19 protein-coding genes and 2 pseudogenes (1 of these 21 only partly in view) are annotated in these 57,671 nt (G+C 37.7%); 4 read left to right on the plus strand and 17 right to left on the minus strand.

The features are described from left to right. Positions 1–678: 678 nt before the first annotated feature. Positions 679–1,095, minus strand: a complete 417-nt coding sequence (locus A5844_RS04250) for a DUF2712 domain-containing protein (RefSeq protein WP_136382220.1) — start codon at positions 1,093–1,095, stop codon at positions 679–681. Positions 1,096–1,201: 106 nt separating this feature from the next. Between A5844_RS04250 and A5844_RS14165 the strand changes: the two genes are divergently transcribed. The 3 genes from A5844_RS14165 to A5844_RS04275 all read left to right on the plus strand — a co-directional run bounded on the left by A5844_RS14165 (position 1,202) and on the right by A5844_RS04275 (position 4,639). Then, a complete protein-coding gene (locus tag A5844_RS14165; RefSeq protein ID WP_086284027.1) occupies positions 1,202–1,984 on the plus strand; it encodes a hypothetical protein in 783 nt (260 codons plus the stop codon). A gap of 1,467 nt (positions 1,985–3,451) precedes the next feature. Next, positions 3,452–4,093, plus strand: a complete 642-nt coding sequence (locus tag A5844_RS04270; RefSeq protein WP_086284030.1) for an ABC transporter ATP-binding protein — start codon at positions 3,452–3,454, stop codon at positions 4,091–4,093. Positions 4,094–4,096: 3 nt separating this feature from the next. Continuing rightward, positions 4,097–4,639: a hypothetical protein gene (locus tag A5844_RS04275; RefSeq protein WP_086284031.1), complete on the plus strand. Its 543-nt coding sequence runs from the start codon at positions 4,097–4,099 to the stop codon at positions 4,637–4,639. Positions 4,640–4,959: 320 nt separating this feature from the next. Here the strand turns inward: A5844_RS04275 and A5844_RS04280 are convergent, their stop codons facing one another. The 3 genes from A5844_RS04280 to A5844_RS04290 are packed head-to-tail and all read right to left on the minus strand — an operon-like array spanning position 4,960 to position 8,563. Further along, positions 4,960–6,882: a PTS fructose transporter subunit IIABC gene (locus A5844_RS04280; protein WP_086284032.1), complete on the minus strand. Its 1,923-nt coding sequence runs from the start codon at positions 6,880–6,882 to the stop codon at positions 4,960–4,962. A 17-nt stretch (positions 6,883–6,899) separates the two neighbouring features. Beyond that, positions 6,900–7,814 (minus strand): 1-phosphofructokinase, encoded by a 915-nt coding sequence (gene pfkB, locus A5844_RS04285; RefSeq protein ID WP_086284033.1) that lies wholly within the window; start codon positions 7,812–7,814, stop codon positions 6,900–6,902. Further along, the gene (locus A5844_RS04290; protein WP_086284034.1) at positions 7,811–8,563 is read right to left on the minus strand and encodes a DeoR/GlpR family DNA-binding transcription regulator; all 753 of its coding nucleotides are present in this window, start codon (positions 8,561–8,563) and stop codon (positions 7,811–7,813) included. The genes pfkB and A5844_RS04290 overlap by 4 nt, the downstream gene beginning before the upstream one ends. Positions 8,564–8,814: 251 nt before the next feature. Here A5844_RS04290 and A5844_RS13890 point away from each other — a divergent pair. Further along, a pseudogene (locus A5844_RS13890) lies at positions 8,815–8,969 on the plus strand (ISL3 family transposase); the annotation flags it as partial. A gap of 35 nt (positions 8,970–9,004) precedes the next feature. On the opposite strand, the gene A5844_RS04295 reads toward A5844_RS13890, so the two are convergent. The 13 genes and pseudogenes from A5844_RS04295 to A5844_RS04350 form a co-directional block, all read right to left on the minus strand. Further along, the gene (locus A5844_RS04295; protein ID WP_086284035.1) at positions 9,005–19,042 is read right to left on the minus strand and encodes a QWxxN domain; all 10,038 of its coding nucleotides are present in this window, start codon (positions 19,040–19,042) and stop codon (positions 9,005–9,007) included. Between the two features lie 801 nt (positions 19,043–19,843). Further along, positions 19,844–20,168, minus strand: a pseudogene (locus tag A5844_RS14550) (type II toxin-antitoxin system PemK/MazF family toxin). Positions 20,169–20,203: 35 nt separating this feature from the next. Beyond that, positions 20,204–20,398, minus strand: a complete 195-nt coding sequence (gene mazE, locus A5844_RS04305; RefSeq protein WP_086284036.1) for a type II toxin-antitoxin system PemI/MazE family antitoxin — start codon at positions 20,396–20,398, stop codon at positions 20,204–20,206. Between the two features lie 573 nt (positions 20,399–20,971). After that, positions 20,972–27,433, minus strand: coding sequence for a hypothetical protein (locus A5844_RS04310; protein WP_086284037.1), 6,462 nt, complete (start codon positions 27,431–27,433; stop codon positions 20,972–20,974). A gap of 618 nt (positions 27,434–28,051) precedes the next feature. Continuing rightward, a complete protein-coding gene (locus A5844_RS04315; protein ID WP_086284038.1) occupies positions 28,052–32,425 on the minus strand; it encodes a hypothetical protein in 4,374 nt (1,457 codons plus the stop codon). Continuing rightward, a complete protein-coding gene (locus tag A5844_RS04320) occupies positions 32,383–38,718 on the minus strand; it encodes a QWxxN domain (RefSeq protein WP_086284039.1) in 6,336 nt (2,111 codons plus the stop codon). The genes A5844_RS04315 and A5844_RS04320 overlap by 43 nt, the downstream gene beginning before the upstream one ends. 357 nt (positions 38,719–39,075) lie before the next feature. Beyond that, positions 39,076–45,570, minus strand: coding sequence for a hypothetical protein (locus A5844_RS04325; RefSeq protein WP_086284040.1), 6,495 nt, complete (start codon positions 45,568–45,570; stop codon positions 39,076–39,078). 517 nt (positions 45,571–46,087) lie between these two features. Then, complete coding sequence (locus tag A5844_RS04330; RefSeq protein ID WP_179190534.1) at positions 46,088–47,791, minus strand: BspA family leucine-rich repeat surface protein; 1,704 nt, start codon at positions 47,789–47,791, stop codon at positions 46,088–46,090. Between the two features lie 381 nt (positions 47,792–48,172). After that, positions 48,173–48,298: a hypothetical protein gene (locus A5844_RS14555; protein WP_256924517.1), complete on the minus strand. Its 126-nt coding sequence runs from the start codon at positions 48,296–48,298 to the stop codon at positions 48,173–48,175. Positions 48,299–48,308: 10 nt separating this feature from the next. After that, a complete protein-coding gene (locus A5844_RS04335; protein ID WP_179190535.1) occupies positions 48,309–49,391 on the minus strand; it encodes a GH25 family lysozyme in 1,083 nt (360 codons plus the stop codon). 406 nt (positions 49,392–49,797) lie between these two features. Further along, the gene (locus A5844_RS04340; protein WP_086284043.1) at positions 49,798–51,204 is read right to left on the minus strand and encodes an RICIN domain-containing protein; all 1,407 of its coding nucleotides are present in this window, start codon (positions 51,202–51,204) and stop codon (positions 49,798–49,800) included. A 940-nt stretch (positions 51,205–52,144) separates the two neighbouring features. Further along, positions 52,145–53,779 (minus strand): hypothetical protein, encoded by a 1,635-nt coding sequence (locus A5844_RS04345; protein ID WP_086284044.1) that lies wholly within the window; start codon positions 53,777–53,779, stop codon positions 52,145–52,147. 156 nt (positions 53,780–53,935) lie between these two features. Further along, positions 53,936–57,671, minus strand: the 3' portion of a protein-coding gene (locus tag A5844_RS04350) for a hypothetical protein (RefSeq protein WP_086284045.1). It continues 1,136 nt past the right edge of the window; the window shows 3,736 of its 4,872 coding nt (coding positions 1,137–4,872); its start codon lies beyond the right edge, outside the window; the stop codon is at positions 53,936–53,938.

Here is a 57,671-nt window from a genome sequence, read left to right on the forward strand (position 1 = left end):
TTACTAAATGATTTTGATATAAAAAATCACAAAAAAATCTGTATGTTTTCAAATGGAATTTTACGTTTCTTTTTGATAAATAGCAAAATAAAAAAACTATAGTGATATAATTATTCTATTTTCTTTTTTTCATTTGAACTTCATTTTTATTTTTTATATTGAACTTGTTTCTTAGAAAATCATACTATTTTCTCTACCTTCATAGATAACGCTGCAAGACATTATTATCCCAACTAAAAAATGGTAAATGGTCAAAATCCTATCTAGTATATAAACAACGGTATTCGTTTATTCTTAGTTACAAAAAAAGAAAAAATCCAACATAGAGTCTAGTACGTAACATATAAAAATTTGACCTTCCTTGAACTTTTCATAATACTGTTACCTAAATGAGTTGGTTGCTTTTCCGTAAAAGTGGTTGAGAATATTGGTTAGCTATAAAAAATAACCTCATTGCTTTATTTCATATCTAGCCAAAACACTTAAGATACCATTTTATCTTTTATTCTTTTAAGCTAGGACGAAAGCAGTGGAATTCAACTCTTTTTATTTTAAACAAAAAAACAATTGACAATTAATTTACAACATTAACTGCCAATCGTTCCTAGCTTTTTGATAAAGTTCAAAATTACATAACATAAAAAATGATAATTATTTGCTCACATCATTACAAATCGTTTATTTGTATCTTACGCTGTCAGGACTCCAAACTCCTGAAGCATCAAATCCGAACAAATCTCCTGTGTGTGCTCTAATTTTAACATTTACCCCATACCCTTGGTCTTCATATGCGGTGTTAGGGATGAAATACTCAGCGCCAACCGTTCTAATAACTACAAACCATGTTTGGCTAAAGTTGCCATTGTTAGCATCTACCACACTGGCAGTAAACTCTTGTGCTCTCGATCGCCTTTCTAACTTCATATAAGCTGAACTTGCATCCTCTTTGTGACGAACATCAGTATATTCGTTAGTACTTAGTTCTGGAGTAAAAGTAAATGAATAAGCTGTGGCACTATTGTTTGATCGAGAAACCAATTCAGAAGCAAAAGCAAGTGTCCCACCCATGATTGCTAAAGTTAATACTATTGACAATACAACTTTTTTCATAATAACTCCTTTCTTTTTATGTTATTATTTGAACATAATAATCATACAACAAAACGATATTTTTACAAAATAAAAAATCACGAGGTGAACCATGTATTCTATTCTATATAGAACCTTAAAAAAACTTCAGTTAAAAGTAATGATAGGCTTTTCTTTTATCTTAGGTGTATCCAGTTTAATAACAGGAGATATATTAATATCGTTCCCCAAAGAGAGCTTCCTAGGTTATCCGGCTAGTGTTTTTTCATTTCAATTACTTGTTATTCCAATTCCTACATTAATTATTTATCGATTCCTGTTTCCTCTCTTTTCCTCTATCGCTGTAGGTGATACTGTCGCTCAGGATATAAACACAGGTTACATCAAGTCAGCCATCAGCCATTCAACTTTGAAAAGATATTTGACGAATCATATGTTTGTGTCCTTTTTTTGTGGTGGGATCATCTCTATCCTTCCTGTCTTAGTAAGTATGTGGGGGATGTTACTATTTATTCCTTCTATCCCACTAAACAGATTTTATAGTATGCAACTAGTTGACTCTCAGGATTTTATGCCCAGCATTTATTATGGACATCCCTTCATCTATTTTACTCTACGGGTTGCTTTTATATTCGTTTTTGGAGGTGCATTGTCCCTTCTTTCAACCATTGTTTCTTATCTTTTAAAAAATCGCTATTTAGCAATAATCACGCCCTTATTTATTCTCATGTGTATAGATATGACGATCAGAATTTTCCGAAAAGAATCTTTAACATTAACCTCTCAGTTTATCGGGACTGAAAATCTCCAATGGACTGGCATCAGTTTTTTATTGATCATCTTTTTATTATCTATCTTCACAGTCATCCAAGGTGTGAAAAAACATGAGATTTAGTCAACTCTGTCTCTATTTTTTCCGTTTATCGAGAAATAAAATGAGTCTATTCATCATACTGTCAATTGTTCTTTTCGATAAGGGCAATCTTCTGTTCCAATACTATTTCTTTGGACAAGAACAAGGCAACCTACTAAACCTTTTATTAGGAAATAAAGGAATTTTAAATGGTGGCTTTAATGGAATATCATTGATATTCTATTTTATCCCACTCTTGCTTTTCTCAGCATACTTTTTCGAAATAACGACTTCTCCTTTCTTTATCCTCCATACAAGTAAGAAAAGGCACTTAATAAATCGAAACATATTTCTACTTGCTTTAGTCACTGGATGTTTGACCTTTTTCTACTTTATCGATTTGACATTGACTCATTATTTATTTAACTGGCTTATTTACAAAAGTGATCTTCCCTTTTCTGTTGGATACTACCCTCTCTTGAAATTATTCGCTATCAGGCTACTTCAAAATTTCTTTTTGGAGCTAACAGTTATGACTCTAAGTCACTTGATTAAAATACCATTCATTTCTTGGTTTATAGTGTGGGGAATTGCTTCGTCCATGTTAATAATGCCTGTAGGAAAATGGAGTCTGCTTTTCTTTATGGATCAAGAAACAATCCTCCATAACTCCAATTTTTCTCTCTCATTTTCTTATTCATTCTTTGCAAATTTACTCTTATATTGCTTTTTACTAGTGATAGGAAGGAGGAAATGCAATATTGAAACTGGTTAAAACTTTAAGGAAAATATTTTTGAAGTTCATTCTTACTTATGGAAAAAAATGGTGGTTTGTAGCTGCTTTCTTCCTTCTACTTTATATGATCAATATCAAATTTGTTTACACATCTATCGATTTTAATGAGAAAAAATTAATCAGCTTTTTGTTTTCAGTCCACTACCCAATTATTGATTTCAAAGATTTTGAACTTCCATATTTATGGATTATCTTTCATCTTTTCTCAATGCTAGGAATATCTTTCTCCATAGTTGATCTTTTAGAAAAACAAAGCACTTATTTACTGATTCGTGTAAAAAGTAAAAGAATATTAAGTGTTTCTATACTGATTTCTGTACTTGAAGCATCCTTATCGTATGTATTTCTCTTTCATTTTTTTGTAGCAGTCGTAGTCTATAATCACCATGCTCTGTCGTTGAGTCTCGTGAAATACTTCGTATTACTTTGGTTAACCGTAATGATCATCAATTATTTATGTTTAGCGGTGTATTTAATATTCTCTAATAGCATCCTTTCTTTCATGTTCAGTCTGTTAGTGATCACTGTAGCAAGTATAGCTGATTTCAAATATTTCCCTCTAAAAAGTTCTCTCATATTAGATGGACAATTCAACCAATATCTAACTGTAGATAGTTACTCTTGGGCAGTGCTATCAAACATTCTCGTGATAATCATCCTTATTTGTACAATTGATTTTTTTATGAAAAGACACACATTTTAGGAGGTAAAATATGTCATATTTAGAAGTTCACGATGTCCGTGTGATCAGAAAAGGAAAGAACATTTTAGATAGCGTAACTATAACTGGAAATCTTGGAGAAGCAGTAGGTTTTATCGGACCAAATGGCTCTGGAAAGTCCATGTTGTTTAAAGCTATTTGTGGATTTATCAATATTCATGAAGGTAGCATAAAAGTAGGTGAAGAACGTGTTGGTGAAGACGTAGACTTCCCTACCAAAACTGGCATCCTGATTGAGCATGCCGGTTTGATCCCTTCAATGTCAGGATATGAAAATTTATATAGCCTTTCATTGTTGACCAAAACAGTTTCAAAAGCAGATGTACTTGAGCTATTACAGTTGGTAGGCCTCCTTGAGAATAAAGACCTGAAAGTTTCAAAATATTCCTTGGGGATGAAACAAAGGTTAGGAATTGCCCAAGCTTTGATGGACGATCCATCGTTAGTTATTTTAGATGAACCTTTCAATGGGTTGGACAATCAAGGAATCGAATTATTACTTTCTATTATTGAAGACCTGAAAAAAAGAGGGAAATTGATCCTCTTGACTAGCCATCGAAATGAAGATTTAGAAAAAGTATGTGATAAATTCTATAAAGTAGAAAACGGAGTTTATACTCCTATCGAGGTGTAATGTATGAAAAAAATTTTGACATTCGGCCTATTTCTCTTATCTTTTTTCTTTATTCTCTTTAGCGGTCTAAGAATCCATTCCATCAATAAAGAAACACCTAAAACATTTGATGTCCAAGAATTCAAGAAAAATGAAGTAGCCTCTCTAAATTGCCTCGAGATCTCTTTAGTTTCATCTAAAACCGGCGAGAAAAGTCATTATGATGGTGGAAATCCAGAAGACCAGTACACTTTGATGCCCTTGACTGTCGAATTAATGGTGAAAAATTCATCCAATGTTGACCAAGACATTACGACATTATTTGAAAATCAATTGATGACTGGATACTCACCATACAATACGACAAACGTCAAAGCGGATCTAAAGTTATTGAAGCCTAATGAAACAACTACCATTTCAATGATATTTACGATTGATGCGGACGTCTATGTCAAAAATGATACTTATTTCATCATCAGTACACAATCTCTTCTTAAATTTGATAAAGAGAACTATTCTAAAAACTATCACCATGGGAAATATAAAGGAATAATCTTTAAAGTCTAGATAGAATTGCAATAAAAATTATGAAAAATCACTAATAGACCATATGATTAATGATATCCATCTCCCAAACTTCTACTTACTTTTCATTAAAAATGATATGGTCCTACCAAGAAGCCCCTCGCTAGCTTAATGACTGACAAGGGGCTTTTTGTTTATCATTATTCTTTGCTTTGTACTTTATGCTGTCGAAGAGTTCTATCAATATTTCTTGACAAAGAACCAAAAAAACCAAAGAATCTGAAATAGGCAGACCCTACTTCAAACTCTTCGGTTTAAGGATTGAAACTGGTTATTTTCACCGATTGAGATAATAATCTCTCTTAAGCTTCGACTGCTTCTGATGATTTTCTCAATGCGCCATAAATCACACCAGAAATGACTGCACCGATAGCGATAAATACTAGGTACAAGATTGGATGACTTAATAAGAAGACCACAAAGATCCCACCGTGAGGCGCTAATAATTTAATACCAAATGCACCTACTAGGCCACCTGTCAATGCTGATCCTATGATGAAACTTGGGATAGCACGTACTGGATCGGCCGCTGCAAATGGAATAGCACCTTCTGTGACAAAGGACAAGCCCATGACGATATTCGTCAATCCAGCATCTTGATCTGTTTTACTGAATTTGTTTTTGAATAGACGTGTTGCAACAAAGATCGCCAATGGTGGAACCATCCCGCCAGCCATGACAGAAGCCATAACTACACTTCCTCCTGTTGCTACCGTTGTTGCTAATGTAGCTGTACCAAAAACGTAAGCTGCTTTGTTGATTGGTCCACCAAGGTCAGCTGCCATCATCCCAGCAAGTAAAGCACCAAGTAAAGCAGCATTTGAACCACTCATGCTTGTTAAGAAACCGTTCAATGCATCATTGATTGCCTTCATTGGTACATTGACTAACAACATCAAAAATCCGGTGATCAATAAACCAAATACTGGATAGAATAGAATTGTCTTGATTCCTTCTAATGATTTTGGTAACTTTTTGAAAAGTTTACGCAGGAATACAATCACATAACCTGCTAAGAAACCACCAATCAAAGCGCCCAAGAATCCAGCACCACCGGCATTTGCTAAAGCACCGGCTGCAAAACCAACAACTAAACCTGGGCGATCACCAATACTTGATGCAATAAATCCTGCTAAAACAGGCAACATGAAGCCAAATGCAGCTTGTCCGATTTGATTGAACCAACTTGCTGCTTGGTTATAGTTTCCAAGATTTGCTAATTGATCTTGTGGTACACCAAGGAATTGATCGACCATGAATGATAAAGCAATGGCGATCCCGCCACCAATTACAAATGGTAACATATGTGAAACACCATTCATCAAGTCTTTATAGATGCGTTGTCCTACTGAAGCATCTGCATTGCTTTCAGCAGCATCAGTATCTTTACCATCTCCATGGAATACTGGCGCTTTTCCACTGATTGCTAAATTGATCAATTCTTCCGTTTTACGGATCCCGTCACTTACAGGACGGTTCACTAGCTCTTTCCCATCAAAACGATCCATTTCTACTTTCTTATCGGCAGCGACGATGACACCATCTGCTCGTGCGATATCTTCAGCTGTCAAACGATTCTTGATTCCTTCTGACCCATTTGTTTCTACTTTGATATCGACACCCATCTCTTTGGCTTTTTTCTTCAATGCATCTTCAGCCATATACGTATGGGCAATTCCTGTTGGGCAAGCGGTAACTGCAACAACAAATTTTCTATCAGATGACGATGGTGCTGCTTCTTGTTGTTCAGCTGTTTCTTCCGCTTCTTTTTGTTGCTCAGCCGTTTGGAATAATCCTTGGACTTCTTCTGGTGTTTGTGCTGTTTTTAGTTTTCCTACAAAATCAGGATCAATCAATAGACGAGACAATGCTGCTAAAGCTTGTAAATGTGTATCATTGGCTCCTTCTGGTGCAGCGATCATAAAGAACAAGTAGGTAGGTTGACCATCAAGGGCTTCATAATCCACACCTTTATTACTTTTCGCAAATAAAACTGTTGCTTCTTTCACTGCTGCGTTTTTTGCGTGAGGCATTGCGATACCGTCACCTAGACCAGTGGAAGTTTGTGCTTCACGGGCTAGAATTCCTTGTTTATATGTTTCGATATCAGAGATACGACCTGCATCGTACATTTTTTGGACCATTTCATCGATAGCACCCTTTTTATCGGTTGCTTGCAAGTCCATGATCATCGCATCTTTGATCATTAAGTCTTTAATTTCCATGATTTCCCTCCACGATATTAATCGATTTTTGTGATTTCTACTTCCGGTAATAACTCATCAATAAATGTCCGAGATGCTAAATCATCAGAGAAGGCTGTAGCACTTCCGCAAGCTACTCCCCATTTGAATGCTTCTACAGGATCTTGATTTTTACTATAAGAGCCGATAAATCCAGCAATCATTGAATCTCCTGCACCTACTGAATTTTTCAATGGTCTTACGAGTACGTTTGAACGATAAGTACCTTCTTTAGTAAATAATAACGCACCATCACCGGCCATTGAGATCAATACATTTTTAGCTCCGGCTGCTAATAACTTCTTCCCATAAGGTAAGATATCTTCTACTGACTGGAAGACTACATCGTATAATTCTGCCAACTCATGATTATTTGGCTTGATCAATAACGGCTCTTTACTTAAAGCTTCTTTTAGATCATCACCTGTCGTATCAATGACAAATTCTGCCCCTTTTTGACGGATGATCTCGATCAATTCTTGATAAAACCCTGTACGTAGACTTGCTGGTGTACTACCTGATAACACAACAATATCACCTTTAGTCACTTGATTAAGCATTTCTTTTAATTGATCAATCTCTGTATCTGAAATCGCTGGTCCTAAACCATTGATTTCTGTTTCAGAATCAGACTTCAGTTTGATGTTGATTCGTGTGTCTTGTGCAACACTTGTAAAAGAAGTTGTAATTTCTTCTTTTTGTAACCAGTCAGAGATAAAATCCCCAGTAAAACCACCTAAAAATCCTAGCGCAGTTGACTGCGTATCTATTCTTTTTAAGATTCGGGACACGTTGATGCCCTTTCCACCAGGAACTTTGAAATCCTCTGTCATACGATTTAAATCCCCTAATTTCAACCCATCTACTCGTACGATAAAATCGATCGAAGGATTTAATGTAACTGTGTATATCATTCGATTACCTCCTTAATTGCTGCCCGCTCATGGTACTCTTTTGCAAATTGTAACGGACAACGCTCAGTTATGATTGTGGCTTTCTCAAGGGATGCTACAGAAACAAAAGTTTGCTTGTTGAATTTAGTATGGTCAAGAAGCACGAAACTTTCTTCAGAATGATTGATTGCCAGACGTTTCAGCGCAGCTTCTTCAGGGTCTGGAGTAGTGAAACCACGTTCTAGATGGACACCATTCATCCCCATAAATGCTTTGTTAAAATGAAAATCACTTAATTGTGTCAAAGCACTGGCTCCTAGTACTGCATTTGTGGAAATCTTGACTTGCCCTCCGATAATGATCGTAGACACTTGTAAATCGACTAAGCTTGCTGCATGCTTCACGGAATTGGTCACTACAGTGATCCTTTTTCCTTTTAAAAAAGGGATCATCTCTAAGGTCGTAGAACCAGCATCTAAATAGATAACCTCTTCATCATTAATGAGGCTTGCAGCAAATCGAGCTATTTTTTGTTTTTCTTGAACGTTTTTGAGCGTTTTTTCACTCATATTTTGTTCAAACTCCAATAACTCTGATTTTTTTGCTCCACCGTGGATACGTTCTAAAAACCCCTCATCTTCTAATTCCTGCAAATCGCGTCTAATCGTTGATTCTGAAGCATTCAAAAGGATTACAAGTTCTTGAGACTTAACGATTTTATGTTGATCAAGTAACTGCAATATTTTTTGTTTACGTTCTTCTGTAAGCATTTCCACGATCACCTCACGCCAAATATTATCATATTTAAAATAAATATGCAATACAACAACAGTCAAAAACGTTCAATATTATTCTAAAACAGTCAAAAAAAATTCCAACCTATTTATAGTCGGAACTTGACTCTATACTTTTTTTAGTTAAGGAGATACCACCGCATCTTTTTATTGACTAAAAAAATAGAAAAGACACCTTGAAATCCTTTAGAATTAATTGGCCAACCAATTCACAAGGAGGATTCAAGATGTCTTATACTCAGCTTATCAAAGATACTCTAAATATTCTAGACCTAAATATCCATTTTGAGGAAAATTGCTTAATGAAAGAAAAGTACAAAGGCCAAATTTGCTTGATCTATCGTGGGGGCTTCGCTATTCACCTGAAGAATGTGTACATTGCCACTGTGTCATTTTCTCGTAAGATATATTTTGAAATCAATGTTGCGCAGCTAGTTCTATCAGATTTTTGTTTACTTGTTGGATAGATACCGTTTGGTTGATTTCGCTACTTCTTTTTTTACTAGCGAATAAAAGATTTAAGAAACTATTATTTGTGTCACTATTATTTACTAGCTGATCAGAGGTAATTTGAGATATTCTGTTACTGTTTTCGGCATTCTCTGACACGAGATTTAAGTCACTTCTCTTCGCTATATTCTTTGGGTGTTTCGTCCTCACTAGCTGATCGGAGTCATATTGATTGGGATGGTTACTTCTTTTTATACTTTTATTTATAAGTTTTAATAATCTTTGATTAACTACATTCTTTGTGGGTTCTATAGCAGTTGACCCTACCTCTCTCTTCTTTCTACTCCCACTTATTGGTTTATTACTTTGGCTAGTTGCACTACTTGTTAAATTGGGAATGTCGGTTGTTTGTTCTTGTATCTTATTTTGTTGCATTATTCGCTTAAAATTTACAGACCCGCTTACATAAGACAATGCTTGGACCGTAAACAGGTCTCCATTCCCTAGTTGGGCATTATTATTGGTATCTCTTTTCGCAAGAATTTTCGCATCAAAGGCTCTTCCTTCCACATGATCTCTGATAATGGCCATCAACATTTCCGCGTCCGTTAACTGGAAGTGAGCACGTAAGGTGTGGTTTGCTTCTAACGCTGCTTTGAGCATCTCTGGTGTTAAATAATCCTCGGATAATTCTAGTGCATGTGCTAATTCATACCCATAATTTAGCAATACTTGGGAATCTTCTTTTATCAGCTCCGGATATTTTTGGTCGTAAATTTCCAGTATTTTTTTTCCGTTGTTTCTTAATCCCAACTTCGCCTGTGGGTATTTCACTAAATCTTCTGAATCTATCACATGATGTGTGACTTCATGCATCACTGCATCTGGACCAGATGGACGGTTTTTTTTAAGCTTGGGATTAGGATAGTACGCATCTGCAAAAATAAAGATGCGACACTCCGAATCCTTTCTTAACGTAAATGCCTCAGTTGTAATCGTGTGTTCAACCGAAGAATAGTATTTCTGTACTTTCTCATCATAAATCAATTCCGTCGACAAGGTCCAGACATTTTGAAAGGCTAAGTCTTTCGACATTTTCAGAAAAACGCTCCCCTTTTTCGATAAGCTATTCAGTCTTATGACACTTTCTCTTAGGATTGCTTCTTTTTCTGGAACATCTTGCAGTTTGAGCATTTGGATCAGATATCCCCCTTCTTTCGTACTTGAGAGGTTCTTCTCTTTCAAAAGTTTTTCATACAATTCTACTGCCGATTCAAATTTTTTTTGTGCCTTCTTAAAATCTTCCCTAAGTTCCACCTGAAATGGTTTGAAATAATCTTGTACATTCGTTGAATCGAGGCCGACAAATACCTCAAACTTAGGTCTAGGATAAAAATTCTTATCAATTTCCTCGTAAACTCGTTTTATGACCAAAGTTTCATCATCTAGATAGTAAGCTTGCCATTCTGGAGGAAAGGTTGAGAGTGTCCTAAGATCCACCCTGCTATGTCCTATAAACTTTCTCAGTCCTACATCCCGTTTTGCATGTTTAAATTTCACCCATTCCGCCCAATTAGCTGGTGCCGTGGGAAGTTCAGGATAGGGTTCATCAAGGAGAACTTTGGGGATGGCTTCCTTTGAGGTGCCTGGTACTTCCTGTGGAGTTCCTGGTACTGATTCATGGGAGGTGCTCGATGAACCCTGGGAAGTACCTGGTGATTCATGGGAGGTACTCGGTGAACCTTGGGAAGCATCTTCAGATGAAGTTTTGGATGATCCAGATTTCCATTTAAAAAGAGCTTTTCCCCTCCGCTCAAGAATATCCTCTTGAATAGCCAGACCCAATTCTTTCTTCTCCCTGATGGTTTCCATCCTAAATCCGCCATTATTCGAATCGAACCTCAATACCATCATTGGTGCGTCCACATCTTTTTTCACTAAATGGTAACGCCCATTATTTTTATCAAATAAGATAAGAGGAATATAGTGATCATTGATCTTGATGTGGGTCCTTCCTGATTTATCATACATTAACTCTCGCTCATAAGGAGGGGAAAGGGGGGTGGGGTCCTTCAATGATTCAAACTCATCAATTTTTTTAGAGATTTCTTCTACCAATCCTTTCGTTACGAAAGGAGAAGTTGAGGCTTCAAAGTACCACTCTACGCCATTATAATTCACTGGATAAACCCTATCTCCACTCAATACATCATAACGCACACCTTGACCTTCAACCGCCGTGATTCGTACTGGGATATTTTTATTCCTCATTTTAATAAAATACTTTGTGTCTTCTCCTTTTTTTATGACAGTTATGATTTGCCCTTCACCATAAGCTTTGGGATTCACATTAGGTTCAACTGCAGTAATATTATCTAGGTCAACTGATAGACGATAGATTAAAACAATTTGTTCGTCTGTAAATGAAGCCTGCCCCCTAAAAACTTCTAATTGATTCCCTTTTTTTACAAAATACCCACCGTATACATTTCCGGTTTTAATATTCGTCACTCTCAAATATAGGTGATTTTTTTTCCATCTCACTGCAACTTCTGGGCCATTGTCTGCCATGCGAATCATTTCTACTCCTTGGGCTAAATCATATGATCCCTTTTCAAGTTTTTCCAATTTTTCTAAAACATTTTTTACCTCATTTGTCACAAAAAATCTTTTTCCTTTCACTAATCCTCTAGTAATTAGTTTTCCTCCACCAGTTACCAACTCCAATCCAGGGTCAACATAACGAACGACACTTTTTAGAACATTCTTGAGTTCGGCAAATTTAGGGGCATAGCGAGGAAATCGATGTATTGCATTTCTTATTCCTCCCTTCATAATGGCTTTAGCCACACCTGAAGCAAATTTTGTATTGAGGGCGGTGATCTGACCAAGTACTGGAATCAACAAGACGATATCTATCGTACAAGAAGGAATCGCATCTGCTACTTTTTTCTTGGCTGCGTCTGTTATACAATCATAAAAAGGGATGAAATGTTTGCCTATATTCCAAGTTTTTTCTAAAATTGTTTTGTCATTCCCCAATTCATAAAGATTATCATACAAGTCGTCTCTATGTGTTTGGCTAAGTACATCAATCAACAATTGCTCGTCAGTACCTTGCGATATTTTTTTACTATAATTCACACGAGTAGAAAATGTAAAATAGCTAACCCCAATCTTGATCGCTTCTCCTTTTTTTTGGTAGCCTTTACTCCACTTGTCTTTTTGATTAAACAGCCCATACTTGAGGTATAATAGTGGATCTTTGTCTACTCGATAAAAGACATAGCCCCCTTCCTCCCAATTTTTTAATGCATACCATCGCTCTTCATTCCCACGAACCGCTACAATCAGATCCGTCTGTTCTAGTTTGAAAACTGTATTCTTCCATTCCATTGCTTTTGTAAGAAAGACAGCGGGGATATCTCCTTTGCGTAAACCGTCAGAACGGCCGTCAATCGTATCTTTCAGCTCAACATTCCCCTCGTAAATATGGGTATCAGCGGAAAAAAGAAAAGCTAACTCTTTATAATTCATCATTTTTATAGCAATTTCAATCAATTTTTTGTCCAGTGGATAATAGGCTTCTGATACCGATTTAGTTAATGAAACATAAAAATCTTCTAATTTGGGAGGTCTGAAGTGGTCAGAACAAGGTTCTGATCCTCCAAGGTATCGTTGTTCCAAAATTAAAGAGATAGTAGGAGATCCCTCATCTTGACACTTTTTAGCTACCCCTTTTACTAGTGCTTGTTTTCGGCGCCATAGAAGCAAAGCATTCTGATATATATGGAATAATTCGTTAATGTTCTCTTGAGTAGAAAGAACCTGGAAATAGCCTTTTTTCCAGTATCCTATAAAAGTGTTAAGTGCAACTTCTTTATAGTTTCCTTTCTCTAATGACTTACGTAATAATTCAGGTTCTAGCTGAGCTACAGCGAGCAATGCAGTCATCAGGATGTAGCGAAGTTCTTCGAGGTTATCCAAACCTTTGTGAGCAATTGTATCACAAAAATAGGCTCCCAATGCTCGAATTTCACTTTGATTGAACTGAGAACGATAGCCTTCATCTTCTAATAATTTCGCCCCTATCAACTGTGTTAAAGAACCATAATCAGAAATCAACAGCTCATCTGCAAGCCCACTTGTCTCAAGAAAATAATTTGGTAACGTCTTTTCAACAAACAGTACCCATAACTTTTTAAAAGTAATTTTCTCCTCATCTGAAAAACCTTGCGTATCTAAAGCAAGAACTCCTGCCTTGTTCAACTCATCCACTTCAAACAACCTCCTAATTTGTCCAATCGAAAATTCAGCTGGATTGGAAGCTGCCAAGATGTTTTTTACTGCATAGACTTCAACCGAACTCCCTAGTACATTCTCGAATACCCATTTCATCACCGTTAATTCAATATCCTTATCGGAGATCTCCTCTTTTCCTTCTCCGGCATAAAACTTTAATTCTTTCAGAATCACTTTCGCTAGTGATTGGAGCTCATCATGTCCAAGGACTACTCCTGTGCCTTCTTTTGTAAACCATTTCCCCATCGTAATCAGAAGCTTTTCTTTCGTTACATTATCAGTTAGTAATTTCTTCTGTTTGAAAAATTGTTCAATTTGTACTTTGATGTTCGGATTTCGCCAATCATTCACCTCATATTTAGACTTTTGTTTTTCTGTAATTATTGATGGTACCGTACTCGTCTCTTCTGTAGAAACTTCTTTTGAAGGTCCAGAAGTAGAACGCAACTGAGAATTTTTAACTACTGCCGTATACATCATCCAGTTAGTGACAGTGTCTTGGGCTTCTTCCTCTGAAATTATCTCTTTTGTCCCACGATTAAGAATTATCTTTGCCAATTCTTTTAATTTAGTTATATTGACTATCTCTTCGCCTTCGCCTTCTAACAATGTCCACTTTGACGCTTTCTCCACTAGAGTATTTGGATCATCCTTCCCACAGTCAACTCCTTTACTAATTAAAAAAGAAACGACTCTTTTACGGATGATTTCTTTTTGTTCTTCAGTCAGTGTAGGTTGGCTTTTTTTCGGAGATTCAGTAATACTCAACTGAGAACTTTTTTCCACTACCGTATACAGCATCCAGTTGATGACAGTGTCTTGAGCGTCTTTCTCTGAAATCCCCCCTACTGTTCCATCATTCAGGATTATCTTTGCTAATTCTTTCAATTTAGTTATATTGACTATCTCTTCGTCTCCACCCTTTAGCAACATCCAGTGTGATGCTTTTTTCACTAATGTATTTGGATCATCTTTCTCACAGTCAACTCCTTTGCTAATTAAAAAAGAAACGACTCTTTTACGGACTATCTCTTTTTGTTCTTCATTCAATTTAGGTTGACTTTCTTTCCTTATCTCACTAGAAACTTCTTTAGAAAGACTGGCATTGTTCTCATTAATAAATGTCTCAAGCTTTTGTTTTTGTTCCTTCGCCGTTTCAACTTCACTGACTTGAACCACATCAAAAGCATTGGTTTTCTGATAAGTATAGCCAACTTGTGCATTATTATTTTCCCATTGAAGTAAAAAAAGACGTGCCTCATTCGTTGTCATTGTTCTTTCTTCGAGGCCATATTCCTTTTGAAGTAACACTGCAACTTCTTTTTCTCTTTCGATAATCGTTGGATATTTAGGTTCTTCCAGAATCCATTCTCGTAGCTTTCTAACCAATTCACTGGTAGATTGGTCGCTAAAAGAAACTTTTTTTCCAAGAAGAAATGTTCTAACAGCAGTATTTACTTTTGGTGTGGCTTCACGATTTTCAAACAGGTCTAGATTGTAATAAATCGTATTAACTGGATGATTCTTGGGAATTTTTGCAGGGCGATCATGGATAAAATCGGCAAATATTTGATCACTTTCTTTTTTCTGTTCTTTGAAGTGTATCATCAACGGATTTTCTGCTTTGGATAACTGATGATGAATCGTTTCACGAGTGATTTCCTTGTAAGTACGTCCAGCAAGTACCGTATTGACCTTCCACTGCTTAAAGATTGCCTGTATTTTTACAGACGACAGAAACTCCCCAAGACGAATATCTTCCACACCATAGGCTTTTAGGATGAAGTACGTTAAAAACTGCTCTCTTTCGGTTTTATCTTTGTCCTCTTTTTCAACCCATTGTAGTAGTCCCTTTTCTAACTCATGGATAGAGGAATCTTTGATCTCGATTCCTTCGTTGGTAAAAAACTCGTTTAGTTTTTTATTCACAGCAGCCGTTTCACTTCGTTTTTGAAATAGAGGAAAGTGATAATAAAAAATTGGTAACGACTCTTGTGGAATGGTTAATGGACTCACGTCATTTACAATTTCTTCAATAGCTTTATGGACTAATTCTAAGTCAGGGTCCGTAATCGTATCTGGTACCACCTTCATCTCACTATTTTCTGTAAGGGTCTCATTACGGAATTGACTTTCATTTAATGAGGATTGTTTGAGTTCAATAAAGGTATATTCGCTGAAAATATTATTATTTTCCCATTGCAGTACTGTGTTGGCTACATCCGTATCTGAAAGATTTCGCCCAACAATGCCATAGCCTTCAAGAATGAATGGCGCAAGCTTTTTTTGTTTTTCTAAAATATCTGCATCTGTTTGTTTGTTATTGACCCATTTATGCGCAGCCATAACTGTCTGTTGAGCTGTCAAAATTTCACTCGAAATTTGTTGTTTGTATAGAAACTGTTTGACTGATTCGTTAGCCTTTGCTGTTTTATCTCGCTTTTGATAAAGCGTAAAATCATACCAGAAGGGGATGAGCGGTTTGTGAATGGACATAGTTAAAGGACGCTTATCAAAATAAGCCACATGCATTTCGTTCATGGTTGACGCTACTTCGAAAGAAAGCACTCCGTAAGAATGCAGTCTAGTAGCAGTAAGTGTTCCAACCAGTTCACTATTTTTGATCGGTGTACCCCCATGTGAAGGGATATCGCCTAACTTGAAGTCTTTGAAAATATTATTGTTTCGCCATTGCATGAAAATGGCATTTGCCTGTTTTTCTGTTATCTCTTGATTAGAAAGTCCCAAACTGGAAAGAATAGTGTCGGCGACCTGTTTACTTCTGGCTCCCTCTGCTTCCTTTCCTTCTTTCCTTATCCAACCTTGTGTAGCAGTAATTAATTGAAGAATAGATAATCCTTCACATGGAACTTTTTGTTCACAGAGAAATTTTTTGACCTTATCATTGACTTTTAATGTCTCATGACGTTTTTTATACACTTCTTTCGCATCTTCAAAAAAATAAGCAGGTAATATCTCAGAAGTTGATACTTGAGAGGATTTCCCTTCAAAGAAAGCGCTTATAATACTATTGAATTTTTTCAGATTATCCTCATAGACTTTTTCATATGTATTCGAAGGTTGAGTGGTAGAAATGGATGATCCCGTCACTCGCTGTTGAACAGAACTTGTTTCAATGGGTAGCTTCGTCGACATACTTGACGGTGAAACGTTCCCCCCTTCTCCTTTTTTTAACCGTCTCATAGGTGCCGGCGTACTTGACTGAGTATCATTTAGCGTAACAGTCTTACTTGTCGGAATTCCTTTCGATGCTACGGTTGCTTCAGTATGCGTTTGCTCAATATCTTTAAATTGATACCCTTTAAAGATATTATTATCTTGCCACTGCATTATAATGGCTGCTACATCTGTATCAGTCAACTCTCGAGGCGGAAGACTGGAAGCCTTAAGAATGATATTGGCGACTTGTTTTCTTTTTATAGCTTCACTCTCTGCCCCCTCCTCTTTCCCCCAGTTCTGAGCAGTCACAAGCAATTGTTGTCCAGACATATGGGGACATCTCACTTTTTTTTGACAAAGAAACTGATGTACTGCTTGATTGACTGTCTCAACCTCTCCACGCTTTTCAAAAACCTTTAAGTCATACCAGAAGGATGGTAAATTTTTAGGTACCGACTCTTGTGGTTGTTGACCATTCATATACGTCGAAACAATATTATACAATTTTAATCTTGTTTCTCTAGAAATGTCTTCAGAACACTGTAACTGTGGATCCATTACCACCGATGGTAGCGGAATCATCGATTTTATCGTCTGATACTTTTGAGTGCTTGCGGTGGATACTTCAATCGTCACAGGTTCTTCTAAAATTGTTTGTTGAGATTCTTTCAGAGTTGGTTGTTGCTGATCTTCAAATGTATAGCCTTGAAAGATATTATTATTTCTCCATTGGAAAAGGATATATGTTGCTTTTGTATATTTCAGATCTATATTCTGAAGCCCGGAAGCTTTGCGGATAACACTAGCGAGGCGTCTTCTCCTGCTCATTTTAGTCTCCAGACCATCTTTTTCTTCCCATTTCTCTACGGCCTCGAGTAATTCAACTCCTGATAATCCGTCACACGAAACCCCTTGCCCACACAAATAGTCTTTGACTTTTTGGTTGACCACTTGTATTTTATGACGCAATTGAAACGTTTCATGATCATACCAAAAAGGAGGGAAAGGAACGGTATTCGGTTCATTAGAAGGCTTATGATCCAGATATGCCTTCATAATTTGCTTTATTTTCGCAACGGTTTCTGCCGAAAGTTCTTTAGAAGAGTGTAAGATCAGTTCTTCAGAAACAGTCGCAGGTAGCACTGCTGCCTCAGCACCTAAGCGTGGGAATATATCGAAATTGAAGCGTTGGAGAAACCCATCCACCCTTCCATAAAAATTCTCTAGCAAATGCCAGATCTGGGGCAAAATATTCTCTTCTTCTGGGGACAATGCTGTCGTGGCTTTCGGCGCCGATTCTGGAACCATTTCTGAAGCTAGTTCCTGAGAATTATTTTCTTGCTTTTTCTTCTTCGATGTTTGGGTTGGGAGCGAGTTGTCCGTCAGGTGAGTCCTCATTGGTACTTGGAGGTCCTTTTGGGATTGGCGATGATTGGAAATATTTTCCCCGTAGTTTAATGAAAAGGCATTCAGTAGCCAATCAGCAAAATAGGACAGCAACGATTCACTTGTTTCTTTTTTTTCTTGAGTAGAAACTGTATGTTCATGTTGGGAAAAAAACTGGTAAAACAGCTTAGTCAAGTCATTCCAAAATGTTTCTGACAATTGATTATGTACATGGTTTAGGGGATTTATTGTGGTGTTGTGCTTGTTTTCAAAAGAAGTTTGAAAGGTTCTACTTAGTTTGTGTGCTGCCTCTTCCGCAGAAAAATGAGGGGTCTCTTGAACGGTTCTATCAGTTATCGTATCAGTAGAAAAAGGGCGAATTTCACTTTCTTGTTTCATTCCTTGGTTGTTTTGTGTCTCAGCTTTACCCATCGCATCCTGACAAATGGTTTGAAAACTCGTTTGTTCCACACTTTCTCCTGTGAAGATCAATGTGTTTACCTGATCCGTCCTTCCCATGGTAGTACAATTTACTAGTTGGTAGAGGTCGTGAACCTTTTGGTGAACAAAAACACTCAATTCATGGGCCCTCTTCGCTATGTCGATAGCCGATTGTGTAGAAGTTGATGTCTGATGATAGAACGTCTGATTGCCAAAAAGCGAACGAGCATTGGCAAAAGGTAGTGCGACTGACGAGGATGAGTTAGTCCTGTTATGGATCGTATTCAAAAATAATGGGGACTGGATTCGCTCACGATTGATGGTGGAGGTTGAAACAAAGGAATGGATCCTTGTGTGATTCCCGTTCCTTCTCACGTCAATCCGTGTAGTCGCTTCAAAAGCTGGAGGAGTTTTTTTCAAGAGCCTCTGTTGATCGTGAAAATCTAATGGTGGAACCATCGCCAACAGGGTCCCCCACGTATGAATCCAGCCTACTGGGTGCTTTATTCCTTTGGGTGTTAGAGTGTGTCCTGATATGTTGGAGACATTGTTTAAAACTCTTTGGTCATCCCCTGACTTATTCTTATCATTGCGTTTGTTATTTTCCTTTCCAATTGCTTCTCTAGAAGTAGCTTGTGGTAACCTTGCCTTTTTCGATATATTTGATTTCAGTAGTGCCCTTGGTTTTTGTGGCATCTTTTTCACTCCTTTATTAAAATTTATTATAGGACTATTTTGTTGTATAAGTGTTCATTTGAATAGCATCTAAGAGTCTATGATTTTACGTCACCCATCAAGTTTCTATAACTGGCCCAACAACCTTGCATCATTTTCTCAAAAGTGACAGTTTTTTCAGCTTAAAAGCAACAGTTCATCCAACCTAGACAACGAAAAATAGATAAAAACTACAATAAAGCCTCTTTAATGAATGAAAATAAACTAGCAAATATAACTAAGGTTAATTTCTTCTTTCTATGAAACTATTAAAACACCTCTTCATAGAATGCGTTTTCATATAGATTATAAAACAAATGTTCCTAAACATCATTCTAGAATTTGTGACATTATCATTAAACCTATCATCATCGCAAAACTGCTTCAGTTAAGGTTATCAATTCTACATCTTTTAAATCATACTTTTTATGACATTAATTTCTTGCTGTCTCTTATACACATCTAGATGTGTATAAGAGACAGATATAACTAAGGTTAATTTCTTCTTTCTATGAAACTATTAAAACACCTCTTCATAGAATGCGTTTTCATATAGATTATAAAACAAATGTTCCTAAACATCATTCTAGAATTTGTGACATTATCATTAAACCTATCATCATTACACATCTAGATGTGTATAAGAGACAAGGGTGTACCCTGAATAAATATCCTTATTACATTTGTCACTTTTCTTTTTAATTGGTAAATTTTTTTCATTTTATTTGGTCATTTACAGTATAAAAAAAGCATCGTAATCAAATTCTACGACACTTAAAATATCTATTGGATGACTTGATCAAATTTAGCTAGGTCTTGTAATGGGAAATTTTCAAATTTTTAAGTTTTCTTTGATTAAAATCAAGTGATTTTAATTGATAACTAAGTATTTTTCCTTTTGTCTCTCACTCTTCTGGTAATATGTAACGAGCCGATTTTGATAATAGAAGTAAACGGGAAAATGGCTGCGAACATGGTTTTACGGTTAACTTCATAACGAAAAACAACGATTTTGGCCGCCGCTTTGAATTTCTTTTCCTGTGGAAAGATCTAGATCAATCCAAATAATTTTCCTATTCTTAGGGATGTAATTTTTTTCTCCAGACATTATAAAATTTCTCTTCCTTCAGAAGTTAACTCTTCTCATTTATCTTTTTCATAGTATTCTGCCTCATCTCCACAACTAAATGAATCTTCAATTTCTGGAACTAATGTAATTGTCCCATCATCAGAATAGTCAACGATGTATTCTTGATTTTCTGACGGTTTCTTTCCATTATTAGCTAGTAACGTAATAACTACAGAACTTCCTTGCAATCTAGATTTTGTAATAAATATTAATTACCCTTTTAACATAAAACTATGTGCAATACTGAGTATATCAATAATAATCATCCATTGTTCGATGTTTAAAATTTAAAACCGAAGTATTCACAAAGTCACCGTTATCTTGATAAACTGGGAAAAATAATGCAACAATTTCTAACTAAATATTGAGAGGCTATTGCATTATTTTTAATTAAGATTTGGAATCGCATTAAACTAGTTTCTTTTATATTATGTTGGATAACTGAATCTATATTTTCGAGTTTATGATAAGCATGGCTTACACAAGGGAGGAAACTTTTTAAGTTTTTAGTCCTATTTAAATGATTTCAAAACTCACAAATTTTTTTGGTGTCCGCTCATGATTAATCTAGGCACTTAATTTATAATTTATGTTTTTGACTAACTCCTTGAAAAAAGCTTTGATCTATCTCTAATTTTTCATCTTTCACTAATATCTCCATATCTTTTTTCGATCATAACAGATTCCCCTATTGAACATGATGAATAAAAGTCGTACATCACGCAGTCAGTGTTGTGGAAAGGATTCTTTCTGATTCTGGCTTATTGGCTAGTTGAATGCCATCATCGACTTGGCTTTGGTATTTCCTTCTCCCTCGTACCTCCATAATCTAGTAAGTTTTTCTTCACTGTAGTTTTTGGCAATTCCGTACTTACTTGTTGAGTGAGGGCAATTTGAGTGGGGCTGCCGCTTCTTTCAATACTCGAAGTTACAAGATTTAAGAAACTCCTATTCGTTGTTACTCTTGTGGTCTCTACAGTATCTGTTGTTCTTTTTGCGATTAGTTCTTGCGTCTTATTCAGTTGAATGTTTCTTTCAAAGATTCCATCACCAAGTATATGAGGCAATGCTAGATATATAAACATGGTTCCTTTCCCTAGTTCCTCCTCTTTTTTCTCATTTACGCTACGCTTAACATGCGGTCGTTGTTTAAATTGTCTCTTATCGGCGAAATCTCTAAGCAGAATCATAATCATTTCCGCATCAGTCATCTGAAAATTTACCCGCAACATTGGAATTTTCTTCATCGCTTCTGCTACGGTTTTTTTTGATATCATTGGCATGTTCAAAGATTCTGCCAAATGATTCACAAAAATTTCGAACGAGGGGGATTCTAACAGGTTTTTGTAGATCTCGTTAAAGTCCTTCAATGTATCTTCCCCGCTCTTACTAAAGTTCTTATCAACAAAATAATAACGAACTGCATCTTCCGTGGATGCTATAAGATGTGTAGTTTCGTGTAGAACTATCTCATGTTCAGGTGGTCTTATTTGTTCATTTGGCATGATATCTGGATCCAAGTGGAAAGCATCTGCATAAATGAGCATTCTACACGCCGGATCATATCTTTGAACCATTGCCTGTGCTTGTAGCATTTTATTATAGCGTGAACGATATTCCTGTGAGGCCTCTTGATAAAACAGGTCGGTAGAGACGGTCCAAATATTTTCAAAACCCCAATCCGCTGTTTGTTGAAGAAAATTTTCTCCTTTTTCCGCTATTGATTTCAATCTATTGATGATTTCTTTTAAGATTTCTTCTTTATTTGACACACTTTCCAGTTGAAACATATTGATCAAATATTCTCCTTCCTGAGTTTCTGAAAGGATTGCTTTTTTCAACAAATTCTCACATGTTACTTTTGCTTCTGTACAAATTTCTTTTGCTTTTTTAAATTCTTCTACAAGTTTTTGCTGAAACAGTTTGATTGATTTTGGCACTTCAACTGAGTTAAGACCAACATACACTCGAAAGTCAAGTTTGGGTTTAGAAGGTAAAGTTTTAATAATATGATCCATAAATCCTTCTTTTAACCATTCATTATCGGCATAATAAATCGGTAATTTTTCTGGAAGAAAAGTAGAAAGTTCATCAAGTGGAACACTGTCATCTTCAACTCTCGGTATTTCAAATTCTTCTCGAAAAGCGATTGCTCCCCTAATTTTATTCCAATCTTCTGCATGTTCAGGTGGATCTGGTGGAAGTTCATTAGCTGGTGGAAGTACCATATTTTCATTTATCTGTGAAGCTGCTCCTTGTGAAGTACTTGGTCCTGCTGCCCCACCGGAAGTACCCGCTCCCCCATTCTCTCCTCGTTCTAGACTCTTGGATCGATTAGAAAGTAAAGCTTCTACTGCTTGTTTTCTTTCCAAGTCTGTTTCAAGACGAAATTGGCCCTTTTTTGGGTCAAATCTCAGCACCGTCATTGATTCATTGTAATCCTTTTTCACCAAATGATAGCGATTTAACTTCTTATCCAGTAAAATCAACGGAATGTAATGATCCTTAATCTTGACATAGGATCTGCCGGCTTCATTCCACATCAGTCCTTTTTCATCTGGCGCAGAAAGTCCATTTGGGTTCTTTTGCGTTTCAAATTGATCCAACATGCTTGCGATTTTTTTCTCCACTTCTTTTGTCACAAAAGGAGAAGTCGGTGCTTCAAAATACCATTCTATCCCATTAAAATTTACTGGGAAGCTCTTACTAAGATGAGGGGCATAAACATCCAATCGGAACCCGTGCTCTTTGATGGCTGTCATCGTCACTTCAATCAGTTTTCCCTTCATTCGAATAAAACGCTTCGTCTCTTCTCCTTCTTTCTTGACAGTTGTGATCTCCCCTGTGCCATAGGCCTGAGGATTAGGGTTAGTGCCCACGACAAACATCTGATTTTCATCTATTTTCTTCTCCAAAATATTAAGCAACTCTAATTGTTCAGTCGTAAACGTGGCGGGTCTATAGGCTTCTATGCGATTGCCTTTTTTCATAAATAAACCGCCAAATACCTCCGCAGTTTCCAGATTCGTCACTCGCATATACAGATGATCATTCACTTTTTTCACCGGCACTTCCAAGCCCTTCCACTCGAGCATCTCAATTGATTTTTTTAGCGCTTCTTGCGCCTTCTCCAGTTTTTCGACTCTTTCTAACAAGTCTTTGATTTTCTTACCTACGTGTAATTCATTTTTGAACTTCACTAATTTCCGAACAATCAACCGCCCTCCACCTATGAGTGGCTCAAACCCTGGATCAAGATTCTGTGCAAAAGTCAACACAAGTCTTCTGATCTCAGCCATGGTGGGGAGGAAACTCCTACTGCTTCTGATCACATTGCGAATTCCTCCTCGGGCAAAGGCTCTAGCCACACCTAATGCGAATTTCATATTGAGGGAGGTGACTTGACCGAGTACCGGAATCATGAGTAAAGCATCAATCGTACACGAAACAACTGCTTCTTCCGTGTCTTGGTTAATGATCCCTGTCACACAATCATAAAAAGGAATAAAATGCTTAACCACCTCCCAAGCTTTTTCGAGATCCGCTTTGTCGTTTCCCGAATCGTACAATTGTTGATACAGTTGATCACTATGTTTACGACTAAGTACTTCAATGAATGGCGCTGTCTCAATCCCATGGGATAATTTTTTACTCCGATTCACATGAGTAGAAAACGTAAAAAGTTTATCCCCGATCCGAATCTCATTTCCTTCTTTCTTGTACCCATTTTTCCAACGATTTTTCTGATCAAACAATCCAAATTTGAGGTATAACAGAGGATCTTGGTTGACACGATAAAAACGATAGCCCCCTTCGCTATCCAACTGTTTCAACGCATACCACCGTTCTTCCTTTCCGTTGACCGCCACAAACAGATCCGTTTTGTTTAGATTAAGAGTCGTGGTCTTTTTTTTCCTCACGGAAAGTAAGAAATGGATAGCCGGAGACCCACTTGTGACTGGTATCTCCTCTATGTAGTCACTTTCATTTTTCAATTCGGCATTCGCTTCATATAGATGAGTCCCTTCTGAGAAAATAAATGCTCGTTCCTCTTTGTCGAAGGCGGGTAGTGCAAACTCTATCAGTTTCTTATCCAGTGGTAAATACGCCTCTGCTACATTTTTCGTCAACTTAGCATACCTAGTTTCTAATTTCGTTGGAAGCCAGTCAATGTCTGGACAAGGATCTGCTGCACCTATAAGATAATTTTGTTTGATCACATCAAAAGAAGTGAGAGACCCTTTGTCGCGACACGTCTGTGCTAAAGCTGTAGCTAATGCCTCTTTTCGACGCCATTGAAGAAAGTTTTTTTGATAGGCTTTATACAAGCGATCAAGAATTTCTTGATTGTCGATAATCTTATAATAGCCTTCTTTTTGGTAACCTATAAATGTGCTGATGGCTACTTCTTTATAGGTTCCCGTAGCCAATGCCTCTCGTAACAGATCTGGTTCTAATTGAGCGACCGCAAGTAGAGAAGGCATTAGAAGATGGCGGAATTCTTCATAGGTGGTGATTCCTTTTTCAAGGATGGTTTCCCAGAAATGTTGCCCCATCAACCGGCTATCTTCTGGACTGAACGACTCAGGATAGCCCCCCTCCTTTAAAATTTTCGCCCCTGTTAGCTGCATCAAGGAAGCATAATCAGAAATCAACAAATCATCCGCTAATCCACTACTATCTAGAAAGTAGTTGGGTAACTCTTTCTGGAGTAAAAAATTCCATAACCTGTTAAAGAACCTCTTCTGTTTTTGAGAAAGAGTAGGGGTATCTAACTGAATCAATCCTTCTTTTTCCAAGTTTCTGACGGTGAATAAATCTCTCAAGCGCCCCACGGTGAATTGATCGATATCAGGAGATGACACCAGTGTTTTGACCATGTAAGCCTCCATCGAACTTCCTACTATCGTTTCAAAGGTCCATTTCATGATCGTTAATTCGGCATCTTTGTTCGAGATATTCTCCCCGTTTTTTCCATTATTAAGTTTCAATGCTTTCAGGATCACTTTTGCCAATGATCGAATTCTTTTAGGATTGAAGACCAATTTGTTATTTTCTTCTTTTGTGATTCGTTTTCCTATAGCAATCAATAATTCTTCTTTGGTTGGGTGATCTGAAAGTAATTTTTTCCGTTGAAAAAAGGCTTCCACTTGTTTTCGCACATTGGGATCTCGCCATTGAATTCCATCAGCCCCGATGTTATTTTCTTTGTTGCTTGTACTTGTTGGTTGAGAGGTACTTGCTAGTTGAGAGCTACTCGTTGTTGATGGTGTACTTGTTCCTTCTGGTTGTTTTGGCGCTTCTGCGACAAGCGCTAAAGCTACAGGTTGGTTGTCTTTGATTGTTTCATAGACCCATGTTCCGACAGTTAGACTTGCCTGTTCCTCTGAAATTACTGCCTCTTCGTTCATTCCCAAGAGTAGTTTTGCGATTTGTTTGACTTTCACCATATCCACCGTTATGGGAGTTGCTTCTTCAAGAAGCACCCACTCACCGACTGTCTCTATTAAATCTTTGACATTAGATTCTTGACAGGCTATTCCATTTTCCATGAAAAAATCAACGAGCTTTTTACGAATATCCTTTTTTTGTTCACTCGTCCATTCAGGCGGATCGGAATCTTCCGTTGTCTCCTGAGCTCCTATCATTGTTGGATCATCGGCATTTTCTCGCAAAAATGCTTGGATCTTTTCATTGATCTCCTGAGTGTCATTACTTTCGCTAGCTCCCGTTACCTCTAATTCAGCCCCCTCAATATAAAGTGTCGTCCCATTGACTTGACTGCTTTCTGTAGTTGTCTCGCTTATCTGTGTCTCATCAAATGTTAATTGGTTTTCCTCTAACTCTAGAGAAGGTATTCTAGTAGTTGGCAACGGCATGGCTTCGGCGCCTAAAAACTGGAGGCCGATGGATTGTTGGAGAAAGCCATCTACTACTCCATAAAAATCTGTGGCTAGCTGCCAAATTTGAGGCAAAAAGCCCTCTTTTTCAGGGTTCAATACAGACTCATTTTCCACCATCGTTTCAGGTGTCATTTCTAATATGGTTTCCGATACCGTCTCTGGTATTCCTTCAGGTTGTTTCTTTTTCGTTTGAATTGTTGGATTAGCAGATGGCGATTTTACCGAATAGTTTAAATTCTTTTTTGATGGTGGGTTAATGGGGGCTTGTTCTCCATAATCTACCGAAAAAGTTTGTAATAACCACTCCACAAAATACGACATCAGAGAGCTTCCATGGGCTTGTTCTTGGGTATAGTTTGTATTTTCGTGTTGGTAAAACCGCTCCGTTAATCCATTCCAAAATGTTTCTGTCACTTGATTATGTACATTACCTGAGGTATCTATTGTGTCGTTATGTTTGTTTTCAAAAGAAGCTTGAAAGGCCTTAATTAGTTTTTTAGCTGCCTCTTCCGCAGAAAAATGAGAAGTTTCTTGAACATTCATGTCAGTCACAGGATGAGTAGGTATAGAAGGAATCTCACTTTCTTGTTTCATGCCTTGCTTATTTTGTGCCTCAGATCTACCGATGGCACCCTGACAAACCGTGGTAAAACTCGTTTGTTCTACACTTTCTCCTGTGACGATCCATGTCTTCACCTGATCCGTTCTTCTCGCGGTGCTACAATTCACCAGTTGGTAGAGGTCATGAACTTTCTGGTGAACAAAAACACTTAACTCATGCGCTCTCTTGACTATGTCGATGTCCTGTTGCGTAGTCGTCGATGTCTGATTATCGAACGTTTGATTGCCAAAAAGAGAACGAGTACTGGTAAACGGTAGTGCGACCGATGAGGATGGGTGAGGCCTTGTATAGTTCGTATTCAAAAATAAAGGGGGCTGTATTTGCTCACGATTGATGGTGGAGGTTGAAACAAAGGAATGGATTCTTGTCTGATTTCCGTCTCTTCTTACATCAATCCATGTGTTCACTTCAAAAGCTGGAGGAGATTTTCTTAAGACCATCTGTTGATTGGGAAAATCTAATGGTGGGGCCATTGCCAACAAGGTTCCCCACGTATGAATCCAGCCCACCGGGCGCTTTATTCCTTCGGGTGTTAGTGTGCGTCCTGATATGTTGGAGACATTGTATAAAACTCTTTGGTCATCTCCTGACTTATTCTTGTCATTCATTTGGTTGTAGTTTCGACCAATAGTTCTTCTAGAAGCAGTCTGTGGCATCCTTGACTTTTTCGGCATCTCAGACTTCTTTGGCTTAAATGGTATCCTGAATTCCTGTGGCATCTTTTTTACTCCTTTGTTGAAATTATACGGCTGATTGATTTATTACATGTATAGCGCAACCAAAAAAATCCTTCTAAACTCCCCTTCTCTATATAGGTGTTGTCTAAAAATATTAGTTTTTAAATTCATAATTAAAAAAGGAACAGATGGTTATCGCAAGTTTACCAATTATTGCTGAATCAAAACAACACTAGAAAATAAGGTGAAGGCGGAATATAAAAACCTTCTAAACTCTATAGCACAGATAGAAAAAATCACCAACATCACTTAGTTAATAAAAGCAAGTTCTATACTTTTGGATGTTAGTAATTTCCACCGACATTTTATTAATGAACAGAAAGAAATATTTCTTTCTGTTCATTAATAATTATAAGATTTTTCTCCATCAACATCATCTGACAAGAGCCAAAAATTTTAAATATCAGCCCTTTTTAATGACTTCAGAACTTAAAAATGATTTTCCCCCATTCCTTCTAGGCTAACTTAAACACGTAAGCTATGCTTTAAGCAATTATTAGTAGATAACTGTTACCCTCTTTTTGTGACATTCTCACTTATCTTTGTTTCAACGCATTCTTTGTCTTCGTCCATATTGGAGGAATGACATGCGTTACTTAGCTAATGTTGTAGGCTATTTTTGCTTATTGGTTGGTTTAGAACCGTCCTTGGATTGCTTTTGATGCTTCTTTCTATACTAGTGACAACAATATCTAAGAAGCTTTTCTTTTCTGTAGACTTTGAAAGGTCCGTGTCTATTTGCTGATTGGAAGTGGGAATACTTGACATATCACTGTTTTCTGGACACATGCCTTTAAGATTTAAAGAAATTTTATTTGATCTATCCTCTGTCGATCCCATGTTTTTTGAATCTACCTCTCTCTTTTCTCTTTTCACAGTTGTTGAATGATCACTTTCATTCGTCACTGCACCTGTTAGATCGAGATTTTCAGTGGTTTGTTCTTGCTCCATATCCAATTCAGATTCTATTTCAAAATCACCATAATCGTAGGTTTGTTCTTGCTCTATATTCAATTCAGGATCTATTTCAAAACTACCATAATCGTATATATTAACCACTGCTGAAAACATAAACATTGATCCATCCCCGATTGTCGAATCTTTAAGGCTCCTAGTTTCACGAATTGCGCCTTCAAAATTTCGCTTGTCCGCAAAATCTCGGATGATGAACATCACCATTTCTGCATCAGTCATCTGTAAATTAACCCGCAACAAATCATTTCTTTTTATTTCTTTCCACACATTCAATAGTGATAACCCCGGTTTATTTTGATACTTTGCTATTTCTCTCACAAATCTTTTGTAAGCAATAGTATGAACTATTTTTGAACCTTGTTTCTTATATTCCTCTAACATCATTTTACCGGTTTTTTTGATACCTATTCTCTCACTATAATATTTTGTAAGATCTCCAGTATACGAAACAACATGAGTGGTTTCATGACTGAGTGTTCGACCCTTAGCTGAGTTTATTATTTTGCCTTTGTCGAGATCTGGATTTAAGTAAAAGGCATCCGCCAAAAAGATTATTCTACATTCTGGATCATTAGGGAATGTAAATGCCTTAGTACTTAGGAATTTTTGAGAGGCTGAGCGATATTCTTGTGAACCTTCTTGTGGAACTAAATCACTGGATGCGATCAAAATATTTTCATAGCCCCAGTCCGCTGTTTTTTGAAGGAATTCCAGCCCTTTTTTTGAGACAGACTTCACTCTTTGAACAATTTCCAATAAGATGGGTTCTGGATTTTTTACCATCTCCAAACTAAACATTTTAATCAAATATTGGCCTTGCGGGCTGTCTGCAATTTTTTCTTTTGTTAACACCTCTTGACACACTTCGAATGCTTTTCGAAAACGTTCTTGCGCCTTCTTATAATCCTGTAACAGCTCTAGCACAAACGGTTTGAGAAAGTCTGGTTTGTTACTTAACTTAAGACTCTTATATACTCGAAATTCAAGTGGCTGCCCTTTAAAACTAGCGATTATATTTTCCAAAATTTTACCTTTAAAAAACTCTTCATCTTGATTAATACGAATAATCGGTTCTGGGATAAACTTTGATATCGTATCCATACGTAAAGTTTTATCTCCCACTATGTTTATGGGGAATTCATCAACTTCATTCTCTATGACATTTCTAAATTCATTCCATTCCTCTCTTCTTTCTGGTGGCTCTGGTAAGGTTCCAACTGGTGGAAGTTCTACTGCCTTACTCTCTTGTCCGTCGATTTCCCCTGAAGGTTCGGATTCTGCTTGTCTTCGTCTACCTCCTTTTCTCATCTCCCTATCTATACTTGTCTCTGGACCAAACTGTTCATTTTCTGGCTCAAATACCAACACGGTCATCGACTGATGGGAGTTTTTTTTCACTAAATGATACCAATCCCAGTGCTTATACAATTGAATCAATGGAATATAGTAACCATAGATCTTGATGTAAGATCTTCCAAAACTATCCCACCTCAGTCCTCTATCACCTGAGGCAGAAAGAGTACTAGGATCCTTGATTGATTCAAACTCATCAATATTCTTTATCACTTCATCTGCTACTTTCTTCGAAACAAAAGGAGAAGTCTCTGGTTCAAAATACCATTCTTTTCCATTGTAGTTCACTGGATAAATCTTCTCTCCATCCACCACGTCATAACGTACACCATGCTCCTCAATAGGGGTTACTCTTACAGGAACTATATGACCGTTCAAGGTAATGAAGTACTTGGTTGTTTGCTCATTCTCTAATACAGACATCACTTCACCATTCCCATAAGCATTGGGATTCAGATTGGGTGCAACTGCAAAAATCTGATCTGGGTCAATTTCTTTCGTTAACCGATTGATCAGTGCTTTTTGTTCCTCCGTGAGTGGTTCAGGATCAGTAAACCTCGCTAATTGGTTCCCCTTCAACCAGAAAGGATTGCCGTAGACAGCTCCGCTCTCCAGATCTGTCACCAATCTATAGGACCCTTTTTCCATCTGTTTGGCAGAAACTTCTAAGCCTTTTCCTGGTAAGTAAGTCCTGATGGCACCTTTAGGTAACGTAGGTGTCTCCTTTATCAAACCGTCGATTTTTTCCAAAAGTTGTTTTGTATTTTTTTTCACCCAAACTTCATTTTTTAAAGCCGCTAACTCCCTGACCACAAAGTTACTCCCGTCAGCGATGGATTCGATGCCTGGATCAAAGTATCGTCTAATATTGACTAGAACCGACTTGATTTCTGAAATTTTGGGAGTAAATCGAGCCCCTTGACGAATTGCATTTCTTACTCCTCCTTTTACCATTGCTTTGGCCATCCCCATAGCAAATTTTGAACTAAGGTAGGTCGCCTGTCCAAAAATTGGGATCAAAAAAACGATATCAATCGTACAAGAAGGGAAAGCTACTGTGGCATCTTTGTCGATGATGCCTGTCACACAATCGTAAAAAGGAATGAAGTGTTTGGCGAAATCCCATATTTGTTCCAGGATAGCCTTATCATCCCCTGATTTATAAAGTGCTTCATACAGTTTATCACTATGCTTCCGACTGAACGCATCAATCAAAGGTTGCATTTTTTCCCCTTGAGATATCTTCTTATTTTGATCCATTTGAGTAGAAAAATTAAAATAGCGTTTTCCTGTCCGAACTCCTTCTCGGTCTTTTTTATAGCCTCGACTCCAAATTTCTTTCTGCTCTAAGAGCCCATATTTGAGGTAAGAAAGCGGATCTTTATCTACTCGGTAGAAAGCATAACCCCCACCCCAATCGAATCCCTTCAGAGCATACCATCGTTCTTCCTTTCCATTTACCGCCACAAATAGATCGGTCTTGTCCAGATGAAGAATCCTATTCTTCAATTCTTGCATTTTAACAAGAAAAAGATTCACTACTTCACCTTCAGGTGGGCCACCCGGTGAGCCGTCAAGCACCTCTTTCAACTGGGCAGACGCCTCATAAAGTTGGGCTTCTGGAGAGAAAATAAACTCCCGTTCCTCGGGATCGAATGCATTCAACGCAAACTCAATCAGTTTTTGATCCAATGAAAAATGCGTATCTGACACAGCTTTCGTCAAACGCTTATACCAATCTTCTAAATTAGGTGAGGTATAGTCGTTAATACTTAGCGTCATCCCGAGAAGATAATCTTGTTCCAACACAAAAGCAGGGAATAATGACTCTCCCTTTGCATGTTGGAGATAAGTCTGAGCCACCTCTTGTGCTAATGCTTGTTTTCGTCGCCAGTTAAGGGCTTCTTTTTGATAAGCTGTAAAAAGGGTATAGAGTGTATCTTGATATTCTTTCAGTTGTAAATACCCATTTTGATGATACTCAATAAAAGTGCTAAGGGCCAATTCATGATAGTTCCCTTTTTCCAATGCTTTCCGTAATAAATCGGGGTCTAACTGAGCAACTGCCAGCAACGCAGGAAGGACCGTATATCGTAGTTCTTCCACCCTTTTTATGCCATTTTTACTGATTTTATCCCAAAAAAACGTACCGAGTATTTGAATTTCTTCTTGATTGAATTGGGCTTGAATGCCTAAATCTGATAGTAATCTGGCCCCTGTCAGCTGCATCAAGGAGTCATAATTAGAAATCAGCAACTCATCTGGCAGCGTATTTGTCTCAAGAAAATAATTGGGCAATGTATCTTTGAGTAACAGGATCCATAGCTTTTTAACAGTATCTTCCTCCTCTTTAGAAACATTACCAAGAGTATGTAAAGTAATATAACCCCCTTTTTTTAACTCGTCCATTTCAAATATCTTTCTAAGATAACCAATGGTGAATTGAGAAGGATCGGGAGAATCTAGGATTTTCTTGATCATATAGGCTTCTATTGAACTTCCCAATATATTCTCAGACACCCATTTCATGGTAGTGAGTCTCGCATCTTTATCGGAAATTGTCTCTTCTCCTTCGCCTCCATAAAGATTCAATTCTTTCAGGATCACTTTAGATAACGCTTGAAGTTTGCTATAGCTGAGAACCATTTCCCCCTTTCTTCTGTAAACCATTTACCCATCGCAAAAAGGATATTTTCTGTAGTCGACTCTCCTGTTAGCACTCCTTCTTGACGGAAAAACTGCGCCACTTGAACCATCATATTTTTATCACGCCAATTAGGCGCTTCATACCTAGATGTTTGTTCTCCACTAATGGATGGCTGCACACTTGTTGTTTCTATTATTTCTGTTGTTTGAGTCATCTCTTCTTTTGGTGGTTCAGTAGAAGTCAAAATAGGCGCTTCCTCTTTCATATTATCAAGCAACCATTTTAGAAAGATTGCTTGTGCTTTCTCCTTCGAAATCACTGCATCCTCTTTTTTTTCAAGGATGATATTCACTAACATTTTTACTTTCGTAAAATCAGTCGTCTCTTTCCCTTCTACTTCCTTAGTTACCCATTGTGCCGTTTTTGTCATCAGCTCATTGGACTTGTCAGCATCCACCTTGAGATTCTTTGCCTCTAAAAAAGCAACGATTTTTTTACGAATGTTTACTTGTTGTTCCACTGTCCAGTCAGGTAGCTTTTCTTCCATGACTAGACTAGTGGCTCCTGTTGGAGAAAGGGCCTTATTTTCACGAGTAAATGTCTCAATCCTTTCTTTTTCCTCTTCATTCGCTTCAATCGCATTGATTTCAATAGCTTCAAACGTATTCGGATCTTTATAGGTATAACCCACTTGTGCATTGTTGTTTTCCCATTGCAGTAAGAGATAGCGTGTCTCTTTCACCGTTCCTTCTTTCACTACAAGACCGTATGCCTTTTGCAGAAGTTGGGTAACTTGTTTTTCTCTTTCTAGAATCGTTTCATAGGTAGTTCCTTCAAGGATCCAACTTTGCATTCCTCGAACCAATTCACTTGCGGACAGATTTCTAAAAGTAACATCTTGCTTGATGAGTAATTTTCTGACAGCTTCGTTCACGGTTGGTGTTTGCTCTCGCTTTTCAAAAAGCGCGCGATGATAATAAGTCATTTGGATGGGCTGATCCTTAGAGATCGTTGGCGTGCGATCATGGATAAAATCTGCGTAGATTTGATGACTTTCTTTTTTTTGTTCTTTGAGACGGCTTACCGATGGATCCTCTGCTTTGGATAATTGATGATGGATCGTTGTATAATTGATTTCTTGGTACGCATACCCTTCTAATAAAGTATTGGCCTTCCATTGATTCAATATCGCTTGTACCTTTATAGACGACAGAAACTCCCCAAGTCTGAGGTCCTCTACGCCATAAGCCTTTAGGAGGAAATAGACTAAAAATTGTTTTCGCTCGGATTTATCGGAGCCACTAGTGGTGCTTCTTTTTTCGAGCCATTGTCGCATGGCCTTTTCTAACTCATTACTAGAGCTTTCTTTGATTGCAATTCCTTCCTTCGTAAAGAATTCTTGCATTTTTTTATTGACAGCACTCGTTTCATTTCGCTTTTGAAAAAGAAGGAAATGATAATAAAAGATTGGGAGAGGCTCAGAATAACGTGTCGCTGGGGTCACATTATTGACAATGTCTTCAACGATTTCATGGACGAACTCTAATTCAGGAGCCTTAATCGTGTCTGGGACCCCCCCCATCTTACTATTTTCTGTGAGTGGTTCGTTGCGGAATTGTTTTTCACTTAAGGAAGATTGTTTGAGCTCAATAAATGTATAGTCTTTGAACACATTGTTGTTTTCCCATTGTAGAACCGTTTTGACAGCCTCCGTAGCGGTAAGATTTCGACTAACGTCATACCCCTCTAGAATGATAGAGGCTAACTGTTTCTGTCTAGCTAAAATCTCTGCATCTGTTTGTTTATCGCAGACCCATTCACGGGCAACGATAGCTGTGGGTTGTGAAGGCAAGCCCTCACTAAACTCTTGTTGTTTAGCTAGAAACTGGCTGACTGCTTCATTGGCCTTCGCTGTTTCATTCCGTTTTTGATAAAGTACAAAATCATACCAAAAAGGGATGAGTGGTTCGTAGGTCGGTAGCGTCATAGAATGCTTACTCAGGTAAGTCACATGTAATTTGTTCACCATTGCCGCTCCTGCTAAAGATAGTATGCCATAGGTATAGAGGTTCGTATAAGTGATCATTCCAGCTGGTTCACTATTTTTGAATATTTGAGCATCTGCAGAGGGTTCATGAAACTCGTAGTCCTTAAAAATATTGTTATTGCGCCATTGCATGAAAATAGCATTGGCTTGATGATTAGAGAACGCATGGCTAGCTATTCCCGAGGAAGTGAGAATAACCCCAGCAACTTGTCTGGTTCTGGTTTCCCTGGTTTCCCTTCCTTCTTTCCTGATCCACCCCTGTGTCGCAGTAATCAGTTGAAGAAGCGATAGATCCTCACAAGGTATTTTTTGATCACAAAGTAATTTTTTGATGGCCTCGTTGACCTTTGATGTTTCATGTCGTTGCTGATACACCGCATATGCCCCATAATAATAGTAAGTTGGAAGTACCTCAGTGGTTGGTACAGGAGAGGGTTTTCCTTCTAAAAAAGTAGTGATAATACTACTTACTTTTCCCGTGAAATCTAAATACAGTTTGTCAGATGTATTCGGTGATTGAACTTTAGAAGTAGATGTCTTGTCAAAACTTGTATCAATGGACATTTCTGTTGTTGTATTGGAGCTGGTGGTCAGATCTAACCCACTTCCTTTTTTATATCGGCTCGCATGGGTCGTTGTGTTGAACTGGTTTTCATTCAACACGATGATTGTATCATACACCTCTGTGGGTGGTTCATGATACGTTTTCAAGATGTATTTAAATTGATACCCCTTGAAGATATTATTCCCTCGCCATTGGAGGAGAATTGTGGAAGCTCGATCATCGGATATCTCTTGTCCAACGAGTCCTGAAGCGCTAAGGATAGTATCAGCGACTTGCTTGCTCCGAACGACCTTCTCCTTATTTTTCCCTTTACTTATCCACTCATCTGTAGCCGTAATCAATTGAGGAGGAGCTAATTTTTCACATGGCACTTTTTGTTCACATAGAAATTCTTTGACTTTATCATTGACATGGTCTGTTACATTTCGCTTTTTATACACCTCCGCATCATACAAGATCAATGGTAACTTCTCAGAAGTGGGTGCAGGAGAAGTTTCCCCTTCAAAATAGGCGCTTATAATACAGTTTATTTTTTTCATATCATCCAAAATGTTCTCATAAAGAGTGGAAGGTTGCGCAGTGGGAGGAAGGATTTCTTCCACTTGATACGCAACAGAACTTGTTTCTATAGGTAGTTCTGTGGTCAAGTTGGACGGATTTTTCTTCAATGATGCCTTCGTTTCCATAAGTATTTGCTTAGGTTCTTTAAATTGATACCCCTTGAAGATATTATTGTTACGCCATTGCAGGATAATTGCAGATGCTCGATCATCGGATACCTCTTGTCCAGTGAGTCCCGAGGAGGTAAGAATAACTTCAGCGACTTCTTTACTTCTGGTTTTCTTCTTCTCCTCTCCTTCTTTCCATATCCACCAATATAGAGCATTAATCAATTGAAGAGAAGATGTTCCGTCACAGGGTTCTTTTTGATTACAAAGAAATTCTCTGACTTTATTATTGACATGGTCTGTTTCATTTCGCTTTTTATACACCTCCGCATCATTCAACAAAAGCGATAACTCCTCAGAGAGTGGTACAGGAGAAGGTTTGCCAGCAAAAAAAGCGGTAATGATACTATTTATTTTTAATGCATCCGCCGACAATTTTACAGAAGCACTTGAAGATTGTGGGATAGAAAATGATGCCTTTTCTGCCTGTTCCTTTACAGAACTTGTTTCGATGATCAGTTCTGTTGTCTTGTTTGATTGATTTTCATTCAATGAATCAGTCGTTTCCGTATGTATTTGATGTATCTCTTTAAATTGATAACTTTTGAAAATATTATTACTTTGCCATTGGAGAATAATAGCTGGGACATCTTGATCACTCAAATTCTCATAAGGAAGTTCGGAAGCCTTCAGAATGCCTTCGGCGATTTTTTTCCTTTTATCACGTACGGTCTTCACGTCTTTTATTCTTTCCAAATATCGTATCTCCAGAAACAGGGTCTGTGCGGGTATGTTACGACACCGTTTCCCTTTCTTACAAATAATCCTTTCCACCTTTTTATTCACTTTCTCGACGTGATCACGTTTTTTAAAAACCTCCAAATCATACCAGAAAGGGGGCAAATCAGGTGGGATCGTTTCACTGAATAATTTAGCAATCGAAAACCCATGAATATAGGTTTGAATGACTTCTTCTATTGCTACTCGTGTTTCTTTAGGAATGCCTTCAGAATATTTCAACTTGGGCGCATCCATCTCTGGCGGTAATTGCGTAGTCGAAGTTGTTACATTCGTCTGGGTGTTTACGGTGGTTACTTCCATCGTCACAGGTTCTTCTAAAGTTGTTGGTTGAGATTCTTTTGGGGCTGGTTGTTTCCGATCTTCAAACTTGTACCTTTGAAAGATATTATTATTTCGCCATTGGAGGAGGATATTTGTTGCCTCTTGATAGGTCAGATCGATTTTCTGAAGTCCGGAAGCCTCGCGTATGACACTTGCTAAATGTTTTCTTCTATTTATTTTCGTCTCCTGTCCCTCTTTTTCTTCCCAATTCTCTATAGCATTCAGTAATTCCACACCTGATAATTCAGCACATGAAACTCCTTGTCCACTCAAATAGTCTTTGACTTTTTGATTGACTTCTTGTATTTTATGACGCAATTGAAACGTTTCATAATCATACCAAAAATCAGGGAGTGCTTCTTTATTTGGTACAGTAAGAGGTAGGTTATTCAGATAATCGGACATGATTTGATTTATTTTTATTGTTGTCCCTACAGAAAGTTTTTTCCAACCCATCAGAACTTCTTTTACTTCTTCAACAGGTATCGGAATCGGTCTTGCCTCAGCACCTAATTTGGGAAATACGTTGAACTTGAAATGTTCTATAAACCCATCTACCTTTCCAAAAAAATCTTCCGCCAGATGCCAAAATGAGGACAAAAAACTTTCTTCTTCAAGGGACAATGTAGGTTTAGCTTCCAAAGCCGAACCCCTTCCCTTTTTAAAGGGTAATTCTCGGTCACTGTTCTCTTGCTTTTCATGGCTAGTTTTTTTCTGCGAAGTCTTAGCCGAGATCGAGTTGTCTATCGGGTGAATGGTCATTGGAATTTGTCGGTTCTTTGCTGCTTGGTGATGATTAGGGACTTGTTGCCCATAGTTTACCGAAAAGGTACTCAATAACCAATCAGTAAAATACGATATCAACGAACCCCTTGCTTCGTTTAGTTCTTGAGTAGATGCCGTGTATTCATGTTGGGAAAAGAACTGGTAAAATAGATCGGTTAGACCCTTCCAAAACGTCTCTGTCACTTGATTATGTACATTAGTTGGATTATCCTCTGTCGCATTCTGTTTGTTTTCGAAAACAGCTTGAAAGGATTTACTTAGTTTTTGTGCAACCTCTTCCGCAGAAAATAGATAGGTTCCTTGATCCGTCATAGTGGTCATGTTGGGAAGCGGAGAAAGTTCACTTTCTTGTTTCATTCCTTGGTTGTTTTGTGCCTCAGCTCTACCGATGGCACCCTGACAAACCGTGGTAAAACTCGTTTGTTCTACACTTTCTCCTGTGACGATCCATGTTTTCACCTGATCTGTCCTTCTCATGGTGGTACAATTCACCAGTTGGTAGAGGTCATGAACTTTCTGATGAAAAAAAACACTTAATTTATGTGCCCTCTTTGCTACGTCGATATCTTGTGGGACGGACGTTGATGTCTGATGATAGAACGTCTGATTGTCAAAAAGAGAACGAGCACTGGCAAACGGTAGTGCAATCGATGAGGATGGGCGAGTCTTGGTATGGGTCCTATTCAAAGATAATGGGGACTGGATTCCCTCACGATTGATGGTGGAGGTTGAAACAAAGGAATGGATCCTTGTCTGATTCCCGTCTCTTCTCACGTCAATCCGTGTATTCACTTCAAATGCTGGGGGAGTTCTTTTTAAAACCATCTGTTGATTAGGTAAATCTAATGGTGGAACCATTGCCAACATGGTTCCCCACGTATGAACCCAGCCCACTGGGCGTTTTATTCCTTCGGGTGTAAGGGTGTGTCCTGATGTGTTGGAGACATTATTTAAAACTCTTTGATCGTCTCCTGACTTATTCTTGTCATTCATTTGGTTATAGTTTCGACCAATAGTTCTTCTAGAAGCAGTCTGTGGTATCCTTGACTTTTTCGGCATCTCAGACTTCTTTGGTTTAAATGATATCCTGAATTCCTGTGGCATCTTTTTCACTCCTTCATTGAAAATATGAGATTATTTGGTTGTAAGTTATCATTTTAATAACACATAAAGATCTATGGTTTTACGTCTTCACTCAAGCTTCTACGAATGGATTAAGTACCTCTGCATCATTTTCTTTCTAATCCTATTTACATGATTTCAAAACTCAAAAAAATTTTATAGCTATCTGTTCTAGATTAATTTGGGCACGTAAATGATTATTTATGTTTTTGGCTAATTCATGAAAAGGATTTAGTCTATCTCTTCTTGTTAACCTTTCATTAATTTCCACACTTTTTCCCCTCCAGACTATCTGCTTTTATTTTCATACATGTTGGAGGAAAGTCGTACATAACTTAGTTAGTGTTGTGAAAAAAACTCTTTCCGATTACGGTTTATTGGCTGGTTGAATATCATTGCTGACTTCATCTTGGTGCTTCTTTCTGTTCCTGTGTCTACAAGATCTAGGAAGTTTTTCTTTACTGTAGCATTTGAGAGCTCCGTACTTATTTGTTGATCAGCGTTAGATCGGGGTATACTGTTGCTTCTTTCGATACTCGAAGTTACCAAATTTAAAAAGCTTATATTCGATGTAACTTTTATGGTTTCTACAGCATCTGTCGTTCTTGTTGTCGTCTGCTGTTGCGTTTTATTCAGTTGAATATTTTTTTCAAAGATTCCATCACCAAGTATATGTGGCAAAACTAAATACGTAAACATAGATTCCATTCCTAATTCTTCCTCATTAATGCTTCGTTTAACAATAGGTGATCCAATAACAGGTCGTTCCTTAAATGCTCTACCATCAGCGAAATCTCTAAGTATAATCATAACCATTTCTGCATCCGTCATTTGAAAATTCGCCCGCAACATAGGATTAGTTGATAGTGCATCAGCCACAGTCTTTACTGATATCGTTGGTTTTTTCAACGAGTCAGCCAAATGATTGACAAATCTCTTGAATGGTTTAGATGTTATCCAATTCGGATAGTTAACGATAAAATTATTTATTGTATCTTCTCCACTCTTACCAAATCCTGTCGGAACGTGATAATAACGAACCACATCATCCGTATTTGCAGCATGATGTGTCACTTCATGTAAGATTGTCTCTCGTTCAGGTGTTCTTAACTCTATACCTTCCTTAATGGCCGGATCTAAGTGATACGCATCCGCAAAAATAATAATTCTACATTCCGGATCAATCCTTGTAACGACTGCATTGGCTCCCAGACGCTCTCTATAAAGCGAACGATATTCCTGTGTACCTGGTTGACGAACCAGTTCAGTGGAGACGATCCAAATGTTTTTAAAGTTCAATTTCAACGTTTTTTGGAGGAATTTTTCTCCTTTTTTTGCTATTGATCTCAGTCTTGTGATAATTTCCTTTAAGATTTCTTCTTTATTAGAAACATCATTCAATTTAAACATGTCAATCAAATATTGACCTTCTGGGGTTTCTGCAAGGACTGCTTTTTTTAACAATTTATCACACTTTTTTTTTACCGTTTTACAATTTTCCTGTGCTTTTGTAAAATTTTTTTTCAATTTTTCTCGAAATAATTTGATATACTCTGGTACCCCTTTTGACTTAAGACCTACATACACTCGAAAGTCTAATTTAGGATTCGATGGGAGAATCTCAAGAATATCTTCCAAAAAACCATCTGTCAGCCACTTATTATCATTATGATAGATCGGTGATTTTTCTGGAAGGAATTTAGAAAAATCACCAAGTGGAACGCTGTCATCTTCAATTCTTGGATTTTCAAATTCTTTTCTAAAGGGGATAGCTTTTCTAAGCTTCGTCCACTCATCTGCATGTCCAGGTGGATTTGGTGGAAGCTGATTAGCTGGTGGAAGCACCCCATTTTTAGTCATCTGTGAAGCTACTCCTTGTGAGGTACTTGGAGATCCTCCTTTAGAAGCTTTTGTTCCTTTACGTGAAGTATCTTCCCCCCTCTGAAATAGGACCCCTGCTTGACTGGGAGCATTCGCCTTCATTACTTGTTTCCTCTCCAATTCTGTCTCAAAACGGAATTGACCCTTTTTCTCATCGAATCGCAAGACGGTCATTGATTCATGATAATCTTTTTTCACTAAATGATACCGATTCAATTCCTTATCCAGTAAGATCAACGGAATGTAATGCTCCTTAATCTTGATATAAGATCTGTTTGTTCCATCCCATATCAAGCCATTTCTACTATCTGGGGCAGAAAGAAAAATAGGATTCTTTTGTGTTTCAAACTGATCCAACTGCTCAACGATCTTTGTCTCTACCTCTTTGGGTATAGAGTGGGAAGTCGGGGCTTCAAAATACCATTCCATACCATTATAATTGACTGGCAAAAACTTTTTCGCCGCAGGATCCTTGATATACATTCGGACACCGTGTCCTTCGATGGACTGCATCCCTACTGGAATTAGTTTCCCTTTCATTCGAATAAAGCGTTTCGTCTCTTCTCCTTCTTGTATTACTGTCGTGATCCTTCCTTCGCCATAGGCTTGGGGATCAGGATTGTTTTTAACGACATACATCTGATCTTTATCTAGCTTGAATTCTAAACGATCGATCAATTTTAGTTGTTCCGGGGTAAATCTGGCAGGCCCTCTATAGAGTTCTAACTGTTTGCCTTTCAATACATATAAGCCACCAAACACCTCCACAGTATCCAAATTGGTCACCCGCATATATAGATCTCCACTCATCTTTTTTACGGGAACTTCCAAGCCATTCAACTGTGCCATCACAATTTCTTTTTTCAACGCCTCTCGGGCCTTTTCCATGATCTCTATTTTTTCTAACAGAGCTTTGGTTTTCATTCCGACTCGAAATTCATTTTTGAACTTCAAAGCTTTCTGAATCACCAGTCGACCACCACCTACGATCGTTTCAAATCCTGGATCAATCGCCTGTGCGAGACTCCAAACCAGTTTTCTGATTTCAGCGACATTCGGAAGAAAATGACGACTATTTTTGATGACACTTCGAATCCCACCTCGGGCAAACGCTCGAGCCACCCCTAACGCAAATTTCATATTGAGAGAAGTGATTTGTCCCACTATTGGGATGAAAAGCAACGCATCAATCGTACACGAAGTAACCGCTTCTCCCACATCTTGATTGATGATCCCTACCACACAATCATAAAATGGGATGAAATGCTTGATGACCTCCCAAAGTTTTTCGGTATCCGCTTTATCGTTTCCCGAATCGTAGAGTTGCTTGTACAATTGATCACTATGTTTACGACTCAATGTCTCAATCAACGGTTCCATTTCCACCCCATGGGATAACTTCTTGCTTCGATTCACACGAGCAGAGAATTGAAAGTATTTATCCCCGATGCGAATCTCATTTCCTACTTGTTGATACCCTTTCTCCCAAAGATCTTTTCGATTAAATAACCCATATTTGAAGTAGGATAAGGGATCTTGATCGACGCGATAGAGGAGATAGCCCCCTTCTTCATCCAGTCTCTTCAATGCATACCAACGTTCTTCATTCCCTTGAACAGCCACGAACAGATCCGTTTTGTCGAGACTAAGCGTGGTATCCTCCCACGTCACTCGGCCTCTCAAATTAATCAGTAACATTCCACCTGTTCCTGGCGCACCACCTGTATAATGGGTTTCATTTTTCAACTCGGCAAATCCCTCGTAAAGGGTAGTCGTTTTTGAGAAAATAAACGCACGTTCCTCTTGATCAACTGCATTCAACGCAAATTCAATCAGTTTTTTATCGAAGGGAACATGGGCCTCGGAGACGTTTTTTGTCAATTTAGTATACACGTCTTCTATTTTCGGTTGAAACCATTCAATGTCTGGACATGGCTTGATCGAACCTTCAAGATACCTTTGTTTGATTTCATAAAAACTAAAGGAAGAGTCAAACCTATCGATACACGTCTGTGCCACAGTGGTGGCTAACGCCTCTTTTCGACGCCATTGAAGCAAGGCTTCTTGATAGGCTTTATACAAACGATTGAGCAGCTCTTGATGTTCAACCAGTTGAAAATAGCCTTCTTGTTGGTATCCTATAAATGTGCTGATCGCCACTTCTTTGTAGGTGCCCGTAGCCAATGCCTCCCGTAACAGATCCGGTTCTAGTTGAGCGACCGCAAGTAAAGAAGGCATCAGGAGATGGCGGAATTCTTCATAGCTGGTGATTTTTTTTTCAAGGATGGTTTGCCAAAAATGCTCCCCCATCAGTCGAGCTTCTTCTTGATTAAAGGGGTATTGGTACTCTCCTTCCTTTAAAATCTTCGCTCCTGTTAACTGCATCAAGGAGGAATAATCAGAAATCAACAAATCATCCGCTAAGCCACTGCTATCCAAAAAATAATTGGGTAACTCTCGCTGGAGGAATAAATTCCATAGCTTGTTAAAGAAAGTCTTTTCTTTTTGAGAAAGAGTAGAAACATCCAACTGAATCAATCCTTCTTTCTCCAAGTTTCTAACGGTGAATAACTCCCTCAAACGCCCCATGGTCAATTGATCGATATCAGGTGCCGACACAAGCTTTTGGATCATGTAGGCTTCAATCGAACTTTCTAATATTGTTTCAAAAGCCCATTTCATGACCGTTAATTCGGCATCTTTATTTGAGATCTTCTCTCCGTTTTTTCTGTCATGGAGGTGTAATGCTTTCAAAATCACTTGTGCCATAGACTGAAGTTTTTCATAATCGAAGACCAATTGGTTGTTTTCTTCTTTTGTGATCCGTTTTCCCATAGCGATCAATACTTCTTCTTTGGCTGGTTTCGGTGAGAGTATCTTCTTCCGTAAAAAGGTTTCCACTTCTTTTCGTACATTGGGATCTCGCCATTGAATGCCATCCGTTTCGACGTTATTTTTTTGTTTATCTGTACTTATTGGTTGAGTGGCATTCATTCCTGTTGTTTGTTCTGTTGATAGTTCTGTAGTTTCTGCGACCAGATCTAAAGCCTTAGGTTGAATGTCTTTCATTGTTTCATAGACCCATGATCCGACAGTTAGACCTGCTTGTTCTTCTGAAATTACTGACTCTTCCCCCAATTCTAGGATGATTTTTGCGAGTTGTTTGACTTTTACCATATCCAGCGTTGCGGGAGAGGCTCCTTCAAGGAGCACCCACTCACCGACTGTTTCTATTAGGTCTTTAGCATTAGATTCTTGACAGGCTATTCCATTTCCCATGAAAAAATCGACGAGTTTTTGACGCATGTTCTCTTTTTGTTCACTCGTCCATTCAGGCGGATGGGACTCTTCCTTTGTCTCCTGAGCTACTATCTTTGTTGGATCAACGGCATTTTCCCGCAAAAACGCTTGGATCTTTTCATTAATCTCCTGAGTATCATTGCTTTCACTAGCTCCCGTTACCTCTAATTCAGCCCCCTCAATATAAAGTGTCGTCCCATTGACTTGACTGCTTTCTGTAGTTGTCTCGCTTATCTGTGTCTCATCAAATGTTAATTGGTTTTCCTCTAATTCTAGAGAAGTTGGCAACGGCGAAGCCTCGACGCCTAAAAACTGGAGGCCAATGGATTGTTGGAGAAAGCCATCAACTACTTCATAAAAATCTGTGGCTAGCTGCCAAACTTGAGGCAAAAAGCCCTCTTTTTCAGGGTTCAATACAGACTCATTTTTCATCATCGTTTCAGGTGTCATTTCTAGTACAGGTTCTGATACCGTTTTGGGTATGCCTTCTGGTTGTTTCTTTTTCGGTTGAATTGCTAGATTAGAAGATGGTGATTTCACCAGATAATTTAGGTTCTTGTCTAATAGTGGGTTAGAGGGAATTTGTTTTCCATAATCTATCGAAAAAGTTTGTAGTAACAAATCCACCAAATGCGATATCCAAGACCCACCACTGGCTTGTTCTTGAGTAGAAGCCATATTTTTATGTTGAGAAAAGAATTGATATAACCGTTCCGTTAATCCATTCCAAAATGTTTCTGTCACTTGATTATGTATATGATTTGGGGTATCTATTGTAGCGTTATGTTTATTTTCAAAAGCTGCTTGAAAGGCTTTACTTAGTTTTTGAGCTGCCTCTTCCGCAGAAAAAGGGCGGAACCCATGTTCAGTTATATTGGTCATGTGGTGAGAAGCAAAAGTAGGATTCTCACTTTCTTGTTTCATTCCTTGATTGTTTTGTGCCTCAGCTTTACCGATTGCTTCTTGACAAACCGTGATAAAACTCGTTTGTTCTACACTTTCTCCTGTGACGATCCATGTCTTCACCTGATCGGTCCTTCTCGTGGTGGTACAATTTACCAGTTGGTAGAGGTCATGAACTTTCTGATGAAAAAAAACACTTAATTCATGCGCCCTCTTCGCTACATCGATGTCTTGTTGCGTGGATGTTGATGTCTGATTATGTAATGTATGATTACTAAAAAGAGAATTAACACTAACCAACGATTGTGCGATTGATATTGAAGGATGAGACATGGTCTGGTTCATATTCAAGGACTGGATTCGCCCACGATTGATGGTAGAGGTTGAAACAAAGGAATGAATCCTTGTCTGATTTCCTTCTCTTCTCACATCAATCCGTGTAGTCGCTTCAAAAGCCGAAGGAGTTTTTTTTAAGACCATCTGTTGGTCAGGCAAATCTAATGGTGGGGCCATTGCCAACAAGGTTCCCCACGTATGAATCCAGCCCACTGGGCGCTTTATTCCTTCGGGTGTGAGGGTGTGTCCTGATGTGTTGGAAACATTGTTTAAAACTCTTTGGTCATCTCCTGACTTATTCTTGTCATTCATTTGGTTGTAGTGCCGACCACTTGTTTTTCTAGAAACATCTTGTGGTAGCCTTAGCTTCTTCGTCATCTTCGGTTTCAGCTGTATCCTTGCATTTTGTGGCATCTTTTTCACTCCTTCATTGAAATTAACGGCTGATTTACTATATGTATGTTGTAAATAAAAAAACTCAAAAATGTCTTTCTTTTTATATAATATAATATGAAATCAAAAAATAAAACTCCATCGTTAATCAATATAATCGAAAGCTACTTACTGCCTATCAGTAAAAGCAACCAGTGATTTTTTCAGTTGCTTCGAGAGATGCCAAAAGAAATTCACTCGGAACTGCGCCAAATAAAAAAAGCTTTCATAAATAATACGAAAAAGAGATCTGTCTTGCTTTTTTAAAAGCTATTCAAATGCAAAACTAGAAACCCTACACTCACATAGTAAAACGAATCGCTTATAGTTATCATAATTTCTCGAATGGGTATTCACGAATATTTCTAATGCACGGCTTAAGCATTTACATCTAAAAACATCAAAGCTAGAAACTCTTATTAGCTTTGATGTTTTTAGATGGCACTATCATTCCGATTTGACTAAACAGTCGATCCTTCAGTGGCCCACATGAATCAGACTATTGCACATCGATCACTGTCTGATTTACACGTTGCCACACATACGTATCTGCCATTATCGGTCCATCATAGGTATTCATTAATCCCTCACTTGTTAACACATGTGAGCCTGTCGGATTCGATACTGTACCACCCGAACTTACATCGACATTTTGCCAATTTCCTGTATAAGAGGACGTAGTAGGAGCATCAGGAAGTCCGGCAATAGTTCCACCAATAAATATAAATTGTGGGCCTAATGTCAATTCAGACAAACTGCTTGTACCGCTAAACATACCACTCATATCTGTCACACGACTCGTGTCAAAATTCGTTACATCTAAACTTGTTAGACTGTACATATTGTAAAACATACGATACATATCCATCACTCGACTCGTGTCAAAGTTTGATACGTCTAAACTCTTTAAACTATTTGTGCCGCTAAACATATAACTCATACTCGTCACTCGACTCGTGTCAAAATTTGTTACATCTAAACTCGTTAAACTACTCATGTTGTAAAACATACGATACATATCCATTACTTGACTTGTGTCAAATTTTGATACATCTAAACTCATTAAACTGCTTGTGCCGTTAAACATATAACTCATATTCGTCACTTGACTCGTGTCAAAATTCGTTACATCTAAACTCGTTAAACTGCTCATGTTATAAAACATACGATACATATTCGTCACTTGCTTCGTATCAAGTTCTGATACATCTAAACTCATTAAATTGCTTGTGCCATTAAACATATTACTCATATTCGTCACTTGACTCGTATCAAAATTCGTCACATCTAAACTCGTTAAACTGCTCATGTTATAAAACATGCTAGACATATTCGTCACTTGACTTGTATCAAAATTTGTTACATCTAAACTTGTTAGACTGCTCATGTTGTAAAACATACTAGACATATCCGTCACTTGACTTGTATCAAAATTTGTTACATCTAAACTCGTTAAACTGCTTGTGCCGTTAAACATACCAGACATATCCGTCACTTGACTTGTATCAAGATTCGTTACATTCAAACTCGTTAAGTTAGTCATCCCATAAAACATCTCATGCAAACTTGTTGCCTGACTAGTATCTATAAAATACATTCCATTGATTTCTGTTACTGAATTGAGATTATAAAACAATCTATTTGATGCACGAGTTTGTAGTATCAAAGGCCCAGTAATCACAATTTTACTGATCTCTGTACGATAATTGGACCAAGGACCATTCGTAACCGTTGACGAAATTCCATCCCCAATAGTTAACGTACCATCATCTGTGATCTCCCACGATGCTGTACCAAAAGTTCCACTAGCAATCGCCCTCTCTTTTACTTTCTCAGAAGGGGCTGCTGTTGACCCTATAGAACTTGTTGCTGGCGTGGTCATTTCTGTACTTTTTGAAGGATCTGTTGATTGTCCTTTTTCCACATCTGTAGTTGAACTAATTGTTCCTTGTTCATCGTTTGAATCAATACTGTCTTTAGATGTACTGCCCTCTGCTTCAATTGGCCTTTCAGAACGATCAGAACCAATTGTGCCAACTTCACCCACTAATCCGCTATCGATAGGAGACCTTTCTTCATTATTAGATTGAATTTCTTGTATTTGACCAGTAACAGTTGTCTCTGCAAGTACTTGAGCAGAAACTGCCCCCGCTGGCGTTGCTAATAAAATGACGCTAAATAGCGATATCAATTTTTGTTTCATTGTTTTCCTCCATTTCCTATACATTCAAATATCTATTCCACAAACATCTTTTTATTCCCATATATACTATTTTTTATTTCGTTTTTCACATTCAGTAAGCTACTCACCTCTTAACTAAGCCTAACGGTTCTTAGAACTTGAAGTGAGAGCTTCTTAAGAAAAGAGTATACTTGATAGTGTATTAACTAACGGCAGTTCTACTTATTTAACAAGCTATCTCCGTAGTTCCTACGGTTCTTGTTTTTTTCAGCGTCAACTATAAATACTTAATCTCACAAAGTTATGACAGATTCCGTTTGCTCTTCCCTCTAACCATAATCATTGTTACACTCGCATACCCCGACTGCCCTCAAAACTTACAGTTCTGCTTATAGCGCTAACTCAATATTTTTTCAATTGAGCTCCTTCACATAGGAATGAAACCATCATACTTGGAATCAAGATAAATACCTCCTTATTTCTGTCAGCTTTTGAGTTGTCAACGGTTACCCGCAACCCAAAAGTCATTCATCCCCACCTATAGAGGAGAGCGATTTTTTCCAACATTTGTTAAACTTAAATTTTCAAACCGAAAATCTTGATAGCCGCTATTCGTATTTCCTGTTGGATCATTCGTTCGCCTGAACATGACATAAACATCCTTTCCGACGAAATTTCTCACATCGAACTCACCTTGCATGCCATATTTTAATCCCATTGCAACATCCAAGTACTCGTTTACGTCATCTCTCACAATACCCGGAGTCGCAACTCTTGCTAGTTCCTTACCTGTTTGACTATCCATTAAAAAGATATAACCATAGCGGTGATTCCCTGGACCTTGCCAACCTTTAACGGATAAAATACCAGGAACGGCTTCTTTCATCACTTCTAGTTTGGCTTGTTGTCCACCTGATTTTTGGATAGGGCTTTCAATAACCAAGTTATCATGTGATTTCTGGTTGTTTGTCGTATCATTAACTGACAACTGTTTGCTTTCTACTGTAGCGTACGCCAGCCATGCATTTCTATCTCCATAAAACATGTTTGCATCTAAGTTACCATTGTACCCAGGTAAATGCGTTTGACTATTGTATTGATAAATTGCTGGTGTTCCCCAGAATTTAACACTGGGAGCACTAGGTTGTTTGAATCCTTGTATGAGTTGATTTGTTCCGTAATTTGCATACCATAAACCATAATCACCATCTTTTACCATTTGCCAATTTTGTTTATTTAACATTCCTTCATACGTGTACAACATACCTTTATGCCCACCAGTCAATTCTTTCAAGTGATCCAAAAACATTCGGCACCAAGTAGGACTGTTTGCAGATATATTCTCTTCATAGTCCAAAAATAAGATTGATTCTCCAATATAACCTTTTACATTTTTAAAGAAAAACTCCGCTTCTGCGTGAGCATCCAAGTTTTTAGCATAATGATAGACACCAAGTAGCTTACTTGCTTTTTTCGCTAATTGATAACGACTATCACAATAAGGATTTACATATGATTTTCCTTCTGTTGCTTTGATGATTACAAAATCACTAGGAATTTTTGATAAATCAATGTTTCCTTGATAACTTGAGATATCTATTCCATTTAAATATTTACTCATATCCCTCCCCCTTACATATCTTATTAGTAAATCATTGATGAAAATGATTCTATATATTCCATCCATTGTGTAGCTTGAATTTTAAAAATTAGATAAAGGACAATATTTAAATATTAATTATTGAACTTCCTTCAAAAATGAAAGAACTATTCTTAACAAGAGAATATTTGTAATGTTACCCATAGTTTGGTAAATATCACTTTAGATAACCTTCCACAGTTATAAAAAAGCATCAAAGTTAGTAGTTTGTACTAACTTTGATGTTTATGAATGGCTCATCAGCCCAACTTGACAAAGGTCAAAACAAAATAGTTTTTCAATTTTACAAGATAACGGTATTGTATTATCTTTCTGTTTTAAAGAAGAGTAATATCAAGAACACATTGATCTCATGCAGTTTGAGATACTAAGGTCTGATTGAAAACATTAATTTCATATCAGTACTAGAGAAATTTCCATAAGTTAATCCCGAACCATTTGTTGTACTGGTAATCTTTAAATAGTTTCCAGGTCTTGTTACATTTTCAATTGCATATATAGCGTATCCATCATAGTCATATTGACCTGGTAACAATCTTGGGCGCCATTCTGACTTCAATTCATGTGTTATTGCAGTAACTGTATTCATTGTTTTTGGAAAATCACTATTGCTCTGTAAGACGTAATTTCTTGCGGCTTGAACTATACCACTAGGAGTATACGTATAAACTGAGTCTATCCTATATGAACCATTCGAATTTTTTCGGAATTCCCATTTTTGATTACTTCCACCGTTGTAGCTATACATAACAACTGCCTCAGTTGGTTCACTATCCATACCTTTGTATAATTCTAAATCCAATACTTTACTTGTGTCCTCACGAGCGCCTATAACAAAAGATCTTCCTAGAGACAAATCGAAATTGGGGGTAGCCTCTTCTTTAAATCGCCAAAGCTGATTGGTTCCTCCCGTTCGTTTATAAGCCGTAACTATACTTCCCACACTATCTACATTTAAGACCAGCCCGGTATGCACATTTTCAATCGTATAAATTCCCGATTGTCCTTCCACCAGTTTCCAATAGGAGGTTCCATATTGAAACGATGTGAGTGACATTACAAGGCGGCCATCCGTAGTATTACCAATATCCAGACATTGATTATCTTTCGCAAGGGAGATAATTTGATAGGCTCTTTTTGTAGTATCAAACTGGAATTTCCACTGCTGTTTTTTCCCTGCATCAAACTCCCAGGCAATGACAGGATTATAAGCATTATCTGTAAAATTAAGAACTTTTCTATCTGGATTCAATTCTGTATGCACGGTCAAAATTTTCCCATCATACTCACCAACAGGTTCCGTTGTTTCACTAATTTTCCACTCTTGTGCTAGGCTTCCGTTTTCTTTATACGTCTTAATTTTTGTGCCATTTGTAGTATTTTCATTATCTAGATCTAGTACTAAACCTGAAGCCTGGTTTTTTATTAAGTAATTCCCAGAATCAAGACGAAGAAGTTCCCAATACTTACCATAATCATACTCTTCAAATGACCCCGTCATATTCGCCATAACCATGGTGCCATCAGCATTACTTTTTATTACTTTTCCTGTAGCAACTGACTCAATTTGATAAGATCTCTCCGAACTATTATACTTAAATCTCCATAACTGATTATCTCCGCCATGAGAATCCCAAATGTGGATAACCTTACTCGGATCACTCGACAAATCAACTACTTTATTGGTATTTAGGGCACTACGTATCGTTAAAACTTGAGTATGAAAGCTTCCCAGATCCTGTTCGAAACCTCTACCATCAATATTTTCAGACATAATAATTATCCTTTCTATTGCTTTTTCAACATTGTATTTTTCTCTATCTCTATAATTTAGGGTTTTAATCTTCCTGTTTCAATTGGAGAATAAGTTTGAGAACTCCCGTTATTTTAATTCAATATAACTCATTAATTTTGAGATCATTCATTTAATAGATAGGTGAGGCTGTATATTCTCTCCCTTGAGCTTTGAAACTCGTACTCGAAAGGCTACCCTAGATTATCTATGGGTTAAATATTGACACGTACCTTTATTCCATTTCCTACACAAAGTAACGTCTTTTCAGTTGTATTTTCCCTACCAACCACCAATAAATTGTAGAAGAGCCGGAATCCATCGAAAGCCATATAAAAACAATTGAATAAGAAATCGAGTAAGTCCTGTCATTCTTACAATTCCTAGAACAGACCTTATAAATGACACGACTATCCTTAGCGAGATTAAAAATAGTTCACCATTTTTGTAATAATATAAAAGAATATTTTGTTTCTAAATTCACAACAAATACACCTTGATCCATTAACTAAAAATAGCCAATCCCCTGTGTATTTTGTTCAAAATTCCCCATTATTCCAACACTCATATCTCATTTAATTTCTACAACACCCTCTGTTTTTTGTAAACGTTTACAGAATAAATTTTAACACCTTTGTTATAATAAATCAAATAATACGTTATTTATTATGGAGTCAAAGATTTATTGAAAAACAGATTTATCCAAATTAGATTTTTAGACGACACTGGAACATCCACACAGATAATAGCGATGGTGGGAGCTGTTCGTTCTAGATCAATCTCAATAGCTAATTTATCAGTTATTGTAAATACCTGCTAACTAATTTCTGCCAAGCATCCCTCGGTAAAAAGCCCACTCTTCTTTCCCCCATCATGTTGGGTTTGTCTCGATACATGATGGAGGCAACTATGAACTACTTGATTAATATTGTGGCGTTAATTCTTGTCGATTGTGTATTCGACTATCCGATTTATTTTGACGGAGCTTATTACTTTCTTTAATACTCATGCTTACAAGATTCGAGAAAATTTGCCCAGATGTAAATTGTGTTGGTTTCGTTACTCCTTGTTCTTTTATATCAGTTCTAGTCATATTGCTGTTTTTTTGCGGGTTCGTGGCTAAATCCAAGTCGCTTCGCTTTAGTTTAGACTGTGTAGGTTCTGTAAATTCTTGTTTTTTTATCACAAATTTAGTTGTGCTGTTGCTGCTTATAATACCGTTAGTTATAAGATCTAAAAGTCCTTTGCTTACTGTGTCTTTTGTAGTTTCAGAAGTTTCTGTTCTTTTTATACTCTCTATATTTGTAGTTACTTCTTTTCTTGGTATCTCTGTACTTACATTGTCCATTGTTTTTGTTGTTTTTTTTTCTTTTTCGTTATTTAAGTGCAATGTTCTCTCAAAGCTTTGATAGTCATATATAAAAGCCTTTGCAAAAAATAGAAACATAAATTTCCTTTCCAAATTTAAGTTATCTGTACTTCTAGTGACACGAATAATCTCATCATAAGCTCTTCCTTCGATAAGATCTCTTAGGATGATTGTAGTGAATTCCGCATCCGTTAAGAGAAAATTAACAAGCAGTAATCGATCGTTGTACATTGCTTCTCTGACGACTTCTTTTGATAAGGTCGGTAAATTCAGCTCTTTAGCCAATTGCTTAACAAAATCGTCGAAAGGTTCAGAATATAATATTGTTGTAAAATTGTCGTTAATTATCTCTCTTTGCTGTTTTACACTAATTCTAAAACCTTTATCAGGTAAAGGATAGGTTACTATATCATGTGTATTTGAAACAAGATGTGTTATTTCATGTATGAACGTTATGTATGCAGACTGTGTTAGTTCACTACTTGGAATAAGCTTAGGATCAATATGGAAAGCATCCGCAAAAATAATGATTCGACATTCTGCATCACCTGGCACCACAAGTCCCCATGGGAGGAGTTTGTTAGATTGTGAAAGATATTTTTCTGATCCCACTTCTTGATGAATCAAATCTCCCGAGACGATCAAAATATTTTCGTAATCCCATAGCTTTGATTGTTTAAGGAAATTTTTGACCTTTTCTGATATCGACAAAAATCTTTTAATCGTTTCTTTTAAAATTTCTTCCTGATTATCAAGTCCTTCTAGTGAAAACAGTTTTGTCAAATATTGTCCTTCTTTCGTTTCTGAAAGAATTGCTTTACTCGATAAATTTTTAAATATCGCTATTCCTGTATCTAAATAATCCAATGCTTGAACAAGGTTTTCTTCTAGATCTTCCACAAACGATTTGAGAAAATCTGGCATTTTATTTACTTTAACTCCAGCAAATGTTCGAAAGTTAAAGTCAATAGGTAAACGCTCTTTAATTTGTGCTACAATAGCAGTTCTTATTTCATGATCGTTAGGATAAAAAGTAGGAGTGAGTTCTGAAACAAATTTAGATAACGGTGGAAGCTCAACGGTAGAATCTTCCACTCTTATAGAAGGGGGCTTTTTGTAGACTTCTGCTCCTCTGAGCTTATTCCATAAATCCCATTTTTCTTTTGAAGGAGGAATGTCATTCCACACATCCCCAGTTTGTTTACCAAATTTGAAACGATCAAAAGTTTCAGACGCTAATACCTTCCCAGATCCATTAGTTTGCGAACCTATTTCTTGTGAAGTATTTTTTGTCTCTTTTGAAGTACCTGATGTTCCGGGTGATTCTCCTTGTGAAACTCTTGACTAACCTTCATTTAGGTCACTTTCCCCCTTTGGCTTTCCTCTTTGATATGAAACTTTTGTTTCTGTCTCCGTTACTTTCATCTTTTCCAGACCTGTCTCAAAACGAAATTTGCCATTTTTTGCATCAAAACTCAAGACAGTCTTTAACTCATTGTAATCCTTTTTCATTAAATAATAACGATTCTCATTTTTTCCCAGTGCAATTAGCGGAATGTAATGATCGCTGATCTTGATATAGGATCTCCCAGACGTATCCCACATCATCCCTTTTCCATCGGGGGCAGAAAGTCCACTTGGGTTCTGTTGTGTTTCAAATTGATCCAACATGCTAGCGATTTCTTTTTCCACTTCTTTTGCCACGAAAGGAGACGTTGGTGCTTCAAAATACCATTCCATCCCATTAAAATTCACCGGTAAAATCTTTGCCGAATGATGGGCATAAACATCCAAGCGGATCCCATGTTCCTTGATGGCTGTCATGGTCACCTCAATCAGTTTTCCCTTCATCTGAATAAAGCGCTTCGTTTCTTCTCCTTCTTTTGCTACAGTTGTGATCTCTCCTGTGCCATAGGCCTGAGGATTCGGATTAACTTCTACGATAAATATCTGATTTTTATCTAGCTTCACCTCCAAGAAATTGATCAATTTTAGTTGTTCATTCGTAAAGGTGGCGGGTCTATAGACTTCTATACGATTACCTTTTTTCATAAATAAACCGCCAAATACCTCTGCAGTTCCTAAATTTGTCACTCGCATATACAAATGTTCGTTCACTTTTCTCACTGGAACTTCCAAGCCATTCCACTCGACCATCTCGATCGATTTTTCCCACCCTTCTTGCGCCTTATCCAGCGTTTCGACTCTTTCTAACAAATCTTTGATTTTTTTCCCTTCACGTAATTCATTTTTGTACTTCACTAAGTTCCGAACAATCAACCTTCCTCCTCCTATGAGGGTTTCAAACCCTGGATCAAGAGTTTGTGCAAAAGCTAGCACAAGTCTTCTAGTCTCAGCCGCTGTTGGGAGAAAACTCTTACTGCTTCTAATCACATTACGAATTCCCCCTCGAGCAAAGGCTCTAGCTACACCTAATGCAAACTTCATATTCAAGGAAGTGATTTGGCCTAATACCGGAATCATGAGTAAGGCATCAATCGTACACGAGACAACTGCTTCTCCAGTGTCTTGGTCAATGATCCCTGTTACACAATCATAAAATGGGATGAAATGCTTGATGGTATCCCAAGCTTTTTCGATATCCGCTTTATCGTTTCCCGAATCGTAGAGTTGGTCATACAGTTGGTCACTATGTTTACGACTCAATGTCTCAATCAACGATTCCATTTCTACCCCATGGGATAATTTCTTACTTCGATTCACACGGGCAGAGAACTGAAAGTATTTATCTCCTATACGAATCTTATTTCCTACTTGTCGATAGCCTTTTTCCCAAAGATCTTTCCGATTAAATAAACCATATTTGAGATAGGATAGGGGATCTTGATCGACTCGATAGAGGATATAGCCCCCTTCTTCATCCAGTCTCTTCAACGCATACCAACGTTCCTCCTTCCCATTAACAGCCACAAATAGGTCGGTTTTGTCTAGACTAAGCGTCGTATCCTCCCACGTCACTCGTCCTCTAAAATTAATCAGTAACATCCCACCTGTTCCCGGAGCCCCGCCTGTATAGTGAGTTTCATTTTTCAACTCGGCAAATCCCTCGTAAAGGGTAGTTGTTTTTGAGAAAATAAACGCTCGTTCTTTTTTATCAACTGCATTCAACGCAAATTCCATCAATTTTTTATCAAAGGGAAAATGCGCCTCTGAGACGTTTTTTGTCAATTTGATATACTCGTCTTCTAACTTAGGCGGGAACCAATCGATATCTCGACAAGGCCCCTCTAATCCTAAAAGATAATTTTGTTTCATGATATAAAGAGGCGCATGAGAACCTTTACTGCGACACTTCTCAGCGACATTTGTGGCTAACGCCTCTTTCCGACGCCATTGAAGAAAGGCTTCTTGATAGGCTTTATACAAACGATCGAGGAGTTCTTGATTGTCGACAATCTTATAATAGCCTTCTTGTTGATACCCAATGAAAGTACTGATAGCCACTTCTTTGTAGGTGCCCGTAGCCAATGCCTCACGTAACAAATCTGGTTCTAGTTGAGCGACCGCAAGTAAAGAAGGCAACAGGAGATGGCGGAATTCTTCATAGGTAGTGATTCCTTTTTCAAGGATCATTTTCCAGAAATGTTGCCCCATCAATCGACTGTCTTCTGGATTGAATGACTGAAGATAACCTCCCTCTTTTAAAATTTTCGCCCCAGTTAGTTGCATCAAAGAAGCATAATCAGAAATCAATAAGTGATCCGCTAAGCCACTACTGTCTAGAAAATAGTTGGGCAGCTCTTGTTGGAGTAAAAAGTTCCACAATTTATTAAAGCGTCTCTTCTGTTTTTGAGATAGAGTAGGAACATCTAGCTGAATTAATCCTTCTTTTTCCAAGTTTCTGACGGTAAATAAATCTCTCAAGCGCCCCATGGTAAATTGATCTACATCAGGAACTGACACCAGATTTTTGACCATGTAAGCCTCAATCGAACTTCCTAGTATCGTTTCAAACGCCCATTTCATGACCGTTAATTCGGCATCTTTGTTCGAGATTTTCTCCTCATTTTTTTCGTCATTAAATTTCAATGCTTTCAAGATCACTTTCGCCACAGGTTGAAGTTTTTCATAATCAAAGATCAATTGGTTGTTTTCTTCTTTTGTGATCCGTTTTCCCATAGTGACCAATAATTCTTCTTTGGTTGGCTGATCCGAGAGTAATTTCTTCTGTTGAAAAAAGGCTTCCACTTGTTTTCGTACATTGGGATCACGCCATTGAATGCCATCCGTTTCGACGATATTGTTTTTTTGTTTGTCTACACTTGTTGGTTGAGGGGTACTTGTTGATCGAGTGGTATTCATCTCTGTTGTTTGTTCTGGGGCTTCTGCTACAAGAGCTAAAGCTACAGGTTGATTGTCTTTCATTGTTTCATAGATCCATGATCCGACAGTCAGTCCCGCCTGTTCCTCTGAAATAACTGCCTCTTCTCCCATTTCTAGAATAATTTTTGCGATTTGTTTCACTTTCACCATATCCAACGTTGGTGGTGTCGCACCTTCAAGAAGCCCCCACTCACCGACTGTCTCCATTAGTTCTCTGTCATTAGATTCTTGACAGACAATTCCATTTTCCATGAAAAAATCAACTAGCTTTTTGCGGATGTTCTCTTTTTGTTCACTCGTCCATTCAAGTGGACTTAACTCTTTCTTTATCTCTTTAGCCACTGTCTTTGTCGGGTCAACCGCATTTTCCCGCAAAAAGGCTTGGATTTTTTCATTAATCTCTTGAGTGTTATCGATTTCTTCAGCTTGAGTCACATTTGATCCAAAAACTACAATAGGAGTTGACGTCGCATTGCTTGGACTGTCTGAGATAGTTGTCTCAGCGCCAACATGAATGGGCATTGCTTCAGCTCCTAAAAATTGAAGTCCCACCCATTGTTGGAGAAATCCATCCATCGATTCACAAAATTCCTCTGCCAGATGGATAAGATAAGTCAAAGTATTCTCTTCTTCCGGAGGCAATACAAGTGGACCTTCCGTTACTGTTTCTAGAATTATTTTTGAAGCTAGTTTTTGATGATTATTTTCTTGCTTCGCTTTCTTGGATTTTTTTTGC

This window comes from Candidatus Enterococcus wittei (genome assembly GCF_002140175.1).
Lineage (GTDB): Bacteria > Bacillota > Bacilli > Lactobacillales > Enterococcaceae > Enterococcus_B > Enterococcus_B wittei.

Coding starts and splice junctions, on each gene's coding strand:
- A5844_RS14165 (WP_086284027.1), top strand. CDS start 1,202: ATGTATTCTATTCTATATAGAACCTTAAAAAAACTTCAGTTAAAAGTA.
- A5844_RS04270 (WP_086284030.1), top strand. CDS start 3,452: ATGTCATATTTAGAAGTTCACGATGTCCGTGTGATCAGAAAAGGAAAG.
- A5844_RS04275 (WP_086284031.1), top strand. CDS start 4,097: ATGAAAAAAATTTTGACATTCGGCCTATTTCTCTTATCTTTTTTCTTT.
- A5844_RS04280 (WP_086284032.1), bottom strand. CDS start 6,882: ATGGAAATTAAAGACTTAATGATCAAAGATGCGATGATCATGGACTTG.
- pfkB (WP_086284033.1), bottom strand. CDS start 7,814: ATGATATACACAGTTACATTAAATCCTTCGATCGATTTTATCGTACGA.
- A5844_RS04290 (WP_086284034.1), bottom strand. CDS start 8,563: ATGCTTACAGAAGAACGTAAACAAAAAATATTGCAGTTACTTGATCAA.
- A5844_RS04295 (WP_086284035.1), bottom strand. CDS start 19,042: ATGCCACAAAAACCAAGGGCACTACTGAAATCAAATATATCGAAAAAG.
- A5844_RS04310 (WP_086284037.1), bottom strand. CDS start 27,433: ATGCCACAGGAATTCAGGATACCATTTAAGCCAAAGAAGTCTGAGATG.
- A5844_RS04315 (WP_086284038.1), bottom strand. CDS start 32,425: ATGGTTCTCAGCTATAGCAAACTTCAAGCGTTATCTAAAGTGATCCTG.
- A5844_RS04320 (WP_086284039.1), bottom strand. CDS start 38,718: ATGCCACAGGAATTCAGGATATCATTTAAACCAAAGAAGTCTGAGATG.
- A5844_RS04325 (WP_086284040.1), bottom strand. CDS start 45,570: ATGCCACAAAATGCAAGGATACAGCTGAAACCGAAGATGACGAAGAAG.
- A5844_RS04330 (WP_179190534.1), bottom strand. CDS start 47,791: ATGAAACAAAAATTGATATCGCTATTTAGCGTCATTTTATTAGCAACG.
- A5844_RS14555 (WP_256924517.1), bottom strand. CDS start 48,298: ATGACTTTTGGGTTGCGGGTAACCGTTGACAACTCAAAAGCTGACAGA.
- A5844_RS04335 (WP_179190535.1), bottom strand. CDS start 49,391: ATGAGTAAATATTTAAATGGAATAGATATCTCAAGTTATCAAGGAAAC.
- A5844_RS04340 (WP_086284043.1), bottom strand. CDS start 51,204: ATGTCTGAAAATATTGATGGTAGAGGTTTCGAACAGGATCTGGGAAGC.